Origin of the sequence: Psychrobacter immobilis, assembly GCF_904846235.1 — a bacterium.
GTDB lineage: Bacteria > Pseudomonadota > Gammaproteobacteria > Pseudomonadales > Moraxellaceae > Psychrobacter > Psychrobacter immobilis_C.
The window spans coordinates 1-51,585 of sequence record NZ_CAJGZN010000018.1 but is presented as its reverse complement, the minus strand read 5'-3'; the positions used below and the strand labels follow the sequence as shown (position 1 = coordinate 51,585).

The window sequence follows — 51,585 nt, the reverse complement described above, 5'->3', positions numbered from 1 at the left end:
ATATTGAAGTTGAGTAAGTAGCCAAGCCTAATAACTGAAGCAAATAGCTCAAGTAAGTAGCTTAATTAAACCGCTAAGTGTAAAGTAACTGGGTTTGAAGCAAATAAACATCATAAGGATATGAGACCTCAAGCAATGATTGAACAAACTTTAAATCTAGTCACCACCAAAGACCATCAGCAAGTTGCCGTTTGGCGAATAATAGATGATGAAGTCTTTGATAAGAATCTGGTGGTGGTCAACTAATTTAGGACACTAATAAAATTCAAACCTACATCGCCATTACTTATAACCCTGAGTCGAGAACGGATAATAATTATAAGCGTTGGGGCAACTTTTATGACCGCCAAGATCTGTTAGTAGGTGACGAGTTGTGTCAGGTGGTTAATTTTCAGAGACCTTCCTAAATTTTGTGTAAGTATTTAATCTAAACGTCAGTTACACAGAATCTGGGATGGTCTCTCGTATTCTTTGGTTGCCACCCTACAGCCCTGATCTAAATCCCATTGAAAAGAAGTGGGCACAGGCAAAATTTCTACGTCAAGGCTGGATGGAGAATAATCTACCTAAGCTGTTTCATGATATGGGTTGTATCTCTTTTATTCTAGACTGACTATAGTTAACTATCATATTATTATGAATCGAACAATTTAGACTAGATCCTTAATATCTATATCCAATGCATCGCAAATATCATAGGCCTTTTTGAGAGTGACATTCTTCTCTCCACGCTCGATATTTCCCATATAACTTCGATCAATATCTGCCATCTCTGCCAGCACTTCTTGAGATATTCCTTTGCTTCTGCGCACATCACGGATACGCTTTCCAAAGGCTATCATGCGTTCATCTGTCTTCATCTCACCAACCACTGCTAAAAATAGCAATACTCACAGTGGTGGGCTATAATATCCACGGGATATAGTCGGTATTATGAGGTGAGTATGAAAACAAAACTAGAGTATCAGCCAGATATAACAGAAACTAATAAGCTGATCTGTGAGAGGTACTGGTTAAGAGAAGGCGATAAACGAAGTGGTTTTATATATACCTGTAAAGAAATAGGTCAAGAGTTTGATGTTAAGCATCAGGATATACCTAGTATCGTTAAAATAAATGCTCATCTTGTCGTACTAGACTGCCAATGCATAGACTGCGGTACAACTAAGATTTGCTATACTCGCTCACAGCTAACTCGATTGGATCTTATTAGATGGCGGTGTGATGATTGCAGGGCGGCGCTTGAAAAAAGAATGGATCAAGAGTACTTAGAGTATCGTCTTAAACAAGACCGTTTAGCAGAAGAAAAGAGACAGACCGCTCTAGAGTACATCAATCAATGCCGAAGCATTCAATTAAGCAGTATTCCTTCAGTCACTGAGCTTAACGATGTGGATAAACTTCTACTCGCAGCGACTGTAGAGAGCCTAGGGGCAGATAATATAAGGAATACAGTCTCTCTACGTGACAATTTATCATTACCTTTATCACCGTTCTCTAAATTAGATGAAGAGATACTACAGCATCTTTTTAACCGAAATCTGCTCATACTCGCTTCTGAAAATAGCTACGAATACGTAACTATCAACGAAGAAAAAGAGCTAGAGATAGATTTCTATCAAGCGATCTTTGAGTTTGCTTATAGTATTGAGAATCTTACTAAAATCTTGATAAACGCTAAATCTCAGAAAAATACCAGTGCTCTAGTAGCGAATGATCAATTTAAGAACTGGTGTGAAAAGTTACAGCTAGGAGAGTGTTTAAGCTACCTGATTACTAGGTCAAGATTGAACTATCTAGCACCGCCTATTGGCGAAAAGCTAATTAGTATTCTCAGATCATGTTTAGCTGAATGCTCTGTATCAACCATGCATTATATCATTTGGAAGTCTGTGGAAAATGCTGCTGCATACGTGCAAAAACCAGGTATTACTCGAAAACATGCTTCAAATTCTGTTTCTGGTAATATAGAGAGAGTATTCAATAAAATATACAGTGGTAGTTGGAGTCACAATAAATCTTTTCGCGATGCTAGCCACCCTCAGTCTGCAATGGCCAAAATATTTTTTGATTATGTATTTGCAGTAGATGATGGTGGTTTTCACCATACTCTTGATGAGCTATTCAGCCCATATAGGTCCCAAAAAACTTTAGAGCAAGTAAGTTACGCAACTCTAGGAGATGCTAGAAGTACGAATTATTCAGTCACAATAGCTCTTGATATTAAACAATCATGATTTACCGATGTCTAAATCACTAATACAATTAAATCAGCCGAATAAGACATAGCAATGAGAGAAAGATTGTCTAGATAGAAGACTATCTGACTTGCTGAACAATTTTATTACTACTGATAGGAGCTAGTATGGAAGATTCTAAATTTGAAGCATCGATTACCGATGATCGTCCTATCCTCGTTAGCAAACAAGAAATAGAAAAGCGCCGCCGCATTAACTTTGATACTTTGGGCAGCTTCGCAGTCGATAATATTCCTATTAACCCAGATACTCAGCACATCTTTCAAGACTTTGAGGAAGGTAAAATTGCAACTAGCAAGGAAGTAAAAGCTTTGCTACATGCTCACTATACTAAGATAGCGCTCGAAGATAATTAGCTCTTATAGTTTGAGCCCGACGTTGCTAAGCTATTATAGTATTGCTTTTCACAGCCAGTATCGAAAGATGAAACATAATTAATTGTGCTATTCAATCATATTTATCAAATCATTTCACCTATGTAAGATTACTAGTCCAGTATCACTAACTCTCGTCCAGCCATCTCCGAAATAAAGAATAACTATTCTGCCCACAAACATAATAATGCTATAGCTAGTCAGCTTATTCGCTTAGTGAATAGATAAGCATTAAGACCTAATATCACCGTGGTGAATTACATCCTTGGGTCTGCTTCTATCTACACTCGCGTGCTTTAATATTACCATCATTATATCCGTGTTCATATGATTCGATATCTTGCAACTGACAATACTATGTGCAAAGACGTTAATGATAAACATGAATAGCAGAAAACTACTTTTACTTCTACCTATCTGACATAGATAAAATCTACTGGATTAGAGGATGGTACGATTGATCAAAAGTAACCATTAATAGATAGACGTAGCGAAGCGCATCATGTCCGCGTTTATAGCTTAGATAGGATGATATTAGAAAGAATGCTTCTGAAGATGTGAAAGATACCTGAAAAACTTAATTGTTATGATACCTAATTGATAGAACGACCATTATCTTTTGGATAGGTAAAAGTGATTTGTTCTGATAGGTTGTAATAATCACCGAAGTGATAGTTTTAATTTAGATGCCTACAAATAATATAGCGATGTACACTATTAGAATAAGAGGTTTCTAGCATGTCAACCTATAAGGAGATGTGTGAATTTCATGCAGAGCACTAGCAAAAAAGCCATGAGCGAATTCAATTCGAGCGGGTTCATTGTTTTTAGCTGGAAAATACTCGGGTTCATCATTGCTACGAACCAATATAACTTGCTGATCAGCGAATAAAGTATTAAATAACTGTATAAGCCAGTCGGTAGCTAATCGTTCGCTATCAATTATCATTTTTGCTGTGTGAGTATTGTCAAATTGAGTAATAGACAACTCTTGCCACTGACTTCTTAATTCGTTTAAATCCTCATCTTTATCGAGGCACAGTCTATTATTAGGAACATTTTCAGTATGACTCCCTAACTGAGTAAGATGTTGCAGCAACGAACTTGCTTCAGTAGGAGAAAGTAAATCAGAAAAATTAATTTTGTTATCGGATAGATTCATAGAGAAGACATTGACTTAATAAATACTAAAGACAAAAAACTTTAGGTAAAAGGTAAGTAGTAAAAGAGCTTAAACAAATTTACTATCAAAAAATCTTAACATACTAGCGCTAGCAGAATATGGCACTTTCCGTTAGTATGGCAAGCAATATTATACACCGTTTTTATGAATGAGGCCGCGCATGTCAAGCACTCCAGAAACTAAACCGTCAGCACCTCACGCTGACAATAAAAAAGCGCCTGTATCTACTGGCATGCCTGAGCATATTTCTTTAGATAAGTGGGCAGACACTGGCTATGAATGGTCAGGAGAGGTCAAACCAAGATCGTTTGATCGTCTTGCTACTACTCTGAGCACTGAACATGAGCAGTCAGATATACAGCTCAACGCTAACTTATATCGTCGTAACAACGTCTTGCATTTAGCATTTACTTTGACAGGTGATGTTTGGCTAACTTGTCAGCGCTGTTTACAACCAATCGCTATAGACTTATCTGATGATTATGACATTGCGCTACTCGAAAATGATAGTCAGGTTCGTTTAGTTAAAGATGAACAAGATTATTTATTACTGGATGAAATCGTTACCGAGCAATCTCCAGAGCGTCTGTTGCCATTTAAGAAATTGGTAGAAGACGAGATCTTGCTCAAAACCCCAATGGCACCAAAGCATGACGATTGTGAAATGTCTGTTGAGCAGTTTGGTGAAATACCAGAAGAAGAGGAAGGTGAAAATCCTTTCGCTGCTTTAGCCTCGCTAAAAGGCAAACTATAAGCGCCAAAATTATCTACTCGATGCATTTAAAAAGCCTTTTATCAGCTTTGTACAGAAGAGTGCGAGGCAGGGCTTTATTAATTTAATAAACATGCGTATAATGTCCGGTTTATTGCATTCGAGCAACCTGTTGCTTGCTGATAGAAACTGACTGGGTAAATTTTTTATAAGATTCAGCCTTGGTCAGTGCTTTATGTGAGTGGCAATCTATTTAACTAATGATGCTTAAGACTTAGGTTGTTATGATTATATAGCCTCTGTCAGTATCGACTTAAGCTGAATTTCAAGCTTATCCCTTTTAAGTATAGGAGCTATATCATGGCTGTTCAAAAAAGTCGTAAAAGCCGTTCTCGTCGTGACATGCGCCGTTCACATCACCGTATGGAAATTGCTGAACTAAGCGTAGATGCGACCACTGGTGAAAAACATCGTCGTCATCATATGACTAAAGATGGTTTCTACCGTGGTCGTCAACTGTTCAAAGTCAGCCAAGACGCCTAAGACATTGGCTCTATGATAGCTTAGGCGAAGATAGTAATAGTACTGGTGACTATTATTGTTTTTGCCTAGTTATTATTAGTCAATAAGCTTTGAGCTAAAAAAAGCCAAGTTATTTCGCTATCATATATTATGTGGCTGGATAACTTGGCTTTTTGTTATTTATAACTAGACTTATTGCTTAATGCGCTTGTTATTTTTAGTAGATTTAAAAATGTGCTGATATAATCTGCTCCTTTAATTTGGGCAGCGTTACTCTGGCTGTTTGGTTTGCATCCGCTATGATAATAGTGTCTGTCAGTGTATAGTTTACTGACAATCCGTTTTCTTGCATAAATACTTGAAGTAGCGGCTTTGTATAGCATCTAATAATATAATACACCCCATTGTTTTTAGGGATATTTCTAATCAGATAAGGAATATTGGTTATGGCTTCTGTACCCGATATGGTAAAAAAGCAACCCGCTCGTATCGCGGTCATTTTTCCTGGACAAGGATCTCAAGCAGTCGCGATGATGAGCGAGCTTGCCGAAATCTATCCAGAGATACGTGATACATTTACCGAAGCGAGTGATGCGCTTGGTGAGGATTTGTGGGCAATCTGTCAGGACGAAGAAAAACTCAATCAAACCCAATATACTCAGCCTGCGCTTTTGACCGCTAGTATTGCTATTTGGCGTGTCTTACAACAAAAAATAGAAGAGACGCCTTGTTATTTAGCTGGTCACTCTCTGGGCGAGTACAGTGCCTTGTGTGCTGCCAATGTGATATCGCTGGGTGATGCAGTCACTTTAGTACATAAGCGCGGTCAGTTGATGCAAGAGGCCGTTATAGGTGTTGATACTGCTATGGCTGCAGTATTAGGACTAGAAGACAACCGAGTCGAAAACTTGTGTGAGCAAGCAACCGAACATGTCGAAGATGCAGTAGTCGGTGCAGCCAATTTCAATAGTCCAGGACAAGTAGTTATCTCGGGTAACGCTGCTGGTGTTAATGCTGTTATTGATAAAGTCAAAAATACTGGCAAAAAATCTGTTCCTCTAAAAGTGAGTGTGCCGTCTCATTGTGCCCTTATGGAACCTGCCAGCAATGCATTGGCTGAGATACTAGCGGGTATCAAGTTTGATCAGGCAACCATTCCTGTTATACAAAATCGCTATGCACGCGTTGAAACCAGTGCGGTCGGTATCAAGCAAGCATTGACTGAACAGCTGAGCGAGCCAGTACTGTGGTCAAAAACCATGCAAGAGCTAGCTGATAAGCAAATTAATATCTTAATCGAATGCGGCAGTGGTAATGTACTGAGCAATTTGGCGAAGCGTCAGACGCAGCCAATCGCCAGCTATCCTACTGACAAGCCTGCCCGTCTAGAAAAATTATTGGAGGTGTTATCATGAGCCGTACGATTACATTAGTGACTGGCGCTAGCCGAGGTATTGGTAAGGCAGTGGCCAAGCGTTTTGCTAAAGAAGGACATTTTGTCATTGGAACCGCGACCACCGAAAAAGGCGCTGAGCTTATCGATGACTACCTTCATGATACTGGTGGTATTGGTCGTGTTTTAGACGTACGTGATACTGCTCAAATTGACAAATTGTTTGAAGAGATCGAAAGCGTCTATGGCGCGGTGCAAGTCTTGGTTAACAATGCCGGTATCACTCAAGATGGTTTATTGATGCGCATGAAAGATGAAGATTGGGAAAACGTTATCGATACCAATTTGACCTCAGTATATCGCATGAGTAAACGTGCCGTACGCGGTATGATGAAAGCACGCCGTGGCCGTATTATTAATATCACCTCTGTAGTCGCTCAAATGGGCAATGCAGGCCAATCTAACTATGCGGCGACCAAGGCTGGCGTAGAAGGGTTTAGCCGTACGCTTGCACGTGAGATCGGTTCACGCCAAGTGACCATCAACTGCGTGGCACCAGGCTTGATCGAAACGGATATGACAGATGAGCTTGATGAGCGCCTATTGAACTCCATGTTAGATGCTGTACCTATCAGTCGTCTTGGTCAGCCAGAAGACATCGCTGCAGCGGTACATTTCTTGGCTAGCGACGAGGCCAGCTATATCACAGGCGCTGTGATTCCTGTCAATGGCGGCATGTATATGTAGTCAATATACGAGCGTTACATAGTTATAATAAAAAACTGTGTGAACGAGTGTAAACTATAATAAAGAGTGCTATAATGACGGATACTTTTAAGTCAAAGCCCTGTATGATAACAGGGGTTTATTAGACATCAGACAAACTGTATAACATGTCATAGAGTACTCAGACAGCATTGCTGGTCTGGCAAACGCATTTTATATACCATGCTATAGCGTTAAATAAGGCGATATAGCAGTTTATTAAAACAATAGATGATAACGGAGTGATCTACATGAGTAATGATATCGAGCTAAGAGTAAAAGCAGCAGTAGCTGAGCAACTAGGTATGAATGTTGAAGACATCAACAACGATGCTTCATTCATGGAAGACCTAGGTGCAGATTCTTTAGACCTAGTTGAATTGGTTATGTCATTTGAAAGTGATTTTGGTATCACTATTCCTGATGAAGATTCTGCAGAATTGACTACTGTTCAAAAAGCAATCGATTACGTACAAGCCCAACTATAATCTGCTACTTATTTAGCAGATTTATAATGCCGCTTATCTGATTAGATAGGCGGTTTTTTTATGGGCGCGTGATTATTATTTTTAAATGCAGTAATCGAATTTAACATTGACTACGTCAATTCAACATTACTCAACATACTATTACTATCTACATCGACTCCTTTTATCTATACTCATAATAGTAAGCCGTAGAAAAAGACGCCAGTTAGACATTTAAAATATCGTTTGATTGCGTATTTCATTAAAAGAATGACAAATAACAATATTTCAAGGAGTAGATATATGGGTATGTTCAGTTTTGCAAAAGATATCGGTGATAAAATCTTTAATCGTGATGATGAGAAGCATGATGCTAAGACAGAAACCAAGGCAGATGCTAATACGCCGGTAAAAAGCAGCGAGCCTTCAGCTCAATCAGTTGCTAACATTCTGTTGCGTCGTATTCAGCAACAGAACCTAAATATCAGTAATTTAAAAATCAAGTATAACGGTTCTACAGATACGGCAGAAATTAGCGGTAATGCTAAGACTCAAGCCGATCGTGAAAAAGCCATTATCGCTATCGGTAACGTGCAAAACGTTGCAAAAGTTATTGATAACATCGATATTGAAGAAGATGCACCTGAATCTACGATGTATACGGTAAAGTCTGGTGACAGTTTGTCTAAAATCGCTAAAGAAGTATATGGTTCATCTGGTGACTATATGAAGATATTTGAAGCGAACAAGCCAATGTTGTCTGATCCAGATAAAATCTATCCAGGTCAAGTATTACGCATTCCTAAGCCGTAATGTTCGAAGTAGTGTATAAAGACACGTTATTTTAGATATAGTATTTTCAGTAAAAAAGCCTCTTATTGTTAAGAGGCTTTTTTTATGTTGTACACTTCAACTAACCATTTTATCTCAGGGATATTTGATAGTTATAAAGTGATTGGTTAATTGGTTGAGTCTAGCTTACTATGCTGCTCAGCTAGAGCCCATTCGATATGCTCATCTAGCATGTCATTATGTATGGTTAATTTAGATTTTAACTGTTCGACTACTTCTAAGCTGGCATTAGCATTGCCAAGGCCGATAGCGATATTACGTAAAAAATTCACATAGCCGGTGCGTCTTAGCGGACTACCTTGAATGTTCTTCATAAAGTCGGCTTCTTGCCACTGCCATAGTTCAAGCAAGCTACTATTATCCAGTCCATGCCTTGGTGCGAAGTCATCGACGGTAGTCAGATTGGCATAACGATTCCATGGACAGATCAGCTGACAGTCATCGCAGCCAAACACCCGATTGCCAATCGCGCGTCGATATTTGGTATCGATGACGCCATCATGCTCGATAGTTAAATAAGAGATACAGGCAGAAGCATTGAGCTCATAAGGCGCTACAATTGCTTGAGTAGGGCATACATCAATGCAAGCGCTACAACTGCCACAATGCTCTTTAACAGGCTGGTCATCGGGCAGCTCTAAGCTTAAAAACAGCTCACCTAGCACAAAAAATGAGCCAGCTTGTTTGTTGATTAATAACGTATGCTTACCTGTCCAGCCCAGACCAGCAGCATCGGCAATAGGCCGCTCAAAGATAGGCGCAGAATCACTAAAGGGTCTAAAAACAAATTCTTTCTCTGAACCGATATCTAAATGTTGCCATTCAGGAAGCATTGTTTCTATCTTCAAAGCCAATTGCTTTAAACGACTACGCATTGTCTTATGGTAGTCGCGCCCTCTTGCATAACGCGCGATGATGCCTTTATTGGGATGATCGTTATCAGTGACAGCACGCGGTGTGGGTGCTTGAGTTAGATAGTCCATACGTACGCTGATGATGGTCTTTGCGCCTTCGACTAGCTGATCAGGATGAGCGCGCAGATCATGGTTGTTGTGCATAAACTGCAGCTGGCCCTCATAGCCTTTATCTAGCCACTTCTGTAGTTGTTCAATCTGCTGAGTAAACAAAGGATGATGCACAGATAAAAAACCACAATCAGCAAATCCTAATGCCTGTGCTTGTGCTGTAATCCACTGCTTAACATCAGCTGTGGTTGTAAATACAGTTGGGTTCGTAATGGCGATTTTGTTTTTATCAGTAGGCATAGAGAGTAGGTGCTTATTAGATGGTTTTCTCGTTTGTTTTAATCAGATTATTCATATCTGACAATCAGAGATAATGTAAATACGGCTATGATAAGCCAGTGAGCAATGAGTGCAAGTATAAAAGAAAATAAACTCACATTCATATTGATACATAAGTCGAGGTAAGCTTTTGCTAAGCTGATATGAGAAATGAGCAACCAAATTTAAATAAAATAAAAAATGAGTAGAAACACCAAGGATAAGTTATGAGAAATAATACCAATTTATTACCTATAAAAAATACAAAACCTATCGCGCTATATAGTAGTGAGCAGGTTTATGCGATGGAACAGGCTTGGTTTGCAGAGGGATACGACAGTTTTGGTTTGATGAAACAAGCTGCTTGGCAAATGACACAGCAAATAGAACAGGTTTATGAGCGAAAAACCGTCAGTACTAGCCATTCTGCTAATACTAACGTTTATCACCGTAGTGCTCATCCACGTCGAGCAAGTATCTGGGTAGGGAAAGGTAATAATGGTGGTGATGGTTGGCTTATCGCTCATTATTTACAGCAAGCTGGCTGGCAAGTAGAAGTAATAACAGTTGGCTTTAGTGAAAATGATTTTGATCTCCATGATCAATCAGTAACTTCTAAAACTCCTAACAATGGAGACAGCGATAGTAGCAATATTACTGACTCGATAAAGGCATTACAGATAGCTTTAGCTAGCAGCTGTCACTATCAACGATTTGAAGACATTGTTAGTCACGATGATACGGATAAAAGAGTTTTGCCAGCTGATATCTATATCGATGCATTATTTGGTATTGGCTTAGATCGTGCACCAGAAGGCGTTTATAAATCAGCTATTAAAGCTTTTAACAACGTTACTCAGAAAAATAACACACTAGCAATAGCAGTTGATATTCCAAGTGGTTTAGTGGCTTCTACTGGTGAAGTGTTCGAGCGCATAGCAATACAAGCTGACGTGACTCTATGTTTGATTGCGCGTAAGTTTGGTCTGCATACTAAAGATGGTACAGATTATAGCGGAGACGTAATCGATATACCGTTGATACCTTATCAAAAAGCATGCCAGCAAACAGCTAGCCATCATACGATAGCTGAGAAAAATGCCAGTCAAGCATTTGAGCCAGTTGCCACGTTGATGACGGCTGCACATAGTATGAATCTGCGTCGCCAAAACAGCTATAAAGGCAGCTATGGTCATGTGCTAGTCATTGGCGGAAATCGCGTCGATGGCTCTCAGGGTATGGGTGGTGCTGCCATACTGTCTGCAGCCAGTACGATGGCGACAGGTGCTGGTAAAATAACAGTTGCCTGTCATGAGGCTTTTCATGGGTCGTTACTGACTTCATTGCCAGATGCGATGACTATTAATCTACATGACGCAAGCGGCGTAAGAGATTTAATCAAGCAGGCCAGTGTCGTTGCCATTGGGATGGGACTTGGCCGTGACGAAAAAGCCAACGCATTATTTATTGATTATGTACAGGCTGCTATAGAGAGTGAAAAATCAATTGTGATCGATGCTGATGGTCTTTATCACTTGGCATCACTGCACATGGGTAATCATGAGCTAATAACAGAGCTACGAAAATACAGTACGAATCATCGGGTTTGCTTGACGCCGCATAGTGGTGAAGCAGCTAGATTACTTGAGCAAAAAGTAAGTGAGATTGAGTCCAATAGACTGCAAGCTATAAAACAGTGTGCTGCAACATATGGCGGTGACTGGGTGTTAAAAGGGGCAGGATCTTTAGTGCTAGAGCAAGAAAAGGGAGGAGAAAACGTATACGTATGTAATGTAGGGAATGCTGGCATGGCAACCGCTGGCATGGGTGATGTGCTATCTGGGGTGACCGCTGGACTATTGGCACAGCAAGATTTATCAGCAGAGGCACGTAGCTTACATCAAGCGGTTCTTATACATGGGTTTGCAGGAGATGTATTGGTGAGTCAAGCGAATAACAACACCAATACATTGCTAGTGGGGCAAAGAGGGCTACAAGCTCAAGATATGCCAGCAGCCATTCGTCACGTCATGCAGCTTATGATAGTTTGATATTTGCTTTCAAGAGATTTGACTAGGTAGAAGGGTTGGAGCAATACTGAGTAATCGCTTGCTGTACGCGCTCGCGCTTAAGCTCAATCTCACGACCATCTAGATACTGGCGTTTGCCGTTAGCATCCATCTCATAGATACGTCCGCCTACATTTAGGTTGGTCAAGTTATTACGTAATGACTGGCAGCGTTGGGCATTAGCCTGAGCTTCTTGTTCTTTAATACGTGCTTCAAGTGCTGCTACTCGTTGTTCTTCTGCAGTTTGAGCATTGCTGCTCTGGTTAGGATCTGTTTTTCCTGCCATTTGCCCTGCATTGTTCTGTCTACCATCACTACGAAACTCAATCAGTTCGATATTTTTACCGACTTGCGGCGCATGTTGGCTATATTTTACTTCACCATGTGTCCCAATTGATTTATAAACTTGAATAGCCTGACTGGCATTCATGGACAGCATTAGCATACACGCAGTACTCATCAACAGTTTGGCAGCGGTATTTATCTTAGACGCATATGCCATAGTAGCAATCCTCTTATTTAATAAAAATCAAATGTATATGGGTGTAAATATAACACTTGAACGTTTTATTGGTAGTAATAATGTATCGACTATCGATTCTAGCAAATAATACTTATCAATGTATATTATTTAATAACTAATAGTTTGGGATAGGCTTTAGAAGTTTTTCTTGACAATAACTCGTAAACCATCGAATATAATAGCAGTTGATTGGTCAGTGAGCGGCTTTTACGATGTTGCCGTGGCACTTGAGAAAGAGAACTACAAGTTACTTATCGGTAGCTTACGCAGTTTTATTTCCTTTGTGATAATGATATAGCAAGCATAGTGGCACAACGACCACTATTGATAGCGATACATTGTCTCCGGACTTATCTGTCTACAATGACTAAGATAAACTTATTATTTGAAATGTGCTAAATGTGTTTTTAGCAGTTGTATCAAACGCGATATAATATGCCGTTAAGAGATTTCCCCAAAGCCTATTGTAAGTTTTAAAAATCTTATAATTTAGTATTGGCTATGAAGTTTTTTACCTGTGTATATCGATGCATCTGTACAAATAAAGTCACAATAGGTACTTGCTAGTATCAAATCTCAATAATAAGCGTCTTCTTTTATAGATGCACTCGCATCTTGTCACTGTATATCGATAAACATCCATCACAAAGCTGACCTAAAATACACTGCTATGTTTGATTAGTATTGTCCTATGAGACAGTTTTAATTAAACCTATTGGGCAGATATTCTTGATATGGACAAGAATTAGCGATCATTCAATAAGTAGAAATAACGACAGTAAGTAATTATTTTTGCTCATAGAGTCCCGCAAATTCTCGCCGCAAAAAAAGGTGATGACAGTGATGCAAACCACGCAAAGTCCGAACATGACGGGACATACCCAAACGGGTAATGCCGCCAAAAATTTTGAACAAAAGCAACAACGTCTTGCAGAAGGTAGTGCACAGCCTGTGATGCTATCGGGCGCTGAAATGCTGGTGCAAGCACTGACTGACGAAGGTGTCGAATACATCTTTGGCTATCCAGGTGGCGCGGTCTTACACATTTATGATGCGCTGTTTCAGCAAGAAAATATTGAGCACATCTTAGTACGTCATGAGCAAGCAGCGGGCCACATGGCCGATGCTTATTCGCGAGTGACTGGTAATACTGGTGTCGTGTTGGCCACATCAGGCCCTGGTGCGACCAATACCGTGACAGCTATTGCTACTGCCTTTATGGATTCTGTACCAATGGTTGTAATCGCAGGTCAGGTACCAAGCAGCCTAATCGGTGAAGATGCTTTCCAAGAAACAGATATGGTAGGTGTATCACGTCCTATCGTTAAGCATAGCTTTCAAGTACGCCATGCTAGCGAAATTCCAATGATTGTGAAAAAGGCATTTTATATTGCCCAGACTGGTCGCCCAGGCCCTGTCGTCATTGATGTGCCAAAAGACATGACTGCGCCTAGCGAAAAATTCGCTTACGAATATCCAGAAGAAGTATTTATACGCTCTTATCAGCCGTCACTCAAAGGCCATAGCGGTCAAATCAAAAAAGCCATTGAAACGCTATTAGCAGCGCAGCGTCCTGTTGTATATGCAGGCGGCGGTGTGATTTGGAGCAATGCGCACGAAGAATTAACAGATCTTGCACATCGTCTGAATTTACCAGTGACCAACACCTTGATGGGTCTTGGTACGTTCCCTGGCTCTGATCGTCAGTTCTTAGGTATGCTTGGCATGCACGGTACTTACGAAGCCAATATGAGTATGCACCATGCTGATGTGATTTTGGCCGTCGGCGCGCGTTTTGATGATCGTGTGACCAACAACGTTAAAAAATTCTGCCCTAACGCAACCATCATTCATATCGATATCGATCCTGCTTCGATCTCAAAAACGATTCTTGCGCACATTCCTATCGTAGGTGATGTGAAGTCGGTCTTAACGGACATGCTAGAGATTGTTGGTCAAGACAAGCAGTTAGAGCAGCACGCATTGCTCGATTGGTGGTCACAAATCAATGAGTGGCGTAAGCGTCATGGCTTACGTTATGACACCAGCACAGATAATGGCATTAAGCCACAAAGTGTCGTACAAGCTCTAGATAAAGTGACTAACAGCAACGCTATTATCACAAGTGACGTTGGTCAGCATCAGATGTTTGCGGCACTTTACTATACTTACAATGAGCCACGTCAATGGCTGAATTCAGGTGGTCTTGGTACCATGGGGGTTGGTCTGCCGTATGCAATGGCTGCCAAACTTGCCAATCCTGAGCGTGATGTGGTTTGTATCACGGGTGAAGGCTCTATTCAGATGAATATCCAAGAGCTATCAACCTGCTTGCAATATAACTTACCAGTTAAAATTCTGAACATTAACAATGCGCAGCTAGGTATGGTGAAGCAGTGGCAAGATATGCTGTATGAAGGTCGTCATGCCCAGTCTTATATGAACTCCTTACCAGATTTTGTCAAATTGGCTGAAAGCTATGGTCATGTCGGTATCAAAATTACTGACCCTGCGACCATGGAAGCACAATTGGCTGAAGCAATGGCTATGAAAGATAAACTGGTATTTATCGATGTTTACGTCGATCGTAATGAGCATGTATATCCAATGCAAATCGCTGGACAGGCCATGCGTGATATGTGGTTAACAAAAGGGGAGCGTACCTAATGCAACAACAACATCTGATTTCGGTATTGATGGAAAACGAAGCGGGTTCGTTGTCGCGGTTAGTCGGCTTGTTCTCACAACGTGGCTACAATATCGAAACTTTGAACGTCGCACCTACTGATGACCCAAGTATCTCACGTCTAACGGTTACGACCATTACGTCACCTGAAAGAATTGAGCAGATCACCAAACAATTGCATAAATTGATTGAAGTGGTTAAAGTGCTTAACCTAACGGAGAATGTACACGTTGAGCGTGAATTAATGCTCATTAAAGTCCGTGCAACAGGCGGTGTGCGTGAAGAGATCAAACGTAGCGCAGATATTTTCCGTGCACAAATCGTCGATGTAAATTCGAACTTATATACGATTCAAATCGTGGGCGACAAAGCCAAACTTGATGGTTTTATCGATGTGATTGGCCGTGAGCGTATTATGGAAGTGGTTCGCTCAGGTGTGATTGGTATTGCCCGCGGTGAAAAGACTCTAAGCATTTAATTATTTATCAAAACCAGTTTAAACCAATATTTATCTAATCAACAAAGCGCTTATCTTAGTTATTATATTGACTACAGCATAAGCGTTTACTATCCATGGCAAGCCATGATTGAGAACAAGGACTCTATTTATGAACGTTTATTATGACAAAGATTGTGACCTATCTATTATCCAAGGTAAAAAAGTTGCCATTATCGGTTACGGTTCACAAGGCCATGCACACGCGCTTAACCTACAAGATTCAGACGTCGATGTAACTGTTGGTCTACGTGCAAACTCAGGCTCATGGAAAAAGGCTGAAAATGCTGGTCTAAAAGTCGCTGAAGTAGAAGAAGCGGTAAAAGCTGCTGACGTTATCATGATTTTGACGCCTGATGAGTTCCAAAAAGAGCTTTATAATGATGTGATCGAGCCAAACATCAAAGAAGGCGCTACACTAGCTTTTGCTCACGGTTTCGCGATTCATTATAACCAAGTTGTACCACGTGGCGATCTTGATGTCATCATGGTTGCACCAAAAGCACCAGGTCATACTGTACGTTCAGAGTTCGCTAAAGGCGGCGGTATCCCTGATCTTATCGCTATCTATCAAGACGCTTCTGGTCAAGCCAAACAGTTAGCATTATCATATGCTGCAGGCGTTGGTGGTGGTCGTTCAGGTATCATCGAAACAACGTTCAAAGATGAGACTGAAACAGATCTATTCGGTGAGCAAGCTGTACTTTGTGGTGGTGCAGTAGAGCTAGTTAAAATGGGCTTTGAGACACTAACAGAAGCGGGCTATGCACCAGAAATGGCTTATTTCGAATGTCTACATGAGCTAAAGCTTATCGTTGACTTGATGTATGAAGGCGGCATCGCTGACATGAACTACTCAATCAGTAACAACGCTGAATACGGCGAATATGTTACTGGCCCTGAAGTTATCAACGAGCAGTCACGTGAAGCCATGCGTAATGCACTAAAACGCATCCAGTCTGGTGAATACGCGAAGATGTTCATCTCTGAAGGCGCAACCAACTATCCATCAATGACTGCGCGTCGTCGTAACAACGCTGATCATCAAATCGAAATCACTGGTGCTAAGCTACGTGGCATGATGCCATGGATCGGTGGTAACAAAATCATCGATAAAGACAAAAACTAAGTTTTATACAAATGAAAGTCTTATTCAGATAAAAATCTGATTTAGATTAAATAGCCCATGTTATCACTTGATAGCATGGGTTTTTTTATGCAAAGTATTTGATAGATGCTTTTCGCTTTTATTTGAATCAGGGTTATCGGTTGAAAACCATTAATTGCTACCCAATATAAGCAGGCACCTTAACATTGGCCAAAGTGCCTTTGCGATTAACATCCGTCATTGTTCCAATCCGTTTCTAAGTAATTGAATCGGGTGAATGCTTCATTCTCACTTTCTATAGATAATAGGTTGTATGCTGTGCAAATATCTTATTCAGACTGGCTAACGCCGCAATTCGTATATATTACTCTTAGCGCTGTGGTAGCAGTTTTAATTTGGATAGAAGGGGAGATGCTCAAACAGACCGATGGTAAACTGCCTCAATCTAAATTTTTTAAAGTCAGTTCATTGTTAGATACTCTATGGTTCTTCATATCAGTGGTGATTTTATACGTTATTGATTTGACCCCGTTAGCTATCGCAGTGCCTGCTGCATATGGCATATACACGACCTTTGGTTGGATATATGGTACCAAGCTACTGAAGCGCAAAGGCATTCCTGACTCTCCTAAAGATTTGGTCATTCCAGCAAAATATATTGCCTACAGTCAGTCATTTTCATTGGTGTTTTTTGCGTTATGTTTGCTCGTATTGAGTTCAGCATGGCTACCGACATCACCATTGCAGTAACTAATATTCCAACCTGCTATCATCTATGTCGACTTATTTAATTAGTGATTTACTGATGAAGTTGTAGTATATCTATAAATAAAAACTATTTTATATCAATAAGATATGAAACTGATTACTATCGATGTTCGCTTGCAACAATGGTTAGTATTTATTTACAAAAATCAGCAATTTAGACTGTTCCTACCATGGAAAACTGTTATAATCAGACTGTACTCAAAATATTTTAGGCAAAGAATCCAAATTTTCTTTAAGATTGTTTAGCATTTTTGGCCGTCGCATTTAGCAGAAAATATTAGGGTATATATCAATTAATCGGTGATGACACAAGTCTCGCCAACAGTTAAAGAGTCAGGAAAATTTATGTCAGATAAAGTTGAAGGCACTGTAAAGTGGTTTAATGAAGCTAAAGGTTTTGGTTTTATCGCTCAAGACAACGGCGGACAAGACGTATTCGCTCACTACAGCGCTATCCAAGGTAACGGTTTCAAAACTCTAGCCGAAGGCCAAAAAGTGTCTTTCATCTTAGGTGATGGCAAAAAAGGCCCACAAGCTGAGCAAATCGAAGCTATCTAATCTCATTTATTATTAGGTTAACTGCTTGTCAGTAAACTTAATGACAATAAGATTATCAATATGCATTGATTACTTTGTTTGTTAAAACAATAAAAATACTGTATCGACTTTAAAAAGAAGCAACCTCTTATCAGGTTGCTTTTTTTATGGGACTTTTTTGGTATGACAAAGTGTTGCTAATGTAAAGTGCTATTGATTTTGACAGTCAACATCATCAGCTAATAACAAACAATGATTTAATAAAGATGAAATAGATAAGGTTCTATGATGAAATGGGAAACTTGGCTTTCAATTGACTGGCAACAGATACTGGGTATTTCTATATCCGCAGTAGGTTTTTATTTGGGTCTGATGCTGTTTACACGCCTCATGGGTTTACGTAGCTTTTCTAAGCTATCAAGTCATGATTTTGCTATGACCGTTGGTATTGGTAGTATATTAGCCTCTACCGTATTGTCTGATGAGCCCTCTCTGCTACAAGGGTTGTGCGCTGTTGCGGTGCTGTTTGTGATTCAAGGCGTGGTCTCAGTAGTAAGGCGTAAAATAAAGCCACTCAAAGCGCTAATAGACAATCAAGCTATCATATTGATGGCACATGGTGAGTATTTTCCAGATAATTTGCAAGAAGCTAACCTAAGTACTAGCGATGTCCAAGAAGTGCTGCGTAAAAACGGTATCAAATCTAAAACTGAGGTATTTGCTGTCATAATGGAAACAACAGGGGATATGAGTGTTATCAAAAATAGTGAAGTAACTCCTGATCGGTCATTATTTGATGATATACGTGATAGTGAATTGCTGATTGGTACTAGTAAGAATGGTAAGTCGCAGGTCTAGCTTGACTAATTAACTAACTATTCTTATCCGTTAACCTCAAAGAGATAAATAATAACAAAATATTAAGTAAAGCTAAGGCTTAGAGTGCTATAAAGGGTATGAGTATTTTAAGCTACTGAACAATAAAAACCGTGAAATGATGCGCTTATAGACTATTTATTATAGAGTGTTGACAAATTTATGACGCATTATTCACGGCGTTGTCTTGACCTTATCTGCAGGCTGACGCAAGATACATAGGTCTGATAAGAACGGTTGGCTTAGCTTTAGCAGATTTTATCCGTAAGAAGTGCAATGCTAATATAATTTCGAATATTGGCGTATTTTTCTTAATTAGTTATACATCTGTTGATATAGTAATAACCTTGAGTAGTATTTTGAACGACGATTTGAACCACAACGAAATTTGGTTCTTAACTGATATTTTTTAATTCATAACATTAATAAACGAGGAACGTATGAAAGCATTAGTAGCGGTCAAGCGTGTCATTGATTATAACGTAAAAGTACGTGTAAAAGCCGATAACTCTGGCGTTGATCTATCAAACACCAAAATGTCGATTAACCCTTTTGACGAAATCGCAGTAGAAGAAGCCGTTCGTCTAAAAGAAGCTGGCGTCATTGATGAAATCATCGTCGCGTCTATCGGTCCAAAAGAGTCACAAGAGCAAATTCGTGCAGCCCTAGCATTGGGTGCTGATCGTGGTATTTTAGTCGTGAGTGACGAAAAACCGTATCCACTACAAGTTGCCAAGATTCTAAAAAATATCGCTGAAACAGAAAGCACAGATATTATCTTGTTGGGTAAACAAGCGATTGATGACGACAACAACCAAACGGGTCAGATGCTAGCGGCATTGATGGGTATCGGTCAGGGTACGTTTGCCTCAGAAGTGAAGGTTGAAGGCGACAAAGTCAACGTAACGCGTGAAATCGATGGCGGTCTACAAACAGTTGCCCTTGATTTGCCAGCAGTCATCACAACTGATCTACGTTTGAATGAGCCACGTTATGCGAAACTGCCTAACATCATGAAAGCGAAGAAAAAGCCGCTTGATGAGAAAACGCCAGCGGATTTCGGTGTTGATATGACGTCTAAGCAAGAAATCATTAAAGTCGTGCCACCTGCTGAACGCAAAGCTGGTATTACAGTAGGATCAGTTGATGAGTTGGTTGATAAGCTAAGAAACGAAGCAAAAGTCATTTAATGATTTGACGCTTCGTTACGGCATATCCTGTACAAAGCTATCCATTTGACTGATTTGTTTCATATTGAATAACAGTCGCTCAAATAGCTTTGTACACAAACAACCGCATGAATAGATAATACGAATAAATAAAGGATTAAAACCATGGCAATTTTGGTATATGCAGAACATGACAATGCCAGTCTAAAAAAGGCAACTTTGAACACCATCGCTGCTGCTAAGCAAATCGGTGATGACATCCATGTATTAGTGGCAGGTAGTGGTGCTCAAGCAGTCGCTGATGAAGCAGCAAAAGCAGAAGGCGTGACAAAAGTACTATTAGCTGACAATGCAGCCTATGAGCATCAACTGGCGGGTAATGTGGCGCTATTGGTTGCTGATGTCGCTGGTGATTACAGCCATATCCTAGCAGCTGCGACCACGACTGGTAAAAACTTTATGCCACGCGTTGCAGCGTTACTTGACGTTAGCATGCTGTCAGAAATCTCAGGTGTGGTAGATGCGCAAACGTTTGAGCGTCCTATCTATGCTGGTAATGCAACGGCAACCGTAAAAACGACAGAAGACAAAGTGGTACTAACCGTACGTACGACTGCGTTTGACCCAGTAGCAAGCGAAGGTGGTTCAGCGACTGTTGAAACGATCGATAATGTACAAGAAACTGGTAAAGCTAGTTTTGTGAACGAAGAAATGGCTAAGTCTGATCGTCCAGAATTGACCTCAGCTGGTATCGTGGTTTCTGGTGGTCGTGCCTTGGCAAATGGTGAAAACTTCACCAAATATATTGAGCCATTGGCTGACAAACTAGGCGCAGCTGTTGGTGCATCACGTGCGGCTGTTGATGCAGGATACGTGCCAAACGATATGCAGGTCGGTCAAACGGGTAAAATCGTTGCACCGCAGCTATATATCGCCGCTGGTATCTCAGGCGCGATTCAGCATTTGGCTGGTATGAAAGATTCTAAAGTCATCGTTGCTATCAATAATGACCCAGAAGCACCTATCGCTAGCGTTGCTGACTACTTCCTAGAAGCAGATCTATTTGAAGCACTACCTGAGCTTACTAGCAAGGTTTAATGTATAGTCACAGAGTTACTAAACGGCTACGGCGTTATCCTACTTAGAGGTACTACTTGTACAATCTGCAGTCGGCTGCCTTGTATCCGTTTTAGACTTCTTTGACTATATTAGTAGTAGACAGATAACAAAAACCCACTATCAATCGGTAGTGGGTTTTTTTATTGCTTGATAGAGAAGATTTTAATTGTAGTTATAAATGGACGCTAAGAGTATTGTCTTTGGCGCAAGGTTTCGTACAGACATAAAGACCCTGCAATAGCGACATTTAAGCTCTCTTGACCATTTGGCTGCGGTAAGGCTATCGGCGTGGCACATTGCATTAGCTCGTCACAAACGCCTTGACCTTCATGACCCATAATCCACGCCACAGGCGCAGATAAATCGTGATCGTAAATGATAGTATCTGTATGTGAGCTGGTCGCCAACAGTGGAACTTTTACGTGATCTAAAATATCTTGCGTACTCAAGCCTTCATAAATAGTCAGGGCAAACTGTGCACCCATACCGGCTCGTAACGTCTTTGGAGACCAAGCCTGAGCAGTTGCGCTAGTACATAGGATATTGCGAATACCAACGGCTGCTGCTGTACGCAAAAGTGTGCCGACATTTCCGCTGTCCTGTACATCATTTAAGATCAAGCAATCTTCATCAATCATTGATAAGTTAGGCGTTGGTACGTTGATGATAGCCATGATATCGATACCAGTACCTAAGCTACGAATACTCTCGTACAGTGAATTGGATAAAATAAGAATAGGCGTATAAGTCGGCAGACGAGTCAATATTTGCTGAACTTCAGGATGACTACGCGCTGACTCAGACAGTAGTATCTGGGCAAAAGGATAGTCGCTACGCAGCGCAGCATCTATCAAATGGACGCCTTCTATGACGGTCTGACCATGCTTTTTGCGTTGACGTGCTTGTGCCAATAGGGCTTTTACAAGCTTGACGGTGGTGTTCTTATCTGAGGTAATCAGCTCGGTGGGATTTAGTACCATAGTGGATCGCTTAGAGAAGAGTAAAGGAGTCGTTTAGATAGCCAGCAAAATATCTATGATTAATTTAGCATTCTGCTGGCTGTTCTTAACAAGTGCGTCAATCAATTATTTTTCAGAATAATTGACGTGTAAGTCTCTAACATAATTGACTTCGTTTTTGCTACCGAGCACCACAGGAACACGCTGATGAATGTCAGTGGGCTCGATATCTAAGATACGATTAACAGCGTCTGTCGCACCGCCACCCGCGCGTTCAATCAATAAGCTCATTGGATTGGCTTCATACATCAAGCGTAGTTTACCTGCTTTATGCGCGTATTTGGTATCAAACGGATAAGTGAAGAGACCACCGCGGCATAAGATACGATGGACGTCACCAACCATAGCGGCGACCCAACGCGTATTGAAATCGCGTCCACGTACGCCTGTCTCGCCAGCGATTAACTCATCGATGTACTGTTGCATCGGTGCGCGCCAGTAGCGATAATTTGAGCTATTGATCGCATATTCGCTCGTATCGGCATCGATTTGCACGTTGTCTTCTATTAGCACATAGTCTTCAGTTTCTGGATCTAGGCTAAACATCACGACCTTATCTGCGATGGTCAACGCCAGTACCGTAGAGGTGCCATATAACAAGTACCCTGCTGCTAGCTGTTTGTTACCTGCCTGTAGATAGTCGCTGTTTTCACTGGTTTGACCTTGACGCTCGTACGGCAGAACAGAAAAAATCGTACCTACTGCCATATTGATATCAATATTTGATGAGCCATCTAGTGGGTCAAACAAAACCAATAGACTGCCATCGTCATTAGCAGGGGTGGCATCATCAAGCTCTTCTGATGCAACGCCGGCACAATGGGTATTCTTTGCCAATGCATCTAGCAGTAAGTCATTGGCCAGTACGTCTAGTTTTTTCTGATCTTCGCCTTGGACGTTTTGATTGCCAGCCTCGCCTAAAATATCTGCCAGAGCACCTTTTCTAAGTAGTTGTGAGATGGTTTTACCAACATTAGTGACCGTGGTAATTACGTCGTTGAGTGCAGGACTAGAGGCATGTTGGTTTAGATAATCTGCTAAGGTCGTCATAAAGCTTCCTAATAGAGGGTATGGAAAGTAAAAAATGGATGGTCTTAGAGTCAGGCCATAGGCGGCATTTGGCACACCTTAAATGGGTGAATTTTTAAATAGCTTATACGGTATCTTTGTCCTGACCACAAAATCGGCTACACTATATCTATTGTTATTCATTTATAGATTTGTCAGAATTATTCTCTATGAGAATATAGCATGTCTATTTACGCTTTCTGATTGTCTGCTGAGGCGGTTTTGGTCGAATTTGATTACGGTAAATTGTAGCAAATAAGCGTCAAAATGTCCTCGTCTCTGTGCCTATCGGTGCTAAATGATTGAACAAAGATGAATAAGCGATTACGACAGACTCATATAAACCCACAATAAAGACTCGTCATTATGTCAAATTCTCTCGATAGTAGCGCTACCCAACCAGTCTCACCGACTGATTATGCAAAATTTGATCCCAATACAATTCATCAAAGACTCAATACCTCACTGAGTCGTCCGCAGCTCAACACCGATGGCAGTATCAGGCATTTCTTGGGTGTTGAAGGTCTTAATAAAGCACAGCTCAAAGCTATTATCGCAAAAGCAGAGACTTTCTTTGATGAAAACGGGCAGCTCATCAATCGTCCTGAGTTAGATGGCTATACGGTCATGAATTTGTTCTTTGAACCATCGACTCGTACCCGGACGACTTTTGAAGTAGCAGAAAAACGCTTGGGTGCTAATGTACTCAATATCGATATCGAACGCTCTAGTACCAAAAAAGGCGAGAGTCTACGCGATACCTTGTGGAATCTACAGGCGATGACCGCAGATATTTTTGTAGTTCGACATTCAGCATCAGGTGCCGCGCATTTTATGGCGACAGAGGTCACTCCTGATATTGCTATCATCAATGGCGGGGATGGCTGGCATGCACACCCCACGCAAGGGATGCTCGACATGTTGACCATTCACCGTGAGGCACCGCGTCCATTTGAAGAGCTGTCTATCGCAATCGTTGGTGATATTAAGCACTCACGCGTTGCCCGTTCTGATATTAGCGCCTTGCAAACCCTAGGTGTGACAGATATCCGTGTGTGTGCGCCGCGTACTTTATTGCCGAAAGGTATTGAGCGTTTTGGCGTAAAAGTATATGAAAATATGGATGAGTGTGTCACTGATTGTGATGTGATTATGGGATTAAGAATACAAAATGAGCGTATCGGTTCGCCGCTATTGGCATCGTCAAGTGAATACTATAAGCATTATGGGATCACGCCAGAGCGAGTGGCATTGGCCAAGCCTGATGCGCTAGTTATGCATCCAGGGCCAATGAACCGCGGTGTTGAGATTGCCTCTAGTGTGGCTGATGGCGCGCAATCGGTGATCTTAAAGCAGGTAAATAACGGTATTGCCATACGAATGGCGGTCTTGTCGCTTGCGATGGAAGGTCAACGTGCTCATCAAGCGGCTGGCAAGTAACAGCTTGCCGCGCGACTTATTCTCATTTATTTCATTTTATTGATACGGTAATAACGTTATGTCTACAATGCTTAATACTGATGCACCCATTCTTGACCATTTACCAAAAGCATTTAAAGATGCGCTTCCACAAGCTGCAACAGAAAAACTGTCTACACTCGATTCTGGCCGTGAGATGTGGTTATTACCACCATTGGTAGATCTATGCGCGCGCTTGCGTGAGCCAGGCCAACAGCAACACGGTACGCTAAAATCAGAAGGCAGCGCTGCTCGTGGTAATGGGTTTTTGCATGTAGTGACGCCGCCTGATACCAATCCTATTTTAGAAAATGGCTCACTCTTGAAAGGTTTACGTGAACGCGCCCTGAGTGATGGCGGAATTTACTTGCATATTTTGGGTGCATTGACTACAGGGCTAGAGGGCGAACGACCGTCTAATATCGCAGGGCTTAAAAAGGGCGGCTGTATCGCAGTATCTAATGCGCGTAGACCTTTTCGCAATGACTTAGTATTGCTGCGTACACTAGAATACGCGGCGACTTTTGGTATGAAAGTATTCTTTTATCCTGATGAGCTAAGTCTGTCTGGAGATGGCGTGGCACATGAGGGCTATATTGCTTCTTATCATGGTCTGCAAGGGATTCCTTGGATTGCGGAAACGGTTGCATTGTCTACGCAGCTACTGATGGTTGAAGAGACCGGAATCGCTGCTCATTTTAGTCAGTTATCATGTAAGTCTTCTATCGAGCTCATGCGCTGGGCAAAAGATAAAGGCTTGCCAGTGACTTGCGACGTTGCAATGCATCAGCTTTATCTAACTGATGACAATCTTGAAGGCTTTAATGCTCAGGCATATGTGTTACCACCACTGCGTAGTAATACTGATCAGCAGGCAATCCGCCGCGGATTAAAAGATGGCACTATTGATGCCATCTGTAGTCATCACGAACCACTGAATAGTACGGCCAAAAAAGCACCATTCGCTGAGAGTACGCCAGGTATCTCAAACTTCGATACGTTTATGGCGCTGGCTTGTCAGCTGGTAAATGACGATGTCTTAACACTCTCGCAATTAGTAGATAAAATCTGCCTAAATCCTGCAAAAATCGCAGGTATTAGTGATCAGTACGAAGCGATTGGCGGTGCAGTATTAGTCGATCCTAACCTTGAGTGGCAAGTAACCGCGCAATCGATGCTATCGAATGGTAAGAACACGCCGTTTTTCAATCAGCAGTTGCAAGGACGTGTTGTGGAGACATTCTTTGGCTAATTTGCCCCGACAGGATGACCGTCTGCCGCCATCCTCGAAGGATAAAGGGGTTACTATGAATGGTCAGCAAGAAAAATCGCGCAGTACGGCGAGTGAGTCTATCAAAGCAGTGGCCATTTATGAGGTAGTCAAAGGGATTGGTGCGTTACTAGGAGCAGGGGCATTATGGTGGTGGCATACCAATCTTGAGCATTGGCTAACGACCGCAACGGTTACTTGGCAGCGCAGTTTCGGTCATCTGCTTGCCCCGCAAATCGATAGTGCCGTACGTATTGCTCAGCAAGCAAGTAAAAACTGGCCGATGTTTTTATTATTGATATTCGCTTATGCCAGTTTGCGCTTCCTCGAAGCTTATGGCTTATGGCATGACAAAACATGGGCGTATTGGTTTGGGGTGCTGGGCTACGGGGTATTTATTCCTATAGAAATTTACTATCTGATCGTTAGCCCGTTTGACTGGTTTAAGCTTGGGATATTGGTTTCTAATCTGCTTATTATTATCGTGGTTTATCGTAATATGAAACGAAAGGGCTTGATATAACGTTTAAATTTAAGTTAAAAAATCCAGCATAAGACAAGTATCTTATGCTGGATTTTTTGTGCCTGCTATATTTTTAGTTTATACGTCTACTGTTTTTTCATCCGTACGAATGCTTTTAGCGACTTTACCGACGCTTAGACCTTGTACTAAGATAGAGAAAATCACCACTGCATAAGTGAGTGCCAATAGAATCTCTCGTTCAGCTCCGATCGGTAACTGTAATACTAACGCGACTGAGATACCACCGCGTAAGCCGCCCCATGTCAGGACCTTCCACGCGCCCGTAGGTAAATCAAGCTGACGGTGAAAGGTTTTGGTCGTCATGCCTACCACGATAAATCGAGCAATCAGCGCAATCAAAATCGTCGAACCACTAGCAATAAATAAATTGCCTGAATAAGCAATCATCACCACTTCTAGACCGATGAGCACAAACAAAATGGCATTTAAAATCTCATCAATCAATTCCCAGAACAAATCAATATAGTGCCGTGTCTTATCACTCATGGCTAGCTCGCGACCACGATTACCAACCATTAGACCCATCATGACCATGGCGAGTGGCCCTGATAAATGCCAATGACTGGCCAGCGCGTAGCCACCGATGACACCTGCTAATGTCAATAGCACCTCTTCTTGATAGCTATCAATGCTTTTGAGCAAGTAGTACAAAATCGCACCAAGTACCAGTCCGAAAACAACGCCACCACCAGCTTCAACCGCTAATGTATGTGCGACATAGTTGGCAGTAGGAATATCACCGCTAGATAAAATCCCTAGCAATAAAACGAAGATGACCACGCCGATACCATCATTGAACAATGACTCGCCAGCGATGACAGTCTCGATACTCTTTGGAGCGCCTGCTGACGACAAAATACCCATGACGGCAATAGGATCGGTAGGGGAGATAAGCGCCCCAAATAACAGACACCAGAGAAACGGCAGGCCGAAACCGAAGAGCGGCAACATAAAGTAAATTGCGGTCGCAATGAGCATCGCCGATATGATCGTACCAAGTCCTGCAAGGATGCCGATAGGTAGCTTGTAGCGTCTCAAGTCACCAATATTGATGTGTAATGCGCCTGCAAATAGCAACATCGATAGCATGCCGTCTAAGAGTACTTCGGTAAAATCAAGCTGCTCCAATAAACTGACTTCGTAATCGATCAGCTGATCAAACCCTAAGAAGCCTAAAAATATCGCACCGATTGACAGTAAGATAGAGATGACCATGACACCGATAGTGGTCGGCAAACCAATAAAGCGGTGATTGATATAAGTTAATGAAGCGGTAATCGACAAAAATATGGCGCTGATTTCTAGGATAGTAAGGCTGGTTGCAGATGCCATAAAAAGTAGGTCTCGTATAAATATAAAAAGTATCTAAAGCACAGGGCTTATAGGGACGTTATAAGTGTTGCTAGCTATAGGGGTTGTGTTTATAAGTGATGTATTTATAAAGGCTGGTACGGTTATTTATTTAAACAGTTAATTGGTCATGTCATTAACTAGACTGTGTCTGTAACGCTTGACGAATATCGGCTTCAAAATTACTCACGTAATTAAAATGCTTGTGCTGCGCATCCTTATCAAGAATAAACTGCTTGGCTTGTTCGCACATAGCGACCAAATCATCGACCAACTCTTGATAATTTAAATTCTCTTCTCCGGCGCGCTGAATCAGATGCAATTCATGTAATAGCGTTTGCTGCTGCGCGCTGTTTACCCGTGCATAGTTCAGATTGACCATTGCCTGACATAGTGCTTTTAAGACCATTAGGTCAGCAGCTGCATAACGACGTATCTCACCAAGTGATACATTGATAAAATCAGAAATCTTTGGGATATGAGTGACTAGTGCCAATATGGCCAGTCGCTTCTGTTTGATAGTATTTTCAGAGCTATCGTTAGTCTCTGATTGCGGTATGTGAAAATGATAAGGGCTTGGTGGCTGACGCCGCATCATGATACTCAGACAGCTGGTTAGAGACTGGACGCAATTGACCGCAGTCTTTGGATCATTGATACCAGGGGATAGTGCGCGTACAGCAATTTCCGTCATTTGACCTAAGCTATATGCAATGTCGTTAGAGTGCGCCAATCGTTGCTCAAGTCGCAGGCAATTTGCAAGACGTTGCCAAAACAGTCCATCAGGCGCTCGCGGTATCACTGCCAGATGCGGGGTTGCTGTCTTCTGTTGGTTATTTGGATGAGATTCAGGTCGCTGATAAAAGTAGCCAATGACGTTTTTGTCAGTGACGTAATTACCGAGGTTGACATGCATCTGTACCACGCCACCATAATCCTGTGACAGCGCAATCAATGACTCAAGATAAATCTGCTGTAAATAACCTGAATTTGGTGAATAAATCGGCATAGCAGGCCAGTTTTGGAACTGCTCGATATCATGGTGCTCAGCATCGCGTTGATGTTGAATATCACATCGATCGTTATACCAATAGTAAATGTTTGCAATCGCATCGTTGCTAGCATTTTGAATGACGTGTGACGCTTGAATAGCATGTACCATATGCTGTACAAAATAAACTAAAAGCAGCGCACAGATAATCGCCATGATAATAGCAAAAGTTACTGCCAATTGCGGCACACCAAAAGCCACGTCAGACTTATGCATAGACTTCAATACCAGTAAGCTATAGCTAAATGTACCGATAAAAGCGCCAAGGACAAACTGGTTTGGAGTGTCGGTCAAAAAGTTACGTAGTAGTCTTGGACCAAATTGTGAAGAAGCCATCGACAGGACGGCGATTGTAATTGAAAACGTCGTACCGGCTACGCCCAATACGGCACCAGCAATGGCGGTCATAATAGCGCGCGCCGCCTCGTCATCACCAGTAAAAGCAAAGGAGATCTCTTTTACCGTTTCACGATCAAAATGCTGATCAATTGCGACTAGCAAAGGAGCAAGTAAAATACCGACGATGACACAAGCGGTTGGGATAAACCAATAAGAGCCAATCAGCCACTGCCACAAATTATTTAAGCGATCAGGCAAGTCAGTCAGCGTTTGTATTGACCACAACTTAGTGAACTGCTTAAGTCTGTTTTGACTTGCATTGATCGTACGTGTCCAGATGCTGTCTCCATCATTTTTATTCACTGCGATGAGCCTTAGGGTTATCTGCTTCTGTAATAATAGCGTTTTTGTGCGTACGTCTGCTCATATTTGTCTCAGCATGACTCTCACTAGTCCCTAGAGGTATGATGGCTTCATTGTCGTGATCGTCATACTCAATATCACTGTCTTTATCATAAGCCATAGGCTCTAGGTGCGGTGAGGCTTCAATATTTGAATCATTACCGTTATAAATATTCTCATTATGTCTATCTAGATTATCATGTCGTTGTACGTTTTCAGTGGCGGCAGAGGTTTTTCTAAATAGTTTACGGTCATCGCTATGCTTATTATTAGATTGTTTACGAGGCTCACTATTGGCAAAGATAGCATTTAGCGGCAGATGCAGTTGCTGTTTGGCATACGCTTCGGTGTTTTCAAAGCGTTTTACCAATAAACTTAGCCAAGGCTTTTGACCTTCCAATTTCATCTCATCCAGCTCGTCTTTGATAGGAAGTGGGTAGGGCAAGGTACGATAAAAGTCCCATAACGTCATCCTACTCAGGTCTCTTTTGAGCACGTAGTCATCATCATCTGTCATGGTAATCAGATTGCTGTCTTGCAGGTAGTTGATATAGGTATACCATTTCGGCAGCTCTTTGCGACCTAAGACATTGCGCAGCGCCTGTTCGCTAACGGCTTCACCTTTTAAGTGGTGGGTATAAACCAAGTTCAACATATCTAGCAAGCTGAGTAACGGGTGACGAGGGTAGACTTCTTCCGTCTCAAAAATCGTCAAGGTATAGCTGATCTCAACGCCTAATAAAATCAAATTCCACGACAGATAAATCCATAGTAGAAAGATAGGCAGTGCGGCAAAAGCACCGTAAATCGCTTCATAGCTGGTAAAGTTAGCCATCACTGTACCAAACAGATGCTTCATTAATTCAAAGACAATAGCCACAAACACGCCAGCGATGGCTGCATTTTTTGCCGGTACGCGTGCCTTTGGAATAAACCAGTACATACCGATAAAGCCCGCCATCGTAATACCAATCGATGCCATTTGTACCCAAAAGCTCCAGTCGATACCGTAGCCTGCAATTTGACGATTGAGAAAGCTCAGACTCTGTACGGTACTGGAAGCGATAAAAGCGGTACCCAGTACCAAAGGTCCCAACGTAACAATGGTCCAATAACGCAGCATGCTTTTGATGCCACCCGAGCGATCTTCTACTCGCCAGATTTGGTTAAACGCGCGCTCAATGGTGGTCAAGGTCATGATAGTCGTAAAGAACAAAATCATGGCACCGATAATGGTTAGGTTAGATGACTTTTCGGCGAAGTCATTAATGTACTCACTAACTTGCAGGCTGGATTGTGGCAATAGATTGCTATAGATGACATCATAAATCTGCGCTCTAACCGATGCGAGTGCTGGTACGGATGACAAAATCATCAGTAATACCGTTAATACAGGCACGATCGACAGCATAGTGGTGTACGTCAGTGAAGCCGCCTTTTGCTGGCAATTATCTTCAAAAAAATGCCGAGTCAAAAACCGTAAAAACTGAAACCAGCGCTGTTGTAAAAACGGGAGTTTTTGAGATAATTTTTCCATGTCGACCATTAAGCAAAAGTAAGAGTGACAATAGTGTAACAAAAATGAACGGTTATCATCTGCGGTTTAATTGTGTCAAAATGCACTACCTAGCGCATCAGATACAATATAAGTCAGGTTATCAATCATGGTTATTTGCATGACAGTGAATGACTCGGGCATAATGTGCACATATTCTACAATGCCAGTTAGTCGTATATTTCGCCGCATCTTTGCTGGCCAGTATGACTGACGTTTTTATAAGGAAGCTTTGCTAATGAGTCAGACCGACCCTTATGTTTTGGTGCTTTATTATTCTAATTATGGTACGACTAAGACATTAGCATATGCTATCGCTCAAGGTATTGAAGATGCTGGCATGACCGCGCGTATCCGTACGGTACCGACAGTGGCACCTGAAACCACATCAAGTAAGCCTGCGATACCTGATGAAGGCGACTTGTACTGTACGATGGATGATCTAAAAGACTGTAGCGGTCTAGCGCTTGGTAGCCCAACGCACTTTGGTAATATGGCCGCACCTATGAAGTATTTTTGGGATAATACCGTGACCTTATGGCTGGCAGGGAACCTACAAAACAAACCAGCCTCGGTGTTTACGGCGACAGGTTCCATGCATGGTGGCCAAGAAACGACACTGTTGACGATGATGTTGCCGCTGATGCATCACGGTATGGTCATAGTAGGTGTGCCCTATGCAGAGCCAGCATTGAACCGCACTCATCGCGGTGGTACGCCTTACGGTGCTAGCCATGTCAGCGGAGCATCACATGATCAGCCAATATCTGCTGACGAGCGAGATTTGGGTATTGCGCAGGGTCGCCGTTTAGCGATTACGGCGGCTGCATTAGCACAGGCTAATTGGGGCAGATAAGCAACTTTTATAAACCTGCTGTCTAGAAGCGTCTGAGTCTCAAAGTCTATGATTGAATGCCTATAATCACTTGATTATAAGCAAGTGGTTATAATCAAGCTCTACTTATTCACATTCAGCAGTATATTATTCATTTAGGAAATCAAAATATCTAATGGCCACAACCCGCTCTAATACAAAGCCTCTTAAAACGGTGAAGCCTATCGCACCTATTGCACAGCGCTTGAAGGTTACTTGGTTAATTTGGCTCGTTTATAGACTGCTCGGATTGCCTATCTTTATTAGTATCTTTAATCCTAGTAGCCCTGATATCGTTGGCGGTATTGCTTGGCAGGCATTATGGCTAGTGCCAGCATTGATTCTGACGCCATGGATATTGCGCGGTCGTTCCCCTTATGCATTATTAATTAGCAGTATGTTTACCTTGGTATATTTGGGTGCGAGTGGCGTGGTGCTGTTTACTCGTATATATGGCAGTAGTTGGGCAGAAATCGCCGTATACTTAACGGACTTCTTACTATTGCTTGCTATCAATGTTTGGCTATTTATTCTGCTTAAACGCCTGCCTTCGATGAACAACGTTGTGAAGAAACCTCGTCAATAATTGAAGTTATCTAAAGCCTAATAAATTATATCCATTAATCTAAAACCATAAAAAAGCGGCACTCCATCTGGGGCGCCGCTTTTTTGTTTATAACTTTAAAGATAAGTGGATTAGTTAATCTTAGTTAATTCTAAATCCATTTTCTTACCATCGTTAATTTGACTAACTTTAACTGGCATATAGTCCAAGCTTGGGGCTAACCAAAAGCTGGTAGAGCGGCTATCGTCATCGTGGATGCGGTCAACACGTACTGTATCAAAGGTACCCGCTGGTACGGTAATCTTAGTGCTGCCTGATTTTTTAAATGGCGTCTTCTCGATTTTGTCTTTTTTCGCCATGTAGTAGTTACCAGAGAATTTACCGTTTAATAAATCCTGACGAATCTGTACCTCAAGGCTCAAATCATCAAAGGCTTGTTGCGACATGTTCATAGTCGTCGACTTGCCCTTATAGTTACTGGTGACTTTTTTGCTGCTTGGGTTGAAGTCTAGTTTATGCGTGCGACCCATGCCAAGTAGTTTGTAAGTGGTGCTTGCCTGCGTGGGACTGACGTTGTTGCCATTAATCGTAAAAGTACTGTTTTGCGAGGCGCTAGCCACACCAGCGACGCGAGCCTTAACGTTATATTTCCACGTATTACCAGATTTGCTTAGCGTACGAGTTGCTGTGCCTTTGTATTTGTCCTCAACGGTAAAACTATAATCGGCAGACGATGGTTGAACAGTTTTTGCGCTGGCAAGGGTAGGTGCGGTCATACTCAAAGCTCCAACGGTAGAGATACTGATGCCTGTTACTAAGGCAGACAAAAATTTAGATGGACTGCGTTTTGCGTTATTAGCATTATCAACATTGTCGCTTGATGACTTTTTGTGCATTGATGAAAAATTCATAGATACCCCTTCATTAATTTATTGCCGTTATAGCAATTTTTTTCGTTCGTTCTTATTATGTTTACCAGACCTATAATGGTCATACGCTGTTACATTTTCAAGCATGGTGTCATACCGCTTCGTGTAGAGCTTGTAGCAAATGTTTCTATAATTGATTTGGCATTGGCCAAAATATAAATTCAGCTCGCTAATATTTTAAATATTTCTACTTCTTGTTCCTTATTTGAGTAGCATCTTGGCTTTACTAAACCTCATTCATTTATATGAAACGTCGGTTGATCAATTTTTGCAAAATAATCTTGTAAATTTTTGGGCTTTACACTTGAACCGAACTCACCTTGCCCCCACTTTTTGTTACAAGCTCAAGGCTTATCTATAAAGCGTTGTTTTTGGCAGTGTTCCCTATAGATACTGGTATTGAGACCATTAATTCAAATAAACCCTTAATTTTATTAACTAACTTTTGGAGTCATATCGATGAACATTCGTCCTTTACATGACCGTATTGTCGTCCGCCGCATAGAAGAAGAAACAAAGACAGCTGGTGGTATCTTGCTTCCTGGTTCAGCACAAGAGAAACCTTCACAAGGTGAAGTGCTTGCAGTTGGTAATGGTCAAGTTCGTGACAACGGTGAAACTCGTGCGTTAGATGTAAAAGCTGGCGACAAAGTTTTGTTCGGTCAATATGCTGGTCAAACCGTAAAGGTTGACGGTGAAGAACTATTGATTATGAAAGAGTCTGATGTATTGGGTGTGCTAGAAGGCTAGTCCTTTTGAGTATTATTTTATACTCAGCACATTTTGATAGCAGTTTCTAATAATCGCTTTTGATAAGCAACTATCAAATCAATCAATTGTATTCTCATACTTATAATAGTGGAGTAATTTAACATGGCAAAAGACGTAAAATTCGGCATTGATGCCCGTAAACAAATGATGGACGGCGTAAACGTTCTAGCAAACGCAGTACGTGTAACATTAGGCCCTAAAGGTCGTAACGTTGTTATAGACAAATCATTTGGCGCACCTACCATCACTAAAGATGGTGTATCCGTTGCCAAAGAAATCGAGCTAGAGAACAAATTCGAAAACATGGGTGCACAGTTGGTACGTGAAGTCGCTAGTCGCACTAACGATGTCGCTGGTGATGGTACAACCACTGCGACTGTATTGGCTCAGTCAATCCTACAAGAAGGCATGAAGTCAGTTGCTGCTGGTATGAACCCAATGGATCTTAAGCGCGGTATCGATAAAGCGGTACGTGAAGCGGTTAAAGAAATCCATAAACTATCAACGCCAGCTGACGATCACAAGGCAATCGCTCAAGTTGGTTCTATCTCTGCAAACTCAGACACCAAAATCGGTGAGCTGATCTCGCAAGCGATGGAAAAAGTTGGTAAGCAAGGCGTTATCACTGTTGAAGAAGGTTCAAGCTTCGAAGATACCCTAGAAGTTGTAGAAGGTATGCAGTTTGACCGTGGTTATATCAGCCCATACTTTGCAAACAAGCAAGACAGCCTAACTGCTGAATTTGAAAACCCATATATCTTGTTGGTTGACAAAAAAATCAGCAACATTCGTGAGATCGTGCCATTACTTGAGCAAGTAATGCAGCAGAGCAAGCCGTTACTAATCATCGCTGAAGATGTAGAAAACGAAGCATTAGCAACACTAGTTGTAAACAATATGCGTGGCGGCTTGAAAACTTGTGCCGTTAAAGCACCAGGTTTCGGTGATCGTCGTAAAGCAATGCTTGAAGACATCGCAACGCTAACTGGCGGTACTGTAATCTCTGAAGAGATTGGCCTAAGCTTAGAGACTGCTACTCTAGAGCAACTTGGTACTGCTAAGAAAGTGACTGTTGGTAAAGAAAACACCGTTATCGTTGATGGCGCTGGCAACAAAGCTGACATCGAAAACCGTGTTGAGTCTATCAACCGTCAAATCGAAGAGTCTACTTCTGACTATGACAAAGAAAAGCTACAAGAGCGTGTTGCTAAATTAGCAGGCGGCGTAGCAGTTATCAAAGTTGGCGCAGCGACTGAAACTGAAATGAAAGAGAAGAAAGACCGTGTTGACGATGCGCTACATGCAACTCGTGCAGCGGTTGAAGAAGGCGTTGTACCTGGCGGCGGTGTTGCCTTAGTTCGTGCGATGAATGCATTATCTGAACTACGCGGTGATAACGACGATCAGAACGCTGGTATGAACATCCTACGTCGCGCGATGGAAGCACCACTACGTCAAATCGTAACCAATGCTGGCGAAGAAGCTTCAGTTGTGGTTAACGAAGTGAAGAGTGGCAGTGGTAACTACGGTTACAACGCAGCGACTGGCGAATATGGCGATATGCTAGAGATGGGTATTCTTGATCCAGCTAAAGTTGCTCGTTCAGCACTAGAAAACGCTGCATCTGTTGCAGGCTTAATGCTAACGACTGAAGTTATGATTACTGACTTACCGCAAGGTGACGATAGTATGGCTGCTATGGGCGGCGGTGCTGGAATGGGCGGTATGGGTGGAATGGGCGGCATGATGTAATTTTACTTCTGCTGCAAAGCGATTTATCTTTGTCAGATACGCTCAATGTACAACAAGTACTATTTTCGCTTATCTTCCTCGGCAAATCGCTTTTCGCTAAAAGTATGATTTTGTCATAAAGTCTATTTGACTATTAAAAGCTCTGTTATCGAAAGATAGCAGGGCTTTTTTGTGTGATTTAATATGGTAACTGTGAAAGTATTATTTGAATTATTCAAAATAAAACCCCGATAGGCTATGGCTTGTCGGGGTTTTTATATACTAAAACACTGTTTTTAGAGAAATTAAACTTAGTAAATTTAGATCATCTAGATGTTGTATTATAGGTTTTTAACTCAGAATATTTTAGCTGTTCGTCAAGATCTTTACTTTAAATTTATATAAAGGTGGAGTATTACCTAGGAAAGTTCACATACTGTTTTCGATATATCCGCATGTACAGTATCAGGTATAATGGGTTCAACAAAGCTACTGAATTTCAAGTCTCCTTGATAAATACCATCTTTTGAATACATAATGCCCGACACATTGATAGCAGAACTTTTTGAGCAATAGAATTTAGTTTGAATTTAGTTTGAATTTGGTCATAGTCCCCGTTAGTTCTTACAACACGCCACCACGCTTTTGTATGTGTTTCCGCAAAATCTAGACCGCCATGTTTATAACGTAAGGGCTCGTACTGACTATATTTTTTGATAGTATCTATATTAAGATAGTAATCAAAACCCGAGACAGAATGCCCTACAAAAAACCAAGGAGAACTTTCACTATCCTCTATCGCTAACAATGCCTGTTCAGCATCTATCACTGCCTGATCCATATCTTCTAATTGTTGAATGGCTAATGCATTAGTGGCACACAAAAACATTAAAAATGTTAGTGAAATTACGGGCGTATTTTTCAATCTCATTTTTATCTTCCTCATTTATATTGCTTGGCATCATACGATTACAGTAGTTAATTAAGCCCTTACCTCCAACCTGAAGTATGGTAAATTATTATGCTGGCTTAATTATTCAATCTACCTCTGATCCGCCTTATCCCGCCTAAAAACCCACGTCTTATCATCAGACACTTCTTTATCATAGCCATATTCTATCAAATTCAAATGAACTCATTATGGGTCTTGCCACTCACGAATGATCGAGTGAGACATTGTTCTCCTAATCGGTACAAAAGAATCTCACACAAAAATAGGTAGAGTCGTCTTATTGATTACCTTTCTCACCGATAGATGAGTATGTATGTCTTTTACGCTAGCAAGCTTGTGTAGCTTACGGGTGAACCGCTCATAACCATCGAGATTGGGGCTTACCACTTCTAACAAATAATCATAAGAACCCGATACCACATGTCCATTAATCACCTCGTCCATATTGGAAAGGGCACGTTCGAAGGCTGCGATAGATTCTTCTTGGTGGCTGTTGAGACTGACCTCCACAAAAAAACTCATCGCAATACCCACTTTGGCTTTGTTTACGTTTGCTTGATAGTTCTCTATATAGCCTTCATCTTCCAAACGCTTTAGGCGTCGCGCGCAAGGAGAAGGCGACAGCCCTATACGTTCGGACAGTTCGGCTGTAGATAAGCGCGCTTCTTTTTGGAGCACTTCCAAGATATGGCGATCGATTTTGTCCATAATTTACCTTTTGGCTTTTTAAGCCAAGAATTTTGATTTATTTAGCATTATCCACCAAATATTTGTAAAATTGCAATGAATAAATAGAGATAAAAGCGCATATTTTAATTGATAATTGGTCTTTGTATACCAGCATAAGACACGACTATGAATACGATATTCCACCCCTCATCGCGCAAAAATCCTTTGTTTATAATGTCGCCACTAACCAAAGGCTATGTGGCGATGAGCGTCGTCTTATTGATTTGGTCAGGCTTTGCGTTGACTGTGCGAGCGGTTAGTGCCTCGTCGCTCACTATTGCGGATGTCATGCTCATTCGCTTCAGTGTTCCGCTGGTCTTATTGACTCCTTGGGTACTCTCTAGTTGGCATGAAGTCAAAAACATCAGACTGCCAGATATCATGTTTGTTTTACTTGGCGGCGTGCCTTTTCTTTTATTGGCCGCTTTTGGTGCAAGTACGGTACCAGCAGCTTATGTTGGTACTATTTTGACAGGTACGCCAGTCTTCTTTGCCGCAATATTGTCTTTTATTTTTTATCGTCAACGAATATCATTGAAGAAATTTGCCGCATTGATCCTTATTCTCTTTGGTATCGCTACTATGATTGGCGGGCGTGCACAGTCAATACCTAATAGTCTTCTGTACGGTGTGGGGTTATTGTTGATGGCAAGCCTGATTTGGGCGGGTTATACCTTAGGGTTAAAAAGCACCAAATTGAGTCCAATAGCTATTGCTATCGTGCTCTCTTATACCTCGTTCTTTCTGACATTAGTGATGGTTCTGTCTGGTATCGTAGAGACCAATATAGGTTCTGTATCTTTTGATGAAGCGTTTCCATTTATCCTAGTACAAGGACTTGGTGTAGGGGTAGTATCAACCATTGCGTTTTCTTATGCAGTCAAACAGCTGGGCTCCATTCGTACCTTATTACTTGGATCTTTATCCCCAGGATTAACCGCTATACTGGCTACGCTGATACTCAATGAGTCTCTATCAGTCATTATGATATGCGGCATCGTACTCAGTACCATTGGGGTCATCTTGTCCAATCGAGCGAAATAAACTAATTAAGGAAGTATCATGATGTTAGATAATATGCCTGTTATCAATGGTGATCCACTATGGGCATTGTTAGGTAGGTTTCGCGCTGACCAGCGTAAACATAAAATAGATCTATTGGTTGGTGTCTATCGAGACAAGCATGGCAATACACCTGTGATGAAAACCGTGCAAGACGCAGAGATACATCTTGCTCATCAAGCTCATTCGAAGGCTTATGGCATGTTATCGGGTAACGCTAATTTTAACCAGCAAATGGCAAAATTTGTACTGGGTGACAGTCCAAGTCTAAAAGACCAGTGCACGATTCAGACGGTTGGAGCATCAGGTGCATTACGACTCATTGCTGATTTAATCGCCACGCTCTCTCCCGATTCAACCGTTTGGATCAGTGACCCTGGCTATATCAATCATCGTCCGCTAATGGAAGGTGCTGGGTTAGCGGTTAATACGTATCCTTGGCAAAATAAAAATGGCCAGTTAGATATTGATGCGTGTTTAGCTACGCTAGAAAAAGCAAAAGAAGGAGACGTGTTGTTATTACATGCGTGCTGCCATAATCCTACCGGTATAGATCCTTCTTTAGAGCAGTGGCAACTGTTTTCTGATAAATGTAAACAGAAAAATATTGTCCCGTTTATTGATATGGCGTATCAAGGTTTTGGAGATGATCCTGATACCGATGCTGCAGGGCTTCGTCTAATCATTGAAGACTCTGACTTTGCATTTATTGCCGCCAGCTGTTCAAAAAATATGGGTCTATACAACGAGCGTACGGGTATTGCTACGGTGATGACGACGAACCATGAGCGTCACGCAGATATACAGACACTCTTAGAAACTATCACACGTGCCAACTATTCTATGCCGCCCAATCACGGTGCCGCAGTGGCTTCTTATTTGCTAGACAAACCAGACGCTTGGCTAGTCGAGCTGGCAAGCTACCGTAGTAGGGTAGATACTATTCGCCAAGCATTAGGCGCAGCATTAAAAGATAGGGGTGCACCTGCAGAGTTTTTGGATATTTCGCAACAAAAAGGCATGTTTTCTCTATTACCGCTAACCAAAAATCAAATGCTGATATTGCAAGATGAGTTCGCTATCTACGGCATGCCAAATGGCAGAATCAATATTGCAGGTTTGAAAATGACGGAAATCCCTCAACTGGCGGACGCTATCATGTCGATTATTTCACGTTAGAGAATAATCTTTATTATTCAGTGCAATATTTTATGCATTAATCGCAACATCAAGAAGGACACGACTATTTATACTTTATATTGGGATAAGGGTGGTGCCAATATGGCCACCCATGCTGTCTTTGAAGAGCTAGGCGTGTCTTATGAAATGATAGAAATAGACCTGTCTAAAAACATGCAAAAATCAGCTGAGTATCTAGCCATTAATCCAAATGGCAAAGTACCTACGTTGGTGCATCAGGGACAGGTCATTTATGAGTCTGCGGCAATTTTAATGTACGTGTTAGATCAGCACCCAGAGTCTGGGCTAGCACCTGACACAGGATGCCCTAGGCGCGGTGTCTATTACCAGTATTTGTTTTGGATGTCTTCTACACTGCAAGAAGCCGCTAATCACTGGGCACATCCCGAGCAGTACATTAGCGGTGAGCACAATTTGCAGCAAGTGAAAGATCAAGCGAATGATGTGCTAACCCACTGCTGGGATATTATTGAAAAGGGATTGGCGAGTCATGGTCCATGGTTATTAGGCGATAAATTAAGTGGGGCTGATTTTCATTTATTTATGATTGCTCACTGGAGTCAGCGATATGCGAGTCGAGCACAAGACTGGACACACCTAAGTGCACACTATCAAGCCATGCTAAACCGCGCCTCGGTACAAGAAATGATGGCGCAAGAAGGGTTGTTGTAATCTGTTCATATGCTTAACTAAAGGATATCTGATGAGTGAGCTAGAAGCACTGAATGCAATGCTTCTAGTGACTTCTAGCGATTGTAGTAAATATATTTTTATATCAAGCTACTGATGCGCCGCATCTCGTCTAAACGTCCACGTCTTATCATCAGACGCGTCTTCACAGTAGTAATATCCTGCCAAATCAAACTGCTTTAGCTGTTCAGCATTGGTCAGCTTATTATCTGCTGCATATTTCACCATCAAACCACGTGCTTTTTTGGCATAAAAGCTAATTACTTTATATTGACCATTTTTCTCGTCTTCAAATCGTGGCGTGATGATATCTGCCTTTAGTGCTTTTTTCTTTACCGCCTTAAAGTATTCATTGGAAGCCAGATTAACCAATACCTTGTCATCGCTGTCAGCCATACGCGCATTGATAACGTTAGTGACTTCCTCACCCCAAAACTCATAAAGATTGTCACCGCGCTCATTTTTCAGCTTGGTACCCATCTCTAAGCGATATGGCTGGATCAGATCTAGTGGTTTTAGTACTCCATACAGTCCAGACAGAATACCTAAGTGCTCATTGACGTAAGTAGCAGTATCTTTGTCCATATGATACATATCAAGTCCGGTATAGACGTCACCGTCGAATAGGTAGCCGGCGGGTTTGGCATTGTCATCATTGAAGGGTTTGTCCGTATCCCATTGCCACTCTTGATTGCGCGTGGCATTAAGCTGAGCCAAATCGTCAGATATACTCATCAATTCTTGTAGGTCAACAGGCTCTTTTAACTTCAGTACTTTCATCAATTCTTGTGAGCGTTCGATTAGCTCGGGCTGACTATAATAATTGCCTAAATTTAGTGGTATAGCGTCTGTTTCGTTCAGGGATTTTGCAGGGGAGAGCAAAAAATACATAGTTATTCCTTATTATAATGAATCGATGACGAGTTTTTTCGAGTGTCAAGTATTCTTATTATACGGTATGCATGGGTGGAACTTGACTTAACCTTGCTTATTTTATGTTTATTGACGTTATATTTTTAATAAAAAAACAGATTTAGAGTTAGAAAATAAATGGAGGTAGGCCTGTATCTATAAGGGTTAAGCGTTTTTTGGAAAAATAAAAGGCTTTAATATACCAACAAAAAGTATGCCAATGGTGTAAATACCTAAATTTTTATTTTACTTGTGGGTCATCATTAGACAATGAAACTTGACGAACGATATCTCTATAATAAAAAGGCATGATGGTAAAGTAGCTATCATTTATTAAATTGATAACCTTTGATCGCTGTAATGGATTAATCATGATCAGAGGGTTTTGTCCCCTGTGCTTTTTAAATGTGCGTTGAGGGTATTAAAGGTAGTCGTGAGACGTAAATATAGTCATTGGACGTAAGTAAGGAGACGGTATGAAAATCGGTGTAATCAGTGCAGATATCACGAGCGAGAGCCGTGTAGCGATAACCCCAGACGCAGTCAAAAAATTGCGTAAACTTGGGTTTGAAGTCGTTATTCAGTCAGGTGCCGGCCAAGCAGCATACTATGCTGATGAGTTGTATCAGGCTGCGGGTGCCGACATTGCCAGTAGTCGTACCGAGGTGATTACCCAGTCTAAGATTATTACCACCGTCAATGACCTACCAGCGGAAGCCACTGAAAGCTTGTCGTTTAGTCAGATCGTCATTGGCATGCTCGACCCGTATCGCAACACTCAGCTTGACACTTATGCAGCCAAAGGCGCAACAGTCTTTGCGATGGAGTTATTGCCTCGTACACTGTCACGCGCACAGAATATGGATGTATTGTCGTCACAAGCCAACCTTGCTGGTTATAAAGCTGTATTGCTAGCGGCCAATGAGTATTCGCGTCCTTTCCCGATGTTTATGACTTCAGCGGGTACGGTTAAGCCAGCCAAAGTCGTTATCCTAGGTGTTGGTGTTGCAGGTCTACAAGCGATTGCGACAGCAAAGCGTCTGGGTGCAGTAGTAGAAGCCAGTGACTTACGTCCGACTGCTCGCGAGCAAGTGGAGTCACTCGGTGGTAAATGGCTTGATGTACCGATGAGCGCAGAGGAGGCTGAAACAGCTAAGTCTACCGGTGGTTATGCATGGACGCCATCAGAGCAATATGTCAAAGATCAAGCAGCTGTCGTGGACAAAGCATTGAGCAACGCTGACATCGTTATTACCACGGCGCAGATTCCTGGTCGTAACGCACCGCGTTTGGTACATGGCGCAACGCTTGCCAAAATGAAAGCAGGTTCCGTACTGATCGATATGGCGGCCGGTACTGGTGGTAACGTCGAAGGCAGCGTGCCTAACGAAACCATTACCACAGACAACGGCGTACGTATCGTTGGTGCCGCCAATATCCCATCTATGCTCGCCGCACAGTCGTCAGATTTGTATGCCAATAACCTTGTTAACTTTATTACGACATTGATTGCACCTGCTGGCGATGATGCATCGGCTAGCTTGACACTTAACTTAGACATGGAAGACGAGATTCAGGGCGCACTGGCAGTGACACATGACAATCAGGTACGACTGGCCAAACGCTAGTTTGAACAGTCTATTACCACATATTCTGTCACTACACATTTGCCAGTAATGAATAAATTTTTAGGAGGATTAGATGATTGCCACTATTTTAGCTGCAGCGCCAGCCGGTGCGGCCATGAGTAGCACACCATTTGTAGCGATTTTCACTGTATTTGTGCTCGCTATTTTTGTCGGATACTACGTGGTTTGGGGTGTGACGCCTGCATTGCATACGCCATTGATGGCGGTAACCAACGCTTTATCAAGTATCGTCATCGTGGGTGCGATGCTACAGACCGTCACGATTGATGGTTCAATGTTTACACCGACCAGTTTGCTTGGTGCCTTTGCAGTATTTTTAGCCAGTATCAATATTTTTGGTGGCTTTGCCGTGACCGAGCGTATGCTTGCGATGTTTAAACCGAAAGTAAAAAAAGCACCAGTAGCAACCACTGATGCCGGAGGTGACGCATGAACGATTTCTCAGCAATGATTGCGGCAAATGCAGATTGGTTCTATCTGGTCGGCGCTATCCTCTTTGTTTTAACTTTGCGTGGTTTATCTAGTCCAAAGACAGCGATTCGCGGTAACCGTTTTGGTATGGCAGCGATGGCAATTGCCGTTGTGACTACCTTCTTTTTAGCAGAAGGCCCTGTGCTTTGGTTGATAATCGGTGCGATGGTGTTGGGTGCCCTTGTTGGTATGTGGAAAGCAAAAACAGTCGCAATGACCCAAATGCCAGAAACGGTTGCTTTAATGCATTCATTCGTCGGTTTGGCAGCGGTTGCGATTGCACTTGCGACGGTATTACACACTGAACAGCAGCATGGCGCCGTTGCTCGCATCGAGCTATTTATCGGTTGCTTCATCGGTGCGATTACGTTCTCAGCCTCAGTCTTTGCCTTTGGTAAATTGGCAGCGAAAAGCTGGGCGAAAACATTGGTTGGGGGCTGGGTAAAACCGGTCCAAGCGCTACTATTCATTGCGATGATTGGGTTCGGTGGCGTGTATTTCGTCACTGATTCATTACCAGCATTTTACGCGATGGCAGTGATTGCAGTTATCTTCGGTTGGATGTGGATTGCGCCAATTGGCGGCGGTGATATGCCAGTAGTTGTATCACTATTGAACTCATTCTCAGGTTGGGCAGCAGCAGGTATTGGTTTTACCCTTGGCAACTCGATGCTGATTATCGCAGGTTCGCTGGTCGGTTCATCAGGTGCGATCTTGTCTTACATCATGTGTAAAGCTATGAATCGCTCACTACTTAATGTCTTGTTCGGTGGTATGGGCACGTCAGCTGTGGCAGCAGGCGGCGATGATGGGGCACCGAAGAATTACAAAGCAGGCTCAGCAGAAGATGCAGGGTTCCTTATGTCTAATGCTAGTAGCGTGGTCATCGTACCAGGTTATGGTATGGCACAAGGCCGCGCACAGAATGCAGTAAAAGAGCTATATGAGTTGTTAAAAGAAGAAGGTGTTAACGTTCGTTTTGCTATCCACCCAGTTGCGGGTCGTATGCCAGGCCATATGAACGTACTGTTGGCTGAAGCTGATGTCCCTTATGATGACATTTTAGAAATGGATGAGATTAACTCAGACTTTGCGAGTACAGATGTGGTCTTGGTTATTGGTGCAAACGACGTTGTAAACCCATCTGCAAAAGATGATCCTACTTCTCCAATTTTCGGTATGCCAATTCTAGAAGTTAGCAAAGCACAGACGGTTATGGTCATCAAGCGTTCAATGAGTACTGGTTATGCAGGTCTGGATAACAGCTTATTCTACATGGATAAAACGATGATGATCTTTGGTGATGCTAAGAAAATGGTAGAAGAGATGGTACGTACTATCAATGGCGGTGGTCATTAATCTCTAAACTATGTTTTTAACCATGATTATTTGCAGATAATTTTTTAGATGAAGAAAGTCACTGAGGTGGCTTTTTTTGCGTTAAAGTGGGCGACATTTATGAGCCGACTATAGACTGAGATTATTTCCAATTACGGTCAGTTGTTTAATGATCACAAAATCAACTTTGCTTTATGCACTTAGTATGTGGTTTGCGCTTGATTAATTTTTTAACCCATCTGAACTGCTTCAACGATAGACAATCACCAATTATAAATACGATGAAATAAGAGAAAGATTTATGAATATGTTACTGCGTTTTTTTATTATGGTTAGCTTACTTAAGCAACAGCTCAAGCATCAATCGACGAGTGAGACTATCAGTCTAGAGACTTTGACTGCACCGACCGTTCGCCATTATCGAATTTTGCCACACGATATGGGATTTCGCGATCATTTGCCCAATTATCGTTATTTATCATTTATTGAGCTAAACGTCACGCGCTGGGTAAAGGCGTGCTGTCACCAAAAAGGCATCAAGTCGCTGAATTGGGTGATTGCCATGCAAGAGATGATTTATCTTAAGCAAATTAAATTTTTGGATAAAATGACGCTTAGCAGTGCAGTCGCAGGATGGGATCATAAATACGTGTATTTTGAGCATCGGTTTCTTGTCAAAAATCAGCTGATGGGCGTTGGTATGACCAAGTTTGTTTTTACAGATAGTAAAGGTATGCGCACACCAGAAGTATTAGATATGATGGGCGAGCAGTTGACAGATACGATTAACACATGGAATGAGCACCAAGTCGCGGTAAAATCGACCAAATCAGCCTAAGCCACATCGCAAAACAGTATTGAAAAATAGCATCGTAAAATAACTTGGCTATAATCATTTGCTGAATTTTGGTAGGATAGAGCCCATCAAGTCGTCAGTATTAGGACGATGGCATCGTTTTTAATATGATGATTCTCAAAACGACTAAAAAAAGGTACCGTTATGACCCCACAAAAATTAAAATGGACAGACAGCTTAGATATCGCGATTGAGCTTTATGAAAAATTTCCAGAAACAGATCCACAGTACATTCGCTTTACTGATTTGCATCGCTGGGTAACTGAGCTTGAAGGCTTTGATGATGATCCACAAAAATCAAATGAAGGCATCTTAGAAGCCATTCAAATGAATTGGATTGATGAAGCAGATTAATCGATTCGGTCTGCCAGCATTGCTACAAACAGAAAACTAAATAAACAGATAGAAAAGGCCGCATCATGACATCACAAATTAAAGAGCTACCAGAAGCGATAGCTTGTCGTGGTATCAGTGTTCGTACCACTAATAACGCTGAGATAAGCCATGACACTGCCAAGCTTGGCAGATTATGGCAGAAGTTTTATCAAAATCACGCGGGTAAACTCCCTGAAGGTGAAGACATTTATGGTGTCTATCACAACTATGAAAGCGATGATCTGGCAGGGGCGTTTGACGTTGTGGCCAGTTGGAAAGTAGCCAGCGAGCAAGATGCACAATCAGAAAGCGACAGTGTGGCCAATGCTAGTAACGTAGTGACGGTTGATATTCCTGCAGGAAAGTACTTGGTATTTTCTGAAGAAGGTTATATGCCTAACACTGTGATGAATGCATGGGAAAGTGCTTGGGAATATTTCAATACGGTAGACTGTGAGCATACCCGCACTTTTAATGTAGATTTTGAGCATTATATTGGTGGTAACTTAGAATACGGTCAAGTTGATGTCTATATTGGTATTGAGTAAAATTAGTAATTGGCTTAAGTAACTTAAGCTGCTCGATCTATTATCGACAAAAACAATGACAAAAAAAGCGCTAACCTAAACTAGGTAGCGCTTTTTCTTTGGGCAGATGTCATCAATTAGGCAGGCGCAATTAACCTGATAATCAGTCCAACAATAAATTTTCCAAAATGCCTTCGTAAATCTGGGCAAGCTTACCTAGGTCATCGACTTCTACTTTTTCATCCACTTGATGAATCGTTGCATTACGTACGCCAAGTTCGACCACTTGGGCACCAGTTGGCGCGATAAAGCGTCCATCGGAGGTACCACCAGAAGTTGATAGTGTGGTATCGACATCGGTCACTTTTTTGATGGCGTTTTGACATGCCGAAACCAGTTTTCCTTCAGGGGTTAAAAACGGCTGACCAGATAATTTCCAATGAATATCGTAGCTCGCTTTACTGTTGGCAAAGTGCTTATCAAAGATAGCATGCGTTTTTGCCTTTAGTTCATCTTCAGTCGTTTCAGTTGAGAAACGGAAGTTAAAGACCACGTTTAGCGTTTCAGGAATGACATTGGTTGCGCCAGTGCCGCCGTTGATATTTGATATTTGTAATGATGTGGCTGGGAAGTAGTCATTGCCATTGTCCCATGCGGTAGACGTCAGTTCAGCAAGGGCAGACATCGCCGCATGAATCGGATTAGATGCCAGATGTGGATAGGCGACATGGCCTTGTTTACCTGTAACGGTAAGCTCTGCACCTAGCGAGCCACGACGACCGTTTTTGATGATATCGCCTAACGTATCGGTACTTGATGGCTCACCAACGAGACAGTAAGTGATTTTTTCTTGACGTGCATCTAAAGTCTCGATCACTTTGACCGTACCATTAATTGACGGGCCTTCTTCATCTGAAGTGATTAAAAAAGCAATTGAGCCATTGTGCTCAGGGTGATTGGCGACGAAACGTTCGGCTGCAACAGTAAAAGCTGCAATACCAGTTTTCATATCGGCGGCACCGCGTGCCCATAAATACCCATCAGCGATAGTTGGAGTAAACGGAGGGTAGGTCCAGTTTTTTTCGTCACCTGTTGGTACGACATCAGTATGACCAGCAAAGCAAATCACTGGATCGCTAGTACCGCGGCGTGCCCACAAGTTTTTAACTTCAGCATGTTCGCCGCTTTGTTTTCTATCACCAAAATACATAAACTCGCAATCAAAGCCTGCTTGTTCTAACCGTGCTGACAACATATCTTGGCAACCATCATCATCGGGCGTCACTGAAGGGCGCTCTAACAGTGCAATACTTAAATCTAAGGTTTCTTGCTGATGGGTTGTTCGTTGAGGCGCGCTTGATTGATTATGAGGGTCAGACATAGATAAGCCTTTTATATAATAAATTAAGATGGTAAATATAAATAAAGAGTAGAGGATAAATGCTAAATGGCTACTTCAACAAAAGGTATTAAACCATCTCGGCGCATCCAAGTGGCGATAGAGTAGCGTTGGCGATGCGCAGTTTGTACTTGATGACGTAAATCACTATCGAAAATAATCAGTCTATTAGCAACTGGCATCACTTCATGGTGCGTGCCATGTTTATCAACGACCTCTAGTGCACCGCCATCGGTTGACTCCCAATCATCATTGAGATAAAACACTGCCGAGATAACACGTTCATCACGTCCGGTAGGGTTGTCACTGTGCCATTGATAGCCAAAGCCAGTCGGATAGCACGCATAATGCGCTTCACTATGGCGAATACCAGCGAATAAACTACGATTGAATAGCGAGGCCAAAGCATTGATGCTTTGCAGATAATAGTAGCCTGCAAAAAAGTCTTCAGTAATCCAGCGTATTCTATCACCGCGAATATCACTGATGCGAACACCAGCGGTCAGCTCTGCATCACGATAGTCAATAAAACCGCTTTCTGCTTGTAGTGCTAATAAAGCAGTACTATTGAATACATCATCAATGATTAGCCAGCCGTCATTAACAAAGGTATCGAGCTGTTTATCCGTCAGCTTATCTTCCCAGTCCACCGCAAAGTCAGACATCTGCAATACGTGCTGAGTAGGAATTTCTTGGCTATCACTATGAGTATTTGGCAGCAGTAATGGTGGATTATCCTGACCTATCGGATGATCAACGACCAACGCTGTCTTGTTAAGGTTGCTAATAATCTGCGTCATTTCATCTCATTATTATCAATCAGCTATCAATATACCGTCATTCAATACGTTTTTATTGAAAGCACTTACTAAAACCACATTATATTTTACTCTGCCTATGCTACCATAGATGCAATTTTTCTTATTTAAACTTTTGAGATTATGAACTATAAACACGCCTACCACGCTGGTAACTTTGCTGATGTGGTTAAACACATTTTATTGGTACAACTGCTTAATCAACTGGGGCAGAAAAACAAACCTTTTTATGTGCTTGACGCTTATGGCGGTCGTGGACTGTATTCACTAAGCAGTGAAGAAGCGCGCAAAACAGGTGAGGCCAAAGGCGGTATTCAAGCTTTTCTAAAAGCAGATACCGAAAAGGCACCAGCTGCTGTCAAAGATTATATGGAAGGCATCAAGCAAGCCAAATTTACTTACGACAATAAAGTCTATCCTGGTTCGCCATGGTGGGTGGCCCATCACGTCGAAAAAACCGCAGCTAAAAATCCTGATGCTGGCGTGCGTGCTGAGGCTTTTGAAGCCAAAGCGACTGAATACGATGCGTTGAACTATCAGCTACATAAGTTGCCAATTGGTATCCAGCATCGTGATGCTTTTGAAGGTATTACCGCTGTTATTCCACCAAAAGAAAAGCGCGGTTTGATTTTCCTTGATCCTCCTTATGAGCAAGAGCACAAAGATTTTACGCGCCTGATCGATTTATTGGTCGCGGCTTATAACAAATGGCCACAGGGCACTTATGCGCTTTGGTTCCCAATCAAAAACATCGAAGCTGTAGAGCTCTTCTATAAAAAGCTCAAACGTACTGAAATGAGACGTCAGCTGGTTTGTGAGCTAAACATTTATCCTAATGATGTGGCAGTTGGTCTGAACGGTACAGGTCTACTGGTTATCAATCCGCCATGGCAGTTTGATAACCATGCACGTGAGATATTACATTTCTTACAGCCAGTACTGAAAGTAGAAGACGCGCCAAACTTGACGCCTGATAGTGCGACCAATGTGCGCTGGCTCGTCGGCGAATAGCAATAACGGCCAATAAGGATATTAAGATGACGACTCAGCCACCTATCGGCCAGCCGAATAATGCACCTGTGAACAATGCGTCCTTAAATGACGGCTCGCTGCAAGATAATGCAGCGACACAGCCACCGTTTATTGATGAGCACGAGTTTAATATCCGCCTAGCGGATAACGACAGCTATGATGGTTTGACGTTTGAGGTGATTGAAGCTGAAGTCGCCGAAGGTAAGCGAGTGGTTAGTCGCGGTGTTTATTTGGCACCCAATCTGATCACTACCTTATCGCTACTGTCAGGCTTTTACTCGATTTTGGCGAGTACGCAAGGCGAGTTCTATAAGGCAGCTTTGGCTATCTTTTTATCCGCTATTCTTGATGGCGCAGATGGACGTGTCGCACGTATGCTCAATGCGCAAAGTCCATTTGGTGAGCAATACGACTCTTTAGCAGATATGCTAGCGTTTGGCGTTGCCCCTGCTATTTTGATTTATAGCTTTGCTTTAGAGCCGTTAGGTCGTATCGGCATTGGCTGTGCGTTTGTCTTTACCGCTTGTGCTGCTTTTCGCCTTGCACGCTTTAATGTTCAGGTTGGCATTGTCGATAAAAAGTACTTTGTTGGTTTGGCCAGTCCACTGGCTGCTATATTGGTGACGTCCGCTGTGATGGTTGCAGTCGATCATAACGAGTGGATTGGTCAATACGATACAGCCGTCATGCTATTGTTTGCAGCTTGGGTCGTCACTTGTGGTCTACTGATGGTCAGCAATGTCAAATACTATAGCTTTAAAGAGTTCGATAAAAAGAAAGTACCTTTTGTAGTGCTTATCATTGGGGTGCTAGTCATGAGCATTGTGCTCTATGATATTCCTGTTGGTATCTTAGCGATCGGCATTATCTATGCGTTATCAGGTATCGTGACTACAATCAGAACAAAAGTAAAAGGTTAGACACTGTATTCAGATTCTATATAAAGGAACTTACCTGACGGTAAGTTCCTTTTTTAATACGCTCTGTATACTGCTGAAATACGTCAACCACTATGAAAAAGCTAAATCTGTAGATATAAAAGACAGTATTTAAAGTTTGATAGCGATAACAATAGGTTAGGTAAATGGAGTATCGCTGATATAAAATAACCGAGATTATTTCTAGAGTTTCCTTGTTTTCTATCTAAAACTCCGTATAATGCCACCCAGTCGAAAGGGAAGTGGTTCACTGATTTGGATAATGCAAATTGTTTAAATTAAATAGCAAATACTTCTTGACTAAATAAATATAGCGTCTATAATACGCACCTCATCAAGACGAGCTGGAAGTAGCTAGTGTGTAGATTACACATTAATAACCCAGTTAACTTGTTGAAACAAATTAAAAAAAGAAGTTGACAGACTATTAAAACATGATATGATGGTCAGCTCGCTAAATAGGATAAGCCACATTGGCTGACTTGTTTAGTTTGAAATACTAGCACTGGACGACAGTGTCAGACATTATTTAAAAGCATAACTAAAGAACA

General features: G+C 41.9%; 51 protein-coding genes and 1 pseudogene. 37 read left to right on the top strand and 15 right to left on the bottom strand.

The genetic code is table 11. From position 1 onward, the window contains the following. The first annotated feature begins 120 nt into the window (after nt 1-120). Together JMX07_RS13710 and JMX07_RS11660 are read left to right on the top strand one after the other, a co-directional pair. Complete coding sequence (locus JMX07_RS13710; RefSeq protein WP_256713876.1) at nt 121-246, top strand: hypothetical protein; 126 nt, start codon at nt 121-123, stop codon at nt 244-246. Nucleotides 247-454: 208 nt separating this feature from the next. After that, the gene (locus JMX07_RS11660; RefSeq protein WP_224737862.1) at nt 455-613 is read left to right on the top strand and encodes a transposase; all 159 of its coding nucleotides are present in this window, start codon (nt 455-457) and stop codon (nt 611-613) included. A 37-nt stretch (nt 614-650) separates the two neighbouring features. Here JMX07_RS11660 and JMX07_RS11655 read toward each other — a convergent pair whose 3' ends face one another. After that, on the bottom strand, nt 651-860 hold the full coding sequence (locus JMX07_RS11655; RefSeq protein WP_058025361.1) for a helix-turn-helix domain-containing protein: 210 nt from the start codon (nt 858-860) through the stop codon (nt 651-653). Between the two features lie 84 nt (nt 861-944). On the opposite strand from JMX07_RS11655, the gene JMX07_RS11650 reads away from it, so the two are divergent. Beyond that, on the top strand, nt 945-2,237 hold the full coding sequence (locus tag JMX07_RS11650; protein ID WP_057758801.1) for a hypothetical protein: 1,293 nt from the start codon (nt 945-947) through the stop codon (nt 2,235-2,237). 128 nt (nt 2,238-2,365) lie between these two features. Next, nucleotides 2,366-2,614: an antitoxin VbhA family protein gene (locus JMX07_RS11645; RefSeq protein ID WP_057758803.1), complete on the top strand. Its 249-nt coding sequence runs from the start codon at nt 2,366-2,368 to the stop codon at nt 2,612-2,614. Nucleotides 2,615-3,395: 781 nt separating this feature from the next. Here JMX07_RS11645 and JMX07_RS13755 read toward each other — a convergent pair. After that, a pseudogene (locus tag JMX07_RS13755) lies at nt 3,396-3,674 on the bottom strand (elongation factor P hydroxylase); the annotation flags it as partial. A 301-nt stretch (nt 3,675-3,975) separates the two neighbouring features. On the opposite strand from JMX07_RS13755, the gene JMX07_RS11635 reads away from it, so the two are divergent. From JMX07_RS11635 to lysM, 6 genes are all read left to right on the top strand, one after another. Next, nucleotides 3,976-4,569 carry a YceD family protein gene (locus JMX07_RS11635; RefSeq protein ID WP_201608091.1) on the top strand — a complete coding sequence of 198 codons (594 nt, stop codon included), beginning with the start codon at nt 3,976-3,978 and terminating at the stop codon, nt 4,567-4,569. 318 nt (nt 4,570-4,887) lie between these two features. Continuing rightward, nucleotides 4,888-5,070, top strand: a complete 183-nt coding sequence (rpmF, locus tag JMX07_RS11630) for a 50S ribosomal protein L32 (RefSeq protein WP_057758809.1) — start codon at nt 4,888-4,890, stop codon at nt 5,068-5,070. A gap of 425 nt (nt 5,071-5,495) precedes the next feature. Beyond that, the gene (gene fabD / locus JMX07_RS11625) at nt 5,496-6,464 is read left to right on the top strand and encodes an ACP S-malonyltransferase (RefSeq protein ID WP_201608089.1); all 969 of its coding nucleotides are present in this window, start codon (nt 5,496-5,498) and stop codon (nt 6,462-6,464) included. Next, complete coding sequence (gene fabG, locus JMX07_RS11620) at nt 6,461-7,189, top strand: 3-oxoacyl-ACP reductase FabG (protein ID WP_057758813.1); 729 nt, start codon at nt 6,461-6,463, stop codon at nt 7,187-7,189. Before fabD ends, fabG begins: the two co-directional genes overlap by 4 nt. 269 nt (nt 7,190-7,458) lie before the next feature. Continuing rightward, a complete protein-coding gene (gene acpP / locus JMX07_RS11615) occupies nt 7,459-7,695 on the top strand; it encodes an acyl carrier protein (RefSeq protein WP_057758815.1) in 237 nt (78 codons plus the stop codon). Between the two features lie 282 nt (nt 7,696-7,977). After that, entirely contained in the window at nt 7,978-8,487 is a 510-nt protein-coding gene (gene lysM / locus JMX07_RS11610) for a peptidoglycan-binding protein LysM (protein ID WP_201608087.1), read from the top strand. A gap of 146 nt (nt 8,488-8,633) precedes the next feature. On the opposite strand, the gene queG is transcribed toward lysM, so the two are convergent. Beyond that, nucleotides 8,634-9,791, bottom strand: a complete 1,158-nt coding sequence (gene queG / locus JMX07_RS11605) for a tRNA epoxyqueuosine(34) reductase QueG (RefSeq protein WP_201608085.1) — start codon at nt 9,789-9,791, stop codon at nt 8,634-8,636. Between the two features lie 245 nt (nt 9,792-10,036). Between queG and JMX07_RS11600 the strand changes: the two genes are divergently transcribed. Next, nucleotides 10,037-11,860 (top strand): NAD(P)H-hydrate dehydratase, encoded by a 1,824-nt coding sequence (locus tag JMX07_RS11600; RefSeq protein ID WP_201608083.1) that lies wholly within the window; start codon nt 10,037-10,039, stop codon nt 11,858-11,860. 22 nt (nt 11,861-11,882) lie between these two features. Here the strand turns inward: JMX07_RS11600 and JMX07_RS11595 are convergent, their stop codons facing one another. After that, nucleotides 11,883-12,380, bottom strand: coding sequence for a DUF4124 domain-containing protein (locus JMX07_RS11595; protein ID WP_201608081.1), 498 nt, complete (start codon nt 12,378-12,380; stop codon nt 11,883-11,885). Between the two features lie 975 nt (nt 12,381-13,355). Here JMX07_RS11595 and JMX07_RS11590 point away from each other — a divergent pair. The 8 genes from JMX07_RS11590 (at nt 13,356) to JMX07_RS11555 (ending at nt 21,139) form a co-directional block, all read left to right on the top strand. Beyond that, entirely contained in the window at nt 13,356-15,068 is a 1,713-nt protein-coding gene (locus JMX07_RS11590) for an acetolactate synthase 3 large subunit (protein ID WP_197411831.1), read from the top strand. Continuing rightward, nucleotides 15,068-15,565, top strand: a complete 498-nt coding sequence (gene ilvN, locus JMX07_RS11585) for an acetolactate synthase small subunit (protein WP_057758828.1) — start codon at nt 15,068-15,070, stop codon at nt 15,563-15,565. Before JMX07_RS11590 ends, ilvN begins: the two co-directional genes overlap by 1 nt. Nucleotides 15,566-15,695: 130 nt before the next feature. Beyond that, nucleotides 15,696-16,712, top strand: a complete 1,017-nt coding sequence (ilvC, locus tag JMX07_RS11580; RefSeq protein ID WP_102092529.1) for a ketol-acid reductoisomerase — start codon at nt 15,696-15,698, stop codon at nt 16,710-16,712. Between the two features lie 297 nt (nt 16,713-17,009). Beyond that, nucleotides 17,010-17,441: a hypothetical protein gene (locus tag JMX07_RS11575; protein WP_101204855.1), complete on the top strand. Its 432-nt coding sequence runs from the start codon at nt 17,010-17,012 to the stop codon at nt 17,439-17,441. A gap of 363 nt (nt 17,442-17,804) precedes the next feature. Further along, nucleotides 17,805-18,017 carry a cold-shock protein gene (locus tag JMX07_RS11570; RefSeq protein ID WP_057758834.1) on the top strand — a complete coding sequence of 71 codons (213 nt, stop codon included), beginning with the start codon at nt 17,805-17,807 and terminating at the stop codon, nt 18,015-18,017. Between the two features lie 264 nt (nt 18,018-18,281). Then, on the top strand, nt 18,282-18,854 hold the full coding sequence (locus JMX07_RS11565; RefSeq protein ID WP_227684810.1) for a DUF421 domain-containing protein: 573 nt from the start codon (nt 18,282-18,284) through the stop codon (nt 18,852-18,854). Between the two features lie 458 nt (nt 18,855-19,312). Next, entirely contained in the window at nt 19,313-20,062 is a 750-nt protein-coding gene (locus JMX07_RS11560; RefSeq protein ID WP_201608079.1) for an electron transfer flavoprotein subunit beta/FixA family protein, read from the top strand. A 144-nt stretch (nt 20,063-20,206) separates the two neighbouring features. After that, nucleotides 20,207-21,139 (top strand): electron transfer flavoprotein subunit alpha/FixB family protein, encoded by a 933-nt coding sequence (locus tag JMX07_RS11555; RefSeq protein ID WP_058025379.1) that lies wholly within the window; start codon nt 20,207-20,209, stop codon nt 21,137-21,139. A gap of 206 nt (nt 21,140-21,345) precedes the next feature. On the opposite strand, the gene JMX07_RS11550 is transcribed toward JMX07_RS11555, so the two are convergent. Beyond that, the gene (locus JMX07_RS11550; RefSeq protein ID WP_201608077.1) at nt 21,346-22,140 is read right to left on the bottom strand and encodes a TrmH family RNA methyltransferase; all 795 of its coding nucleotides are present in this window, start codon (nt 22,138-22,140) and stop codon (nt 21,346-21,348) included. 105 nt (nt 22,141-22,245) lie between these two features. Continuing rightward, nucleotides 22,246-23,229 carry a class 1 fructose-bisphosphatase gene (locus JMX07_RS11545; RefSeq protein ID WP_201608075.1) on the bottom strand — a complete coding sequence of 328 codons (984 nt, stop codon included), beginning with the start codon at nt 23,227-23,229 and terminating at the stop codon, nt 22,246-22,248. A 384-nt stretch (nt 23,230-23,613) separates the two neighbouring features. Between JMX07_RS11545 and JMX07_RS11540 the strand changes: the two genes are divergently transcribed. The 3 genes from JMX07_RS11540 to JMX07_RS11530 are packed head-to-tail and all read left to right on the top strand — an operon-like array spanning nt 23,614 to nt 26,498. Further along, nucleotides 23,614-24,687, top strand: a complete 1,074-nt coding sequence (locus JMX07_RS11540; protein ID WP_071003207.1) for an aspartate carbamoyltransferase catalytic subunit — start codon at nt 23,614-23,616, stop codon at nt 24,685-24,687. A gap of 58 nt (nt 24,688-24,745) precedes the next feature. Further along, complete coding sequence (locus JMX07_RS11535) at nt 24,746-25,957, top strand: dihydroorotase (RefSeq protein WP_201608073.1); 1,212 nt, start codon at nt 24,746-24,748, stop codon at nt 25,955-25,957. After that, on the top strand, nt 25,950-26,498 hold the full coding sequence (locus tag JMX07_RS11530) for a DUF2127 domain-containing protein (RefSeq protein ID WP_227684809.1): 549 nt from the start codon (nt 25,950-25,952) through the stop codon (nt 26,496-26,498). Before JMX07_RS11535 ends, JMX07_RS11530 begins: the two co-directional genes overlap by 8 nt. Before the next feature lie 78 nt (nt 26,499-26,576). Here the strand turns inward: JMX07_RS11530 and JMX07_RS11525 are convergent, their stop codons facing one another. The 3 genes from JMX07_RS11525 to JMX07_RS11515 form a co-directional block, all read right to left on the bottom strand. Then, a complete protein-coding gene (locus tag JMX07_RS11525; RefSeq protein ID WP_201608069.1) occupies nt 26,577-27,851 on the bottom strand; it encodes a cation:proton antiporter in 1,275 nt (424 codons plus the stop codon). A gap of 154 nt (nt 27,852-28,005) precedes the next feature. Beyond that, nucleotides 28,006-29,622 (bottom strand): DUF2254 domain-containing protein, encoded by a 1,617-nt coding sequence (locus JMX07_RS11520; RefSeq protein WP_227684808.1) that lies wholly within the window; start codon nt 29,620-29,622, stop codon nt 28,006-28,008. Beyond that, on the bottom strand, nt 29,615-31,198 hold the full coding sequence (locus JMX07_RS11515; RefSeq protein ID WP_201608067.1) for a YihY/virulence factor BrkB family protein: 1,584 nt from the start codon (nt 31,196-31,198) through the stop codon (nt 29,615-29,617). The genes JMX07_RS11520 and JMX07_RS11515 overlap by 8 nt, the downstream gene beginning before the upstream one ends. Before the next feature lie 256 nt (nt 31,199-31,454). Between JMX07_RS11515 and wrbA the strand changes: the two genes are divergently transcribed. Then, nucleotides 31,455-32,072 carry an NAD(P)H:quinone oxidoreductase gene (gene wrbA, locus JMX07_RS11510; RefSeq protein ID WP_057758854.1) on the top strand — a complete coding sequence of 206 codons (618 nt, stop codon included), beginning with the start codon at nt 31,455-31,457 and terminating at the stop codon, nt 32,070-32,072. 154 nt (nt 32,073-32,226) lie between these two features. Further along, nucleotides 32,227-32,676 (top strand): hypothetical protein, encoded by a 450-nt coding sequence (locus JMX07_RS11505; protein WP_102093271.1) that lies wholly within the window; start codon nt 32,227-32,229, stop codon nt 32,674-32,676. A 110-nt stretch (nt 32,677-32,786) separates the two neighbouring features. Here JMX07_RS11505 and JMX07_RS11500 read toward each other — a convergent pair whose 3' ends face one another. Then, nucleotides 32,787-33,566, bottom strand: coding sequence for a DUF3108 domain-containing protein (locus JMX07_RS11500; protein ID WP_201608065.1), 780 nt, complete (start codon nt 33,564-33,566; stop codon nt 32,787-32,789). A gap of 477 nt (nt 33,567-34,043) precedes the next feature. On the opposite strand from JMX07_RS11500, the gene groES reads away from it, so the two are divergent. Beyond that, nucleotides 34,044-34,334: a co-chaperone GroES gene (groES, locus tag JMX07_RS11495; RefSeq protein ID WP_057758860.1), complete on the top strand. Its 291-nt coding sequence runs from the start codon at nt 34,044-34,046 to the stop codon at nt 34,332-34,334. Nucleotides 34,335-34,457: 123 nt separating this feature from the next. After that, a complete protein-coding gene (groL, locus tag JMX07_RS11490; RefSeq protein WP_201608063.1) occupies nt 34,458-36,107 on the top strand; it encodes a chaperonin GroEL in 1,650 nt (549 codons plus the stop codon). Nucleotides 36,108-36,585: 478 nt separating this feature from the next. Here groL and JMX07_RS11485 read toward each other — a convergent pair whose 3' ends face one another. Further along, nucleotides 36,586-37,017: a hypothetical protein gene (locus tag JMX07_RS11485; RefSeq protein ID WP_201608061.1), complete on the bottom strand. Its 432-nt coding sequence runs from the start codon at nt 37,015-37,017 to the stop codon at nt 36,586-36,588. Between the two features lie 273 nt (nt 37,018-37,290). Continuing rightward, entirely contained in the window at nt 37,291-37,746 is a 456-nt protein-coding gene (locus JMX07_RS11480) for an Lrp/AsnC family transcriptional regulator (protein ID WP_102093266.1), read from the bottom strand. Between the two features lie 147 nt (nt 37,747-37,893). On the opposite strand from JMX07_RS11480, the gene JMX07_RS11475 reads away from it, so the two are divergent. From JMX07_RS11475 to JMX07_RS11465, 3 genes are read left to right on the top strand one after another with little or no spacing between them, the layout of a single operon-like run. Further along, on the top strand, nt 37,894-38,811 hold the full coding sequence (locus JMX07_RS11475; RefSeq protein ID WP_227684807.1) for a DMT family transporter: 918 nt from the start codon (nt 37,894-37,896) through the stop codon (nt 38,809-38,811). A gap of 18 nt (nt 38,812-38,829) precedes the next feature. Next, nucleotides 38,830-40,008 (top strand): aromatic amino acid transaminase, encoded by a 1,179-nt coding sequence (locus JMX07_RS11470; protein ID WP_201608059.1) that lies wholly within the window; start codon nt 38,830-38,832, stop codon nt 40,006-40,008. 3 nt (nt 40,009-40,011) lie between these two features. After that, nucleotides 40,012-40,701 carry a glutathione S-transferase family protein gene (locus tag JMX07_RS11465; RefSeq protein ID WP_320158008.1) on the top strand — a complete coding sequence of 230 codons (690 nt, stop codon included), beginning with the start codon at nt 40,012-40,014 and terminating at the stop codon, nt 40,699-40,701. Between the two features lie 108 nt (nt 40,702-40,809). Here JMX07_RS11465 and yaaA read toward each other — a convergent pair whose 3' ends face one another. Continuing rightward, nucleotides 40,810-41,610 carry a peroxide stress protein YaaA gene (gene yaaA / locus JMX07_RS11460; RefSeq protein ID WP_201608056.1) on the bottom strand — a complete coding sequence of 267 codons (801 nt, stop codon included), beginning with the start codon at nt 41,608-41,610 and terminating at the stop codon, nt 40,810-40,812. Nucleotides 41,611-42,107: 497 nt separating this feature from the next. Between yaaA and JMX07_RS11455 the strand changes: the two genes are divergently transcribed. From JMX07_RS11455 to JMX07_RS11430, 6 genes are all read left to right on the top strand, one after another. Continuing rightward, nucleotides 42,108-43,259 carry a Re/Si-specific NAD(P)(+) transhydrogenase subunit alpha gene (locus JMX07_RS11455; protein ID WP_201608055.1) on the top strand — a complete coding sequence of 384 codons (1,152 nt, stop codon included), beginning with the start codon at nt 42,108-42,110 and terminating at the stop codon, nt 43,257-43,259. 115 nt (nt 43,260-43,374) lie between these two features. Next, nucleotides 43,375-43,713, top strand: a complete 339-nt coding sequence (locus JMX07_RS11450) for a proton-translocating transhydrogenase family protein (RefSeq protein ID WP_197707696.1) — start codon at nt 43,375-43,377, stop codon at nt 43,711-43,713. Further along, entirely contained in the window at nt 43,710-45,110 is a 1,401-nt protein-coding gene (locus JMX07_RS11445; RefSeq protein ID WP_101204835.1) for an NAD(P)(+) transhydrogenase (Re/Si-specific) subunit beta, read from the top strand. Before JMX07_RS11450 ends, JMX07_RS11445 begins: the two co-directional genes overlap by 4 nt. 280 nt (nt 45,111-45,390) lie before the next feature. Further along, nucleotides 45,391-45,927 carry an acyl-CoA thioesterase gene (locus JMX07_RS11440; RefSeq protein ID WP_201608054.1) on the top strand — a complete coding sequence of 179 codons (537 nt, stop codon included), beginning with the start codon at nt 45,391-45,393 and terminating at the stop codon, nt 45,925-45,927. Nucleotides 45,928-46,089: 162 nt separating this feature from the next. Continuing rightward, the gene (gene iscX, locus JMX07_RS11435) at nt 46,090-46,299 is read left to right on the top strand and encodes a Fe-S cluster assembly protein IscX (RefSeq protein WP_021812734.1); all 210 of its coding nucleotides are present in this window, start codon (nt 46,090-46,092) and stop codon (nt 46,297-46,299) included. A 65-nt stretch (nt 46,300-46,364) separates the two neighbouring features. Beyond that, a complete protein-coding gene (locus JMX07_RS11430; protein ID WP_201608053.1) occupies nt 46,365-46,868 on the top strand; it encodes a GyrI-like domain-containing protein in 504 nt (167 codons plus the stop codon). Between the two features lie 142 nt (nt 46,869-47,010). Here the strand turns inward: JMX07_RS11430 and dapE are convergent, their stop codons facing one another. Continuing rightward, complete coding sequence (gene dapE, locus JMX07_RS11425; protein ID WP_201608052.1) at nt 47,011-48,228, bottom strand: succinyl-diaminopimelate desuccinylase; 1,218 nt, start codon at nt 48,226-48,228, stop codon at nt 47,011-47,013. A 62-nt stretch (nt 48,229-48,290) separates the two neighbouring features. Beyond that, nucleotides 48,291-49,046, bottom strand: coding sequence for a 2OG-Fe(II) oxygenase (locus tag JMX07_RS11420; RefSeq protein ID WP_201608049.1), 756 nt, complete (start codon nt 49,044-49,046; stop codon nt 48,291-48,293). A 141-nt stretch (nt 49,047-49,187) separates the two neighbouring features. On the opposite strand from JMX07_RS11420, the gene JMX07_RS11415 reads away from it, so the two are divergent. Further along, a complete protein-coding gene (locus JMX07_RS11415; RefSeq protein ID WP_201608047.1) occupies nt 49,188-50,075 on the top strand; it encodes a 23S rRNA (adenine(2030)-N(6))-methyltransferase RlmJ in 888 nt (295 codons plus the stop codon). Nucleotides 50,076-50,101: 26 nt separating this feature from the next. Then, entirely contained in the window at nt 50,102-51,016 is a 915-nt protein-coding gene (pssA, locus tag JMX07_RS11410) for a CDP-diacylglycerol--serine O-phosphatidyltransferase (RefSeq protein WP_227684806.1), read from the top strand. Nucleotides 51,017-51,585 lie beyond the last annotated feature (569 nt).

Excerpts from the sequence above, each read along its gene's own strand:
- JMX07_RS13710 (WP_256713876.1), top strand. The coding sequence starts at position 121 with ATGAGACCTCAAGCAATGATTGAACAAACTTTAAATCTAGTCACCACC.
- JMX07_RS11660 (WP_224737862.1), top strand. The coding sequence starts at position 455 with ATGGTCTCTCGTATTCTTTGGTTGCCACCCTACAGCCCTGATCTAAAT.
- JMX07_RS11655 (WP_058025361.1), bottom strand. The coding sequence starts at position 860 with ATGAAGACAGATGAACGCATGATAGCCTTTGGAAAGCGTATCCGTGAT.
- JMX07_RS11650 (WP_057758801.1), top strand. The coding sequence starts at position 945 with ATGAAAACAAAACTAGAGTATCAGCCAGATATAACAGAAACTAATAAG.
- JMX07_RS11645 (WP_057758803.1), top strand. The coding sequence starts at position 2,366 with ATGGAAGATTCTAAATTTGAAGCATCGATTACCGATGATCGTCCTATC.
- JMX07_RS11635 (WP_201608091.1), top strand. The coding sequence starts at position 3,976 with ATGTCAAGCACTCCAGAAACTAAACCGTCAGCACCTCACGCTGACAAT.
- rpmF (WP_057758809.1), top strand. The coding sequence starts at position 4,888 with ATGGCTGTTCAAAAAAGTCGTAAAAGCCGTTCTCGTCGTGACATGCGC.
- fabD (WP_201608089.1), top strand. The coding sequence starts at position 5,496 with ATGGCTTCTGTACCCGATATGGTAAAAAAGCAACCCGCTCGTATCGCG.
- fabG (WP_057758813.1), top strand. The coding sequence starts at position 6,461 with ATGAGCCGTACGATTACATTAGTGACTGGCGCTAGCCGAGGTATTGGT.
- acpP (WP_057758815.1), top strand. The coding sequence starts at position 7,459 with ATGAGTAATGATATCGAGCTAAGAGTAAAAGCAGCAGTAGCTGAGCAA.
- lysM (WP_201608087.1), top strand. The coding sequence starts at position 7,978 with ATGGGTATGTTCAGTTTTGCAAAAGATATCGGTGATAAAATCTTTAAT.
- queG (WP_201608085.1), bottom strand. The coding sequence starts at position 9,791 with ATGCCTACTGATAAAAACAAAATCGCCATTACGAACCCAACTGTATTT.
- JMX07_RS11600 (WP_201608083.1), top strand. The coding sequence starts at position 10,037 with ATGAGAAATAATACCAATTTATTACCTATAAAAAATACAAAACCTATC.
- JMX07_RS11595 (WP_201608081.1), bottom strand. The coding sequence starts at position 12,380 with ATGGCATATGCGTCTAAGATAAATACCGCTGCCAAACTGTTGATGAGT.
- JMX07_RS11590 (WP_197411831.1), top strand. The coding sequence starts at position 13,356 with ATGCTATCGGGCGCTGAAATGCTGGTGCAAGCACTGACTGACGAAGGT.
- ilvN (WP_057758828.1), top strand. The coding sequence starts at position 15,068 with ATGCAACAACAACATCTGATTTCGGTATTGATGGAAAACGAAGCGGGT.
- ilvC (WP_102092529.1), top strand. The coding sequence starts at position 15,696 with ATGAACGTTTATTATGACAAAGATTGTGACCTATCTATTATCCAAGGT.
- JMX07_RS11570 (WP_057758834.1), top strand. The coding sequence starts at position 17,805 with ATGTCAGATAAAGTTGAAGGCACTGTAAAGTGGTTTAATGAAGCTAAA.
- JMX07_RS11565 (WP_227684810.1), top strand. The coding sequence starts at position 18,282 with ATGATGAAATGGGAAACTTGGCTTTCAATTGACTGGCAACAGATACTG.
- JMX07_RS11560 (WP_201608079.1), top strand. The coding sequence starts at position 19,313 with ATGAAAGCATTAGTAGCGGTCAAGCGTGTCATTGATTATAACGTAAAA.
- JMX07_RS11555 (WP_058025379.1), top strand. The coding sequence starts at position 20,207 with ATGGCAATTTTGGTATATGCAGAACATGACAATGCCAGTCTAAAAAAG.
- JMX07_RS11550 (WP_201608077.1), bottom strand. The coding sequence starts at position 22,140 with ATGGTACTAAATCCCACCGAGCTGATTACCTCAGATAAGAACACCACC.
- JMX07_RS11545 (WP_201608075.1), bottom strand. The coding sequence starts at position 23,229 with ATGACGACCTTAGCAGATTATCTAAACCAACATGCCTCTAGTCCTGCA.
- JMX07_RS11540 (WP_071003207.1), top strand. The coding sequence starts at position 23,614 with ATGTCAAATTCTCTCGATAGTAGCGCTACCCAACCAGTCTCACCGACT.
- JMX07_RS11535 (WP_201608073.1), top strand. The coding sequence starts at position 24,746 with ATGTCTACAATGCTTAATACTGATGCACCCATTCTTGACCATTTACCA.
- JMX07_RS11525 (WP_201608069.1), bottom strand. The coding sequence starts at position 27,851 with ATGGCATCTGCAACCAGCCTTACTATCCTAGAAATCAGCGCCATATTT.
- JMX07_RS11515 (WP_201608067.1), bottom strand. The coding sequence starts at position 31,198 with ATGGAAAAATTATCTCAAAAACTCCCGTTTTTACAACAGCGCTGGTTT.
- wrbA (WP_057758854.1), top strand. The coding sequence starts at position 31,455 with ATGAGTCAGACCGACCCTTATGTTTTGGTGCTTTATTATTCTAATTAT.
- JMX07_RS11505 (WP_102093271.1), top strand. The coding sequence starts at position 32,227 with ATGGCCACAACCCGCTCTAATACAAAGCCTCTTAAAACGGTGAAGCCT.
- JMX07_RS11500 (WP_201608065.1), bottom strand. The coding sequence starts at position 33,566 with ATGAATTTTTCATCAATGCACAAAAAGTCATCAAGCGACAATGTTGAT.
- groES (WP_057758860.1), top strand. The coding sequence starts at position 34,044 with ATGAACATTCGTCCTTTACATGACCGTATTGTCGTCCGCCGCATAGAA.
- groL (WP_201608063.1), top strand. The coding sequence starts at position 34,458 with ATGGCAAAAGACGTAAAATTCGGCATTGATGCCCGTAAACAAATGATG.
- JMX07_RS11485 (WP_201608061.1), bottom strand. The coding sequence starts at position 37,017 with ATGAGATTGAAAAATACGCCCGTAATTTCACTAACATTTTTAATGTTT.
- JMX07_RS11480 (WP_102093266.1), bottom strand. The coding sequence starts at position 37,746 with ATGGACAAAATCGATCGCCATATCTTGGAAGTGCTCCAAAAAGAAGCG.
- JMX07_RS11475 (WP_227684807.1), top strand. The coding sequence starts at position 37,894 with ATGAATACGATATTCCACCCCTCATCGCGCAAAAATCCTTTGTTTATA.
- JMX07_RS11470 (WP_201608059.1), top strand. The coding sequence starts at position 38,830 with ATGATGTTAGATAATATGCCTGTTATCAATGGTGATCCACTATGGGCA.
- yaaA (WP_201608056.1), bottom strand. The coding sequence starts at position 41,610 with ATGTATTTTTTGCTCTCCCCTGCAAAATCCCTGAACGAAACAGACGCT.
- JMX07_RS11455 (WP_201608055.1), top strand. The coding sequence starts at position 42,108 with ATGAAAATCGGTGTAATCAGTGCAGATATCACGAGCGAGAGCCGTGTA.
- JMX07_RS11450 (WP_197707696.1), top strand. The coding sequence starts at position 43,375 with ATGAGTAGCACACCATTTGTAGCGATTTTCACTGTATTTGTGCTCGCT.
- JMX07_RS11445 (WP_101204835.1), top strand. The coding sequence starts at position 43,710 with ATGAACGATTTCTCAGCAATGATTGCGGCAAATGCAGATTGGTTCTAT.
- JMX07_RS11440 (WP_201608054.1), top strand. The coding sequence starts at position 45,391 with ATGAATATGTTACTGCGTTTTTTTATTATGGTTAGCTTACTTAAGCAA.
- iscX (WP_021812734.1), top strand. The coding sequence starts at position 46,090 with ATGACCCCACAAAAATTAAAATGGACAGACAGCTTAGATATCGCGATT.
- JMX07_RS11430 (WP_201608053.1), top strand. The coding sequence starts at position 46,365 with ATGACATCACAAATTAAAGAGCTACCAGAAGCGATAGCTTGTCGTGGT.
- dapE (WP_201608052.1), bottom strand. The coding sequence starts at position 48,228 with ATGTCTGACCCTCATAATCAATCAAGCGCGCCTCAACGAACAACCCAT.
- JMX07_RS11420 (WP_201608049.1), bottom strand. The coding sequence starts at position 49,046 with ATGACGCAGATTATTAGCAACCTTAACAAGACAGCGTTGGTCGTTGAT.
- JMX07_RS11415 (WP_201608047.1), top strand. The coding sequence starts at position 49,188 with ATGAACTATAAACACGCCTACCACGCTGGTAACTTTGCTGATGTGGTT.
- pssA (WP_227684806.1), top strand. The coding sequence starts at position 50,102 with ATGACGACTCAGCCACCTATCGGCCAGCCGAATAATGCACCTGTGAAC.